At 60.7% G+C, this 51,399-nt stretch carries 49 protein-coding genes and 1 tRNA gene; 41 read left to right on the top strand and 9 right to left on the bottom strand.

Annotated elements, in window-relative coordinates; translation table 11 throughout:
- Positions 1 to 107: 107 nt before the first annotated feature.
- Entirely contained in the window at positions 108 to 749 is a 642-nt protein-coding gene (locus DWZ15_RS07730) for a GNAT family N-acetyltransferase (RefSeq protein ID WP_117635615.1), read from the bottom strand.
- 276 nt (positions 750 to 1,025) lie between these two features.
- Between DWZ15_RS07730 and purH the strand changes: the two genes are divergently transcribed.
- From purH to DWZ15_RS07710, 4 genes are all read left to right on the top strand, one after another.
- The gene (purH, locus tag DWZ15_RS07725; protein WP_117736055.1) at positions 1,026 to 2,633 is read left to right on the top strand and encodes a bifunctional phosphoribosylaminoimidazolecarboxamide formyltransferase/IMP cyclohydrolase; all 1,608 of its coding nucleotides are present in this window, start codon (positions 1,026 to 1,028) and stop codon (positions 2,631 to 2,633) included.
- Positions 2,634 to 2,883: 250 nt separating this feature from the next.
- The gene (locus DWZ15_RS07720; protein ID WP_117759752.1) at positions 2,884 to 3,615 is read left to right on the top strand and encodes a hypothetical protein; all 732 of its coding nucleotides are present in this window, start codon (positions 2,884 to 2,886) and stop codon (positions 3,613 to 3,615) included.
- A gap of 179 nt (positions 3,616 to 3,794) precedes the next feature.
- On the top strand, positions 3,795 to 4,466 hold the full coding sequence (locus tag DWZ15_RS07715) for a response regulator transcription factor (RefSeq protein WP_118450306.1): 672 nt from the start codon (positions 3,795 to 3,797) through the stop codon (positions 4,464 to 4,466).
- Positions 4,467 to 4,475: 9 nt separating this feature from the next.
- Positions 4,476 to 5,519, top strand: coding sequence for a sensor histidine kinase (locus tag DWZ15_RS07710; protein ID WP_118450304.1), 1,044 nt, complete (start codon positions 4,476 to 4,478; stop codon positions 5,517 to 5,519).
- A 222-nt stretch (positions 5,520 to 5,741) separates the two neighbouring features.
- On the opposite strand, the gene DWZ15_RS07705 is transcribed toward DWZ15_RS07710, so the two are convergent.
- On the bottom strand, positions 5,742 to 6,179 hold the full coding sequence (locus tag DWZ15_RS07705; protein WP_006235921.1) for a universal stress protein: 438 nt from the start codon (positions 6,177 to 6,179) through the stop codon (positions 5,742 to 5,744).
- A gap of 249 nt (positions 6,180 to 6,428) precedes the next feature.
- Between DWZ15_RS07705 and DWZ15_RS07700 the strand changes: the two genes are divergently transcribed.
- Both DWZ15_RS07700 and DWZ15_RS07695 read left to right on the top strand, forming a co-directional pair.
- Positions 6,429 to 7,409 (top strand): undecaprenyl-diphosphate phosphatase, encoded by a 981-nt coding sequence (locus DWZ15_RS07700; RefSeq protein WP_118450302.1) that lies wholly within the window; start codon positions 6,429 to 6,431, stop codon positions 7,407 to 7,409.
- Positions 7,410 to 7,636: 227 nt separating this feature from the next.
- Positions 7,637 to 10,537, top strand: coding sequence for an ATP-dependent helicase (locus DWZ15_RS07695; RefSeq protein WP_118450300.1), 2,901 nt, complete (start codon positions 7,637 to 7,639; stop codon positions 10,535 to 10,537).
- A gap of 282 nt (positions 10,538 to 10,819) precedes the next feature.
- Here the strand turns inward: DWZ15_RS07695 and DWZ15_RS07690 are convergent, their stop codons facing one another.
- Both DWZ15_RS07690 and DWZ15_RS07685 read right to left on the bottom strand, forming a co-directional pair.
- On the bottom strand, positions 10,820 to 11,752 hold the full coding sequence (locus tag DWZ15_RS07690; RefSeq protein ID WP_369833260.1) for a type I phosphomannose isomerase catalytic subunit: 933 nt from the start codon (positions 11,750 to 11,752) through the stop codon (positions 10,820 to 10,822).
- Positions 11,753 to 11,827: 75 nt separating this feature from the next.
- Positions 11,828 to 12,547 carry a GntR family transcriptional regulator gene (locus DWZ15_RS07685; RefSeq protein ID WP_118450296.1) on the bottom strand — a complete coding sequence of 240 codons (720 nt, stop codon included), beginning with the start codon at positions 12,545 to 12,547 and terminating at the stop codon, positions 11,828 to 11,830.
- A 340-nt stretch (positions 12,548 to 12,887) separates the two neighbouring features.
- On the opposite strand from DWZ15_RS07685, the gene DWZ15_RS07680 reads away from it, so the two are divergent.
- The 3 genes from DWZ15_RS07680 (at position 12,888) to nhaA (ending at position 16,558) form a co-directional block, all read left to right on the top strand.
- On the top strand, positions 12,888 to 13,841 hold the full coding sequence (locus DWZ15_RS07680) for an ROK family protein (RefSeq protein ID WP_229057836.1): 954 nt from the start codon (positions 12,888 to 12,890) through the stop codon (positions 13,839 to 13,841).
- A 166-nt stretch (positions 13,842 to 14,007) separates the two neighbouring features.
- The gene (locus DWZ15_RS07675) at positions 14,008 to 14,931 is read left to right on the top strand and encodes a manganese-dependent inorganic pyrophosphatase (RefSeq protein WP_118450292.1); all 924 of its coding nucleotides are present in this window, start codon (positions 14,008 to 14,010) and stop codon (positions 14,929 to 14,931) included.
- A 268-nt stretch (positions 14,932 to 15,199) separates the two neighbouring features.
- Positions 15,200 to 16,558 (top strand): Na+/H+ antiporter NhaA, encoded by a 1,359-nt coding sequence (nhaA, locus tag DWZ15_RS07670; protein ID WP_118450290.1) that lies wholly within the window; start codon positions 15,200 to 15,202, stop codon positions 16,556 to 16,558.
- Positions 16,559 to 16,644: 86 nt separating this feature from the next.
- Here nhaA and DWZ15_RS07665 read toward each other — a convergent pair whose 3' ends face one another.
- Positions 16,645 to 16,899, bottom strand: a complete 255-nt coding sequence (locus DWZ15_RS07665; RefSeq protein ID WP_022093864.1) for a hypothetical protein — start codon at positions 16,897 to 16,899, stop codon at positions 16,645 to 16,647.
- Positions 16,900 to 17,049: 150 nt separating this feature from the next.
- Between DWZ15_RS07665 and DWZ15_RS07660 the strand changes: the two genes are divergently transcribed.
- The 7 genes from DWZ15_RS07660 (at position 17,050) to DWZ15_RS07630 (ending at position 23,982) form a co-directional block, all read left to right on the top strand.
- On the top strand, positions 17,050 to 18,354 hold the full coding sequence (locus DWZ15_RS07660; protein WP_118450288.1) for an aminotransferase class I/II-fold pyridoxal phosphate-dependent enzyme: 1,305 nt from the start codon (positions 17,050 to 17,052) through the stop codon (positions 18,352 to 18,354).
- A gap of 66 nt (positions 18,355 to 18,420) precedes the next feature.
- On the top strand, positions 18,421 to 18,735 hold the full coding sequence (locus DWZ15_RS07655) for an STAS domain-containing protein (protein WP_089572422.1): 315 nt from the start codon (positions 18,421 to 18,423) through the stop codon (positions 18,733 to 18,735).
- A 153-nt stretch (positions 18,736 to 18,888) separates the two neighbouring features.
- Positions 18,889 to 19,461 (top strand): twin-arginine translocase TatA/TatE family subunit, encoded by a 573-nt coding sequence (locus DWZ15_RS07650; RefSeq protein ID WP_158566546.1) that lies wholly within the window; start codon positions 18,889 to 18,891, stop codon positions 19,459 to 19,461.
- Complete coding sequence (gene tatC / locus DWZ15_RS07645) at positions 19,461 to 20,252, top strand: twin-arginine translocase subunit TatC (RefSeq protein ID WP_055285525.1); 792 nt, start codon at positions 19,461 to 19,463, stop codon at positions 20,250 to 20,252. Before DWZ15_RS07650 ends, tatC begins: the two co-directional genes overlap by 1 nt.
- 6 nt (positions 20,253 to 20,258) lie before the next feature.
- Complete coding sequence (hypA, locus tag DWZ15_RS07640; RefSeq protein ID WP_118256865.1) at positions 20,259 to 20,615, top strand: hydrogenase maturation nickel metallochaperone HypA; 357 nt, start codon at positions 20,259 to 20,261, stop codon at positions 20,613 to 20,615.
- Positions 20,616 to 20,670: 55 nt separating this feature from the next.
- Positions 20,671 to 21,354, top strand: coding sequence for a hydrogenase nickel incorporation protein HypB (gene hypB, locus DWZ15_RS07635; protein WP_118450286.1), 684 nt, complete (start codon positions 20,671 to 20,673; stop codon positions 21,352 to 21,354).
- Between the two features lie 54 nt (positions 21,355 to 21,408).
- Complete coding sequence (locus tag DWZ15_RS07630; RefSeq protein ID WP_118450284.1) at positions 21,409 to 23,982, top strand: DNA topoisomerase I; 2,574 nt, start codon at positions 21,409 to 21,411, stop codon at positions 23,980 to 23,982.
- 142 nt (positions 23,983 to 24,124) lie between these two features.
- Here the strand turns inward: DWZ15_RS07630 and DWZ15_RS07625 are convergent, their stop codons facing one another.
- Positions 24,125 to 25,108: a zinc-ribbon domain-containing protein gene (locus DWZ15_RS07625; protein ID WP_118450282.1), complete on the bottom strand. Its 984-nt coding sequence runs from the start codon at positions 25,106 to 25,108 to the stop codon at positions 24,125 to 24,127.
- A gap of 240 nt (positions 25,109 to 25,348) precedes the next feature.
- Between DWZ15_RS07625 and tmk the strand changes: the two genes are divergently transcribed.
- The 21 genes from tmk to nagA all read left to right on the top strand — a co-directional run bounded on the left by tmk (position 25,349) and on the right by nagA (position 46,510).
- Positions 25,349 to 26,032 carry a dTMP kinase gene (tmk, locus tag DWZ15_RS07620; RefSeq protein ID WP_118450280.1) on the top strand — a complete coding sequence of 228 codons (684 nt, stop codon included), beginning with the start codon at positions 25,349 to 25,351 and terminating at the stop codon, positions 26,030 to 26,032.
- 1 nt (position 26,033) lies between these two features.
- Positions 26,034 to 27,161, top strand: a complete 1,128-nt coding sequence (locus tag DWZ15_RS07615; RefSeq protein WP_118450278.1) for an ATP-binding protein — start codon at positions 26,034 to 26,036, stop codon at positions 27,159 to 27,161.
- The gene (locus tag DWZ15_RS07610) at positions 27,152 to 28,852 is read left to right on the top strand and encodes a regulatory iron-sulfur-containing complex subunit RicT (protein WP_118450276.1); all 1,701 of its coding nucleotides are present in this window, start codon (positions 27,152 to 27,154) and stop codon (positions 28,850 to 28,852) included. The genes DWZ15_RS07615 and DWZ15_RS07610 overlap by 10 nt, the downstream gene beginning before the upstream one ends.
- Positions 28,853 to 28,954: 102 nt before the next feature.
- Complete coding sequence (locus DWZ15_RS07605; protein ID WP_233544674.1) at positions 28,955 to 29,761, top strand: double zinc ribbon domain-containing protein; 807 nt, start codon at positions 28,955 to 28,957, stop codon at positions 29,759 to 29,761.
- 10 nt (positions 29,762 to 29,771) lie between these two features.
- Positions 29,772 to 30,881 (top strand): hypothetical protein, encoded by a 1,110-nt coding sequence (locus DWZ15_RS07600; RefSeq protein WP_117629900.1) that lies wholly within the window; start codon positions 29,772 to 29,774, stop codon positions 30,879 to 30,881.
- Between the two features lie 732 nt (positions 30,882 to 31,613).
- Positions 31,614 to 32,624, top strand: coding sequence for an ABC transporter substrate-binding protein (locus tag DWZ15_RS07595; RefSeq protein WP_233544680.1), 1,011 nt, complete (start codon positions 31,614 to 31,616; stop codon positions 32,622 to 32,624).
- Positions 32,625 to 32,941: 317 nt separating this feature from the next.
- On the top strand, positions 32,942 to 33,526 hold the full coding sequence (gene hpf / locus DWZ15_RS07590) for a ribosome hibernation-promoting factor, HPF/YfiA family (protein ID WP_035137685.1): 585 nt from the start codon (positions 32,942 to 32,944) through the stop codon (positions 33,524 to 33,526).
- A gap of 79 nt (positions 33,527 to 33,605) precedes the next feature.
- Positions 33,606 to 34,559 (top strand): DegV family protein, encoded by a 954-nt coding sequence (locus tag DWZ15_RS07585; protein WP_117637062.1) that lies wholly within the window; start codon positions 33,606 to 33,608, stop codon positions 34,557 to 34,559.
- Between the two features lie 98 nt (positions 34,560 to 34,657).
- Positions 34,658 to 35,737 carry an NAD(P)-dependent oxidoreductase gene (locus tag DWZ15_RS07580; RefSeq protein WP_117583571.1) on the top strand — a complete coding sequence of 360 codons (1,080 nt, stop codon included), beginning with the start codon at positions 34,658 to 34,660 and terminating at the stop codon, positions 35,735 to 35,737.
- A 5-nt stretch (positions 35,738 to 35,742) separates the two neighbouring features.
- A complete protein-coding gene (locus DWZ15_RS07575; protein ID WP_118450272.1) occupies positions 35,743 to 36,171 on the top strand; it encodes a hypothetical protein in 429 nt (142 codons plus the stop codon).
- 15 nt (positions 36,172 to 36,186) lie between these two features.
- A complete protein-coding gene (locus DWZ15_RS07570; protein WP_117772900.1) occupies positions 36,187 to 36,885 on the top strand; it encodes a HEAT repeat domain-containing protein in 699 nt (232 codons plus the stop codon).
- 6 nt (positions 36,886 to 36,891) lie between these two features.
- The gene (locus DWZ15_RS07565; RefSeq protein WP_118328261.1) at positions 36,892 to 37,977 is read left to right on the top strand and encodes an isocitrate/isopropylmalate dehydrogenase family protein; all 1,086 of its coding nucleotides are present in this window, start codon (positions 36,892 to 36,894) and stop codon (positions 37,975 to 37,977) included.
- A 126-nt stretch (positions 37,978 to 38,103) separates the two neighbouring features.
- Positions 38,104 to 39,189, top strand: coding sequence for a hypothetical protein (locus DWZ15_RS07560; protein WP_118450270.1), 1,086 nt, complete (start codon positions 38,104 to 38,106; stop codon positions 39,187 to 39,189).
- 629 nt (positions 39,190 to 39,818) lie between these two features.
- On the top strand, positions 39,819 to 40,262 hold the full coding sequence (locus tag DWZ15_RS07555) for a PTS fructose transporter subunit IIA (RefSeq protein WP_117564748.1): 444 nt from the start codon (positions 39,819 to 39,821) through the stop codon (positions 40,260 to 40,262).
- Positions 40,262 to 40,543, top strand: coding sequence for a preprotein translocase subunit YajC (gene yajC / locus DWZ15_RS07550; RefSeq protein WP_117564749.1), 282 nt, complete (start codon positions 40,262 to 40,264; stop codon positions 40,541 to 40,543). The genes DWZ15_RS07555 and yajC overlap by 1 nt, the downstream gene beginning before the upstream one ends.
- Positions 40,544 to 40,579: 36 nt before the next feature.
- Positions 40,580 to 41,062: a PTS N-acetylgalactosamine transporter subunit IIB gene (gene agaV / locus DWZ15_RS07545; RefSeq protein ID WP_089572404.1), complete on the top strand. Its 483-nt coding sequence runs from the start codon at positions 40,580 to 40,582 to the stop codon at positions 41,060 to 41,062.
- 90 nt (positions 41,063 to 41,152) lie between these two features.
- Positions 41,153 to 41,953: a PTS sugar transporter subunit IIC gene (locus DWZ15_RS07540; protein ID WP_089572403.1), complete on the top strand. Its 801-nt coding sequence runs from the start codon at positions 41,153 to 41,155 to the stop codon at positions 41,951 to 41,953.
- Positions 41,943 to 43,025 carry a PTS system mannose/fructose/sorbose family transporter subunit IID gene (locus DWZ15_RS07535; RefSeq protein ID WP_055251210.1) on the top strand — a complete coding sequence of 361 codons (1,083 nt, stop codon included), beginning with the start codon at positions 41,943 to 41,945 and terminating at the stop codon, positions 43,023 to 43,025. The genes DWZ15_RS07540 and DWZ15_RS07535 overlap by 11 nt, the downstream gene beginning before the upstream one ends.
- Before the next feature lie 185 nt (positions 43,026 to 43,210).
- The gene (locus tag DWZ15_RS07530; protein ID WP_117564750.1) at positions 43,211 to 43,942 is read left to right on the top strand and encodes a GntR family transcriptional regulator; all 732 of its coding nucleotides are present in this window, start codon (positions 43,211 to 43,213) and stop codon (positions 43,940 to 43,942) included.
- Positions 43,943 to 44,056: 114 nt separating this feature from the next.
- The gene (locus DWZ15_RS07525; protein ID WP_117840116.1) at positions 44,057 to 45,223 is read left to right on the top strand and encodes an SIS domain-containing protein; all 1,167 of its coding nucleotides are present in this window, start codon (positions 44,057 to 44,059) and stop codon (positions 45,221 to 45,223) included.
- A gap of 117 nt (positions 45,224 to 45,340) precedes the next feature.
- On the top strand, positions 45,341 to 46,510 hold the full coding sequence (gene nagA / locus DWZ15_RS07520) for an N-acetylglucosamine-6-phosphate deacetylase (RefSeq protein WP_118450268.1): 1,170 nt from the start codon (positions 45,341 to 45,343) through the stop codon (positions 46,508 to 46,510).
- 75 nt (positions 46,511 to 46,585) lie between these two features.
- Here nagA and DWZ15_RS07515 read toward each other — a convergent pair whose 3' ends face one another.
- Positions 46,586 to 47,170, bottom strand: coding sequence for a hypothetical protein (locus tag DWZ15_RS07515; protein WP_117648434.1), 585 nt, complete (start codon positions 47,168 to 47,170; stop codon positions 46,586 to 46,588).
- Positions 47,171 to 47,327: 157 nt separating this feature from the next.
- Between DWZ15_RS07515 and DWZ15_RS07510 the strand changes: the two genes are divergently transcribed.
- From DWZ15_RS07510 to DWZ15_RS07495, 4 genes are read left to right on the top strand one after another with little or no spacing between them, the layout of a single operon-like run.
- Positions 47,328 to 48,209, top strand: coding sequence for an aldose 1-epimerase family protein (locus tag DWZ15_RS07510; protein ID WP_118450266.1), 882 nt, complete (start codon positions 47,328 to 47,330; stop codon positions 48,207 to 48,209).
- A 59-nt stretch (positions 48,210 to 48,268) separates the two neighbouring features.
- The gene (locus DWZ15_RS07505) at positions 48,269 to 49,204 is read left to right on the top strand and encodes a hexose kinase (RefSeq protein WP_117778979.1); all 936 of its coding nucleotides are present in this window, start codon (positions 48,269 to 48,271) and stop codon (positions 49,202 to 49,204) included.
- Positions 49,205 to 49,241: 37 nt separating this feature from the next.
- Positions 49,242 to 49,376 carry a hypothetical protein gene (locus DWZ15_RS10815; protein WP_255413121.1) on the top strand — a complete coding sequence of 45 codons (135 nt, stop codon included), beginning with the start codon at positions 49,242 to 49,244 and terminating at the stop codon, positions 49,374 to 49,376.
- 32 nt (positions 49,377 to 49,408) lie between these two features.
- A complete protein-coding gene (locus DWZ15_RS07495; RefSeq protein WP_117778978.1) occupies positions 49,409 to 49,882 on the top strand; it encodes a YhcH/YjgK/YiaL family protein in 474 nt (157 codons plus the stop codon).
- A 135-nt stretch (positions 49,883 to 50,017) separates the two neighbouring features.
- Here the strand turns inward: DWZ15_RS07495 and DWZ15_RS07490 are convergent, their stop codons facing one another.
- Positions 50,018 to 50,383 (bottom strand): hypothetical protein, encoded by a 366-nt coding sequence (locus tag DWZ15_RS07490; RefSeq protein ID WP_117736085.1) that lies wholly within the window; start codon positions 50,381 to 50,383, stop codon positions 50,018 to 50,020.
- 781 nt (positions 50,384 to 51,164) lie between these two features.
- Positions 51,165 to 51,240, bottom strand: a tRNA-Thr gene (locus DWZ15_RS07485).
- Between the last annotated feature and the right edge of the window lie 159 nt (positions 51,241 to 51,399).

Here is a 51,399-nt window from a genome sequence, read left to right as displayed (position 1 = left end):
TTCGCTTCTAATAAAGAAGGCCAAGATTCGGGACGCAGTTCAAATGACTAGTTGTTGGGGATCAGTCATTGGGGACGTTCTTAAATGACTAGGTGTGGCTGCTTGGGCTAGGCTGTTAGGTCGAGTTCGTAGAGAAAGCTTTCACGCGGCATGGCGTGGCGGCGCTCTTCGCGGTTGGCGCGGTGCGTGGCCGTGCGCTTAAAGCCGTGCAGCTCGTAGAACTTCCACGAGCAGTTGGAGTCGGTGTACAGGTGCGCCCTCGTCGCTCCAAGCGAGGACAGGTGCGAGACTGCGGCATCGAGCAGAACCGTGCCAACGCCCAGGCCATGGACATCGCGATCCACGGCAAGCAGCGTGACCTCGTTGTCGTGCGGCAACGGGCTGCTCTCGAGCAGACGGTTGTTGGTTCGGATGGTTGCGCGTACAAACGAGAGATACTCGGCGCAGGCATCGGGCTCCAGCTCACGCATCTGCGATAGCAGCGCGCGTTCGGTATCCATCCAGTGTTCCTTAACGGTGGCGCCGGAGCTCTGTCCCGCACGCGCGAGCGAAATGCCACGCGCCTGACCGTCAATCACCGCAACCTGCGAAAACGTCGACGACGAAAGGCAGTAGGCAAGGTCGCACGCGGCCTCGAGGCGGTTGTACTCATCGTTATCCGAATTGTTATGCCAAAGCTGCTGTAGAATCAGTGCGATGGCGTCGAAGTCTTCGGTATCAAACGGTCGGTAGAGAACCCGCGAGACCATGGTGCCTCTTTCTTTTGCGGATGCATATCGAGCACAGTTCTACCACGCCATTGGCATCTAATTATGGTGCCCCTGTGTTCCATGAACTCACCGTGCCCGGTGCCGTGCCCATCCCCCCGCTCGTAAACTTTTTCTGCACAGCCGTGCGTTGCGGGATGCAACGTCGCGCTCGATGCGCTACATTGAATCAGTATTTTCAATGCCGCTGCGCGAGCGCTGCAGATCGACGTATCACCGACTCACAGAGCACGGCGGCGTACCAGACAGGAGGACTGCATGGGATCTGATGTGAAGATCGCACGCGCGTTGATCTCGGTTACCGATAAGACGGGTGTCGTCGATTTCGCACGGACGCTGGTCGATGACTTTGGCGTCGAGATCATCTCTACGGGCGGCACGGCTCGTGCCATCGAGGACGCGGGCGTTCCCGTAACCCCCATCGAGGAGTTCACGGGCTATCCCGAGATGATGGACGGCCGCGTTAAGACCCTGCACCCCAAGGTTCACGGCGCGCTGCTGGCCCGCCGCGATTCCGAGCAGCACATGCAGGAGGCCGCCCAGCACGGCATTAAGCTGATCGACCTGGTCGTCGTCAACCTGTACGAGTTCGAGAAGACCGTCGCCAACCCCGAGGTCACCTTTGCGGATGCCATCGAGCACATCGACATCGGTGGCCCCTCCATGTTGCGCTCTGCCGCCAAGAACGCCGCGAGCGTTACCGTCATCTCCGACCCGGCCGACTATGATGCCGTCCTGGCCGAGATGCGCGAGACCGGTGGCTGCACCACGCTTTCCACCCGTCGTCGCCTGCAGGTGAAGGTCTACCAGACTACCGCCGCCTACGACACGGCTATCTCCCGTTGGCTTGCCGCTCAGGCAAGCGACGTGGCGGACACCTCTGCCAAGCTCGAGATCTCGCTGGAGAAGGTCGACGACCTGCGCTATGGTGAGAATCCTCAGCAAAAGGCTACGGTCTACCGCTTTGCCGAGGGCTGCGAGAACACCGCGAGCTCTCAGTTCCCGCTTGTGGGCTCCGAGCAGATCCAGGGCAAGCCGCTCAGCTACAACAACTATCTGGACGCCGATGCCGCCTGGAACCTGGTCCGCGAGTTCGACGAGCCGGCCTGCGTGATCCTCAAGCATCAGAACCCCTGCGGTTCCGCCGTTGCCGAGGACATCACGGCCGCCTACGACCGCGCTTTCGCCTGCGATCCCAAGAGCGCCTTCGGCGGCATCATCGCCTGCAACCGCGAGGTTCCCTTTGAGCTGGTTGAGCACTTCGCCGACCAGAACAAGCAGTTCGTCGAGGTCATCATCGCCCCGAGCTACACCGATGAGGCGCTCGAGCGCATGGTCAAGCGCCCCAACCTGCGCGTGCTGGCTACCGGCGGCGTGGACCACGGTGCCCAGGTGGAGCTGCGCTCCATCGACGGCGGCATGCTGGTGCAGGAGGTCGACCACGTGACCGAGGATCCCGCGACCTTTACGTTCCCCACCGATCGCAAGCCCACCGACGCTGAGATGGCCGAGCTCGAGTTTGCCTGGAAGGTCTGCAAGGGCGTCAAGTCCAACGCCATCCTGGTCTCCAAGGGCAAGGCCGGCATTGGCATGGGCCCCGGTCAGCCCAACCGCGTTGACTCTGCGCTGCTTGCCTGCGAGCGCGCCGAGGACTTCTGCGAGCGCGAGGGCGTGGAGAAGGGCGGCTTTGCCTGCGCAAGCGACGCGTTCTTCCCGTTCCGCGACAACGTCGACGTGCTTGCCGCACACGGCGTGACCTGCATCATCCAGCCCGGCGGCTCCAAGCGCGATGACGAGAGCATCCAGGCCTGCAACGAGCACAATATTGCGATGGTTTTCACGGGTGCGCGCCACTTCCGCCATTAAGTAGGGAGGTGGCGCTGCGGCTTGCCCAACCACCGCACCTTGCCGCTCATTCGTCGCCCGCGTACCCAAGTACGCGTCGCTCCTCTTTCACGGCAATCTGCGGCACCTGGGCAACCCTCGCCGACCTGTTAGGTTGACTGGGGAGGATGGGATGTTATCTCGTCCCTTGGACCGCCTCGCTTCTAAAATTATCTCTGCAAAAGACGGCCGCTCCGTTTGGAGGGCCGTCTTTTTGGTATAAGAGGACGGAATGACTAACACGAAAGGTATGACCATGCCCCAGATTGATGATGCAGAGCTGTTTGGCAATGCCGAGGACCAGCGTGCGTACGAGGACTTTTGCGCCAATCAGGAGGCGGTCGAGAAGTTTACGCTCGACAAGCCCGCGCTTATCTGCCGTTGGCGCATGTCCAACAAAAAGGTGCCCATGCTCAACCGTCACATTCGCGCGCTGTCCGAGCGCTTGGTGCAGGGCGAGCCGCTTACCCATAACATGCTCAGCTGGGCCAAGCAGCACGTTGAGTGGTCGCTTGCCGAGGGCGATTACACCGCGCACGACGGCGTGCTCATGCTGGTGATCGACGTTAACGGCAATGCCGCCATGACGGTGGGTGAGTACGAGCCGCTGGCCGATACTTCGGCCAAGGCGCTGCGTGCCCGCTCCGCCGAGGCCCGCTCCGAGGCCGACGAAACCGGCGTGGCGCCCGAGCTGCTCGCTGCCGTCAACAACGGCGAGCTGGCCTTTGTGGCGCCGGCGGACGAGTGCCTGTGTGGCACGGCGACGCTCATAGAGCAGCTGGCCCAGACCAAGGGCATCCCGGTCACGCGCGTGGACATTCCCGCACAGCTCAAGGGCGCCTTGTTCCTGGTAAGCGACGAGCACGGCGTGGTGCCTGCCACCGACGCCGACGCCGCCGAGTCTGATGCCGCGACGGTCGCCTTCTTTGCCGACGGCTACGAAAAGCTTCGCGCCCGCCGCTAAATGATTATTCTGGGACGGGGATTAAAGAATCATTTTGGTTCCCGCCACCGCTGCGAGTGCGAGGCGGACAAAACGCCCCCGCTCGCGAACAGTTCTGTCACCTTGGCGACGTGCGTGGCGCGCACCTGCAGTTTCGCAGCCATAATGGTGGCAAGACAATCAAGAGGGGAGCGGAATCCATGGCGCTAATCTATATCGTTGAGGACGACGAGCCCATTCGTCGTGAGCTTGTCGACATCCTTGCCCGCGCCGGGTTTGAAATCGAGGCCTGCGAATCGTTCGAGCATGTCTCGCGCGATATTCTCGCCGCCGCGCCCGACCTGGTGCTGCTCGACCTCACGCTTCCCGTCAAGGACGGCCAGCATATCTGCCACGAGGTTCGCCGCGAATCCGAGGTCCCCATCATCGTCCTCACCTCGCGCACGACCGAGATCGACGAGGTCATGGCCATGACGCTCGGCGCGGACGACTTTGTTCCCAAGCCCTATAGCACGCGCGTGCTCGTGGCGCGCATCAACGCACTGCTGCGTCGCACCGCGGCGTCAGGCGAGCGCAGCACGCTCGTCCACAAGGGGCTGGAGCTCGACCTCGCCCGCTCTATGGTCACCAACACGGCGACCGGCGACAGCACCGAGCTCACCAAAAATGAGCTGCGCATTCTCTCGCTGCTCCTGAGCCGCGCGGGCAAGATCGTCTCGCGCTCGGCCATCATGCAGGACCTGTGGGACTCCGACGCCTTCGTGGACGACAATACGCTCACCGTCAACATCAACCGCCTGCGCACCACGCTCGAAAAAATCGGCATCAAGGGGTATTTGACGACGCATCGCGGCCAAGGCTATTCGGTCTAGGGGCCGGCTATGTCGTTTGGCAAGTTCTTTAAAGATGCACTGCTTCCCGTCGCCGTGTGGACGTGCGGCGTGCTGCTGAGCTGCTTTGTGCTGACGGTCGCCGGCGCACCCGTTTCTATCGTGGTCGTGGCGGTTGGCGTGTCCTTTATCTTCGGTATGCTCGGCATCGTGATCGAGTACGCTCGCCGTCGCCGTTTTCTGCGTCAGTTGGAGCGCGCGGCAGAGGAGCTCGAGAGTCCCGCATGGGTGCAGGAGATGGTGCAATGCCCAACCTATGCCGAGGGCGAGCTCGAGTACGAGGTCCTGTGCCGGGTGGGCAAAGCCGCCTGCGACGAGGTTGCCGAGGGCCGGCGTCAGACCGAAGACTATCGCGACTATATCGAGAGCTGGGTCCACGAGGCCAAGCTGCCCCTGGCGGCGGCTCACATGATTCTGGAAAACCTCGACGGCGGCGCAGATGACCCAACACGTGTCGATGACCTGGGTCGCGAGTTGGCTCGCGTGGAACGCTATATCGACCAGGCGCTGTACTACGCGCGCTCGGAAGTCGTGGAGCGCGACTACCTGATTCGCCGCTGGGACCTTAAGACCTTGGTGACGGGTGCGATTAAGGCCAACGCGCGCGAGCTCATTGCGGCGCACGTGGCTCCGGTGTGCGAGAACCTCGACTTCGAGGTCTTTACCGACGAAAAATGGCTCGAGTTTATCCTGGGCCAGCTCATTCAGAACAGCATTAAATATGCGCGCGAGGACGGCGCGAAGATCGTGTTTTCGGGCGCGTTACTGGACGAGGGCCTGGCGAGCGAGCGCATCGAGCTCACCGTTGCGGACAACGGCTGCGGCGTGTGTGCGGCAGACCTGCCACGCGTGTTCGAGAAGGGCTTTACCGGCGACAACGGCCGCACCACCAAGCGCGCAACGGGCATCGGCCTCTACCTGGTGGCGCGCCTATGCTCCAAGATGGGCATCGACGTCACGGCGGCATCCGACTCCGGCGAAGGCTTTGTCGTAACGTTCGCGTTTTCAACGAATAAGTTTCAATATTTCGAGTAACGCACGCGGCAGACGCCCACCCAAACAAAAACGTGCCGCCTCAAACAAAACGTGCCGCCCCAAACGGGGCGGCACGCCATCTTTTATCAGCCAACTCGCTGAAGTAAGGCTGCGAAGGCCGCGGGGCCGGGAGGGGTTTCCTAAGGGCACATCCCGCAGCCGCAACGCGGCGAGGACGTGCCCGTGGAAACCCCGCAGGCCCCGCGGCCGGTGGGAGCAACGCTACTTCACGACCAAAATGTCGCAGTCGGTGTTGCGCAGCAGGAACGTCGAAATCGAACCCAGAAGCGCATACTTGATCGAGGACAGGCCGCGAGCGCCGCAGAGCACCAGGTCGGGCTTGACCACGTCGAGCATCTCGTCTTTGAGCGTCTCGCGAATACGACCGGCGCGTATCATGACCTCGACCTCGGGAATATCGGGATTGGCCTTGGCCTCTTCGAGCTGCTTGGCGATGGAGTTCTTAAATGCCTCCTCTAGGCCGTTGACCAGGTCGACCGGATAGGAGCCGGCGCTCTCGAGTGCCGTGGAATCGATAACGTGGCCGATAATCAGCTTGGCGCCGTTGTTCGCGGCGACCTTGATGGCGCGTGCGAGCACAAAATCCTGCTGCTCAGTACCGTCGAGTGAAACAAATACCTTGGTGTAGCCCTCGTTCATGGTTTCCTCCTTGGTCTATCGCACGGGCGCGGGGCTCGTGCGTCGGGCGGGCGCGGGTGCGTTGACCGCCGGACACTTTATCTTGTTGCAGTTATACCCAAGGATTTCGGTTTAACTGCTCGCAATTCTGTGAACGGGCGAGTTTTTTGGTAAGGGTAGGCGCGGTCGCACCGCCAACGGTTGATAATGGGACATCGCCCGCATCGTCCGCAGAACATCTACCGGCGGGTGTCTAACGAGGGGGTCCCTTTGGATATTATCGAGCTTCTAAAATCTGCCTTCATGGGCCTGGTCGAGGGCATCACCGAATGGCTGCCCGTTTCGTCGACGGGTCACATGATCTTGGTGGACGAGTTCGTCAAGATGAACGTGAGCGAGACGTTCTGGAATATGTTCCTGGTCGTGATTCAGCTCGGCGCCATTCTGGCCGTCTGCGTGCTGTTTTTCCACGAGCTCAACCCGTTCTCGCCCAGCAAGGGCAAGGAGGGCCGTCGCGACACCTGGGTGCTGTGGGGCAAGATTGTGCTCGGTTGCATTCCTGCGGCGGCGATCGGCCTGCCGCTCAACGACTGGATGGAGGAGCATTTCTACAACGCTCCCGTCGTGGCGCTGGCGCTCATTGTGTACGGCGTGCTGTTTATCGTGATAGAGAACTGGCGCGCGAGCAAGCGCGAGGAAATGGCCGTTGCCGGTTCGTTTGGTTCGCGTGCTGTGGTGTCGGGTGGACGTCCCGCCGGTGCGCACTTTGCGGCGTCCGCCACGGCTACCGCTGAGGATGAGGACGATGACGAGAATCTGGACTTTGGTTCCATCGCCACGCTCGAGGACCTCAGCTGGAAGACTGCGCTGGGTATCGGCTGCTTCCAGGTGCTTTCGCTGGTGCCTGGTACGTCTCGCTCCGGTTCTACCATCATCGGCGGCCTGCTTTTGGGCTGCACGCGCTCGGTGGCGTCTAAGTTCACGTTCTTCCTGGCCATCCCTGTCATGTTTGGCGCGAGTGCGCTCAAGCTGGTCAAGTACTTCATCAAGGGCGGCACGTTCGGCACCAACGAGATCGCCATCTTGGGCGTGGGCTGCGTTGTTGCCTTTGTGGTTTCGCTCATCGCCATCAAGTGGCTCATGGGCTTCGTCCGCCGTCACGACTTTAAGTGCTTCGGTGTTTACCGCATCATCCTGGGCATCGTAGTGCTCGTATACTTCTTCGTTCTGGAGCCCATGCTCGGCCTCTAACTTAGTCGACGCTGCGCGGCGGCCAGAGCGACAGCTTGTCATTCAAAGAGGGTGGCATGACCAAAAGGTCTATGCTGCCCTCTTTTTTGGGCGATGGGGTGGGTCCGATGGTGGCGCACGGAGTCGTGGTGTGATTTGCGTCGGTGTCCGCGCGGCTCGGTATACTGGTACGGCTCAAACTATGGCGCTGCCCGCAGGCGCGCCGTCCGTCAGATGAGGAGTCGCCCATGACCCAGCCCCTGCCCTGGGAAAAGAACACTGCCGCGCCCGTGCCGCCCGCGCCGGAACCCGTGCCGCTCGATGCATACACCGCCCCCGCTGCGCCGGAGCCCGAGCTCGTTCCGCTCGACATCTACGACGCTCCCGCGCCGGCGCCCAAGCCCGCCAAGCCGCTCGTCGACATCGACAGCCTTAATCCCGCCCAGCGCGAGGCGGTCCTGTCCACCGAGGGCCCGTTGCTGGTGCTCGCCGGCGCCGGCTCGGGCAAGACCCGCGTCTTGACCTTCCGCATCGCACATATGCTCGGCGACCTGGGTGTTAAGCCTTGGCAGGTTCTTGCCATCACGTTTACCAACAAGGCTGCGGCCGAGATGCGCGAGCGTCTGGCGGTACTCATCCCAAGCGGCACCCGTGGCATGTGGGTGTGCACCTTCCATGCCATGTGCGTGCGCATGCTGCGCGAGGACGCCGACCTGCTGGGCTATACCGGTCAATTCACCATCTACGATGACGACGACTCAAAGCGCATGGTGCGCGACATTATGCAGGCGCTCGGCATCGAGCAAAAGCAGTTCCCCATCAACATGATCCGCAGCAAGATCAGCTCTGCTAAAAACGCCATGATCGGGCCCGAGGACATGCTCAAGAGCGCCGATAGCCCCAACGACAAAAAGGCCGCGCAAGTCTACCTGGAGCTGGAGCGCCGCCTGCGCGCCGCCAACGCGATGGACTTCGACGACCTGCTCGTGCGCACGCTCGAGCTACTGCGCACCCGCCCCGAGGTGCTCGACAAGTACCAAGAGCGCTTCCGCTACATTAGCGTCGACGAATATCAGGACACCAACCACGTCCAGTACGAAATCGCCAACCTGCTGGCCGCCAAGTACCAAAACCTCATGGTCGTGGGCGACGACGACCAGTCCATTTATAGCTGGCGTGGCGCCGACATCACCAACATCCTGGACTTTGAGCAGGACTTTAAAAACTGCAAGACCGTCAAGTTGGAGCAGAACTATCGCTCCACGGGTCACATCCTGAGCGCCGCCAATGCCGTTGTTCGCCACAACTCGCAGCGCAAGGACAAGCGCCTGTTTACGGCCGAGGGCGATGGCGAGAAGATTCAGGCTTTCCAGGCAAGCGACGAGCGCGACGAAGGTCGCTGGATTGCCGGCGAGATCGAAAAGCTGCATGCCAAGGGTACGAGCTACGACGATATCGCCGTGTTCTACCGCACCAACGCCCAGTCGCGTATCCTCGAAGATATGTTCCTGCGCGCGGGCGTGCCCTACAAGATCGTCGGCGGCACGCGATTCTTCGACCGCGCCGAGATTCGCGACGTCATGGCCTACCTCAAGATGATCGTGAACCCGGCCGACGAGATGAGCGTCAAGCGCGTCATCAACACGCCGCGCCGCGGCATCGGCTCCACCTCGATCCAAAAGATCGAGCAGCTGGCGCGCGACAACCGCTGCTCGTTCTTCCAGGCCTGCGAGATCGCAACAGCCGAGACGGGCATGTTTAGTGCCAAGGTGCGCAACGGCCTGTCGAGTTTTGTGGCGCTGGTGCGCGAGGGCCGCCGCATGGACGGCGAGCTCAAGGACGTCGTCGAGATGATTGTCGATAAGACGGGCCTGCTGCAGGCGTTTCGCGCCGAGGGCACCATGGAGTCCGAGAGTCGCGCCGAGAACATCCAGGAATTCCTGGGCGTCGCCGCCGAATTTGAGGAGACGCACGAGGATATCGAGGGTACGCTCGAGAGTCTAGAAGAGCTGCGCGCGGCCGGTGTTGCCGACGTGCCGTCCGTCGCCGAGTCCGAGTCCGTCGTGGTGAGTGCGCCCGCGTCCGAGCCGGGGCCGTCCGCTCCGGCATCCTCGTTTGAGGCACTTGTCGGCGCTCGTGACGCCGCGGGCTCCAATCCGCTCGATAGCCTAGCCGCCCCGGCGCTCTCGCCGCAGGATGCCCTGGCCGCCGCCATCGCGGGCAACGCGTATGCCGTGCCAACAGAGCTACCGGCGGGCGCCGTGCATGCCGACGAGGTCGAGCGCACCTACGGTCCGCTCACCTGTAAGGCACTGCCGGCACTCATGGAGTGGCTGGCCCTGCGCTCCGACCTGGATTCCCTGGCCGGCGAGACGCATGCCATTACCATGATGACCATCCACTCCGCCAAGGGCCTGGAGTTCCCGGCGGTGTTCGTGGCCGGCATGGAGGAGGGTATCTTCCCGCACGTGCACGACTTTGGCGGCAGCGATGACCCGGGCAAGCTCGAGGAGGAGCGTCGCCTGGCCTACGTTGCCATCACGCGTGCCCGTAAGCGCCTGTTCCTGACCTATGCGGCCACGCGTCGCACCTACGGCTCGACCTCTGCCAACCCGCGCTCTCGCTTCCTCAACGAGATTCCGTTTGAGGATATCGAGTTTAGCGGTATCGGTTCTGCCGGTTTTGAGGGCACGGGCTGGGAGAAGCGCGGCGACCGTCACGGCACCTTTGGCTCGGGCATGGGCTCGGATATGTATGGCGGCAAGGTGTTCGGTTCGCATACGCGCTCGACCGGCGGTTCCGGTTCGCGCGGCGGATCGAGCTTCGACGATTTCTTTGGTGGCAGCACCTATGGCACCGAGCGCCATCGCGGGGTTTCGCCCGACGCCGGCCGTGTTGCCTCGACCTTTGGTTCGGGCGCGCCGCGAGCTAAAAAGCCGTCGTCCAAGGTGTCGCCGACGGTGGAGCGCAAGGTCGATCGCGCCAGCGCGTCGCAGGACTTTGCCGCGGGCGATACCGTGAGCCACAAGACCTTTGGCACCGGTACCGTGATCTCGGTCGCCGGAGACATGATCGAGGTTCAATTCGAAAAAACCGGCCAGACTAAAAAGCTCATGAAAGGTTTTGCACCGATCGTCAAGCTGTCGTAATCCCGGCGGACCTGGGTGGGCGTATAGGGCAACATCGCCTGCTCGGGCAGTCCTGCGCAAGACGGAGAGCACATTAAGTGCTCTCCTTTGCGTGCGGAACTCGCGATCGATGTTGCCCCATACGCCCTCCCAGGTCCTTTGATAAGGCTGCTTGCGAACGTCGCTTTGCTCGTTCGTTTTTTGGTCTGGAGAGCCGGGTGGGCTGATAAATAGATGTGAGTAGGGGCTCTCCCGTTTGATGAGCGGGGGAGCCCCTTGTTGCGTTTTGGTTGTTGGTGCGACCTAGAGGTGGCTGATGATCAATTCCATTTTGCCTTCGAGGTCGATGGAGCTGACGGTGCTCGGAGCTAGCAGGTGGCTTCCCTTGTGGACGGGGTCGCCGCAGACGGTGCCTTCGCCGTCGATGACCGACAGGCACATGAAAGGCCAGCGCTGGTCGAGGGTCTTGCTGCCGTCGACACGCACGCGATCGACGGTGTAGCAGGGGTTGGACTCGAGCTCGGTTACGCCATCGACCTCGCGCGCGGTTACGGTACCGTCGGTCGGTGCCTGCGCGTTAAAGTTGATGCAATCTAGGCTCTGCTCAATGTGAAGTGGGCGCAGCTTTCCGTCGGTGCCGGGACGATCGTAGTCGTATAGGCGATACGTCACGTCGCTCGACTGCTGCGTCTCTAAAATGAGCGTGCCGGTCTTGATGGCGTGCACGGTACCGGAATCAATCTGGAAAAAGTCGCCCTTGTGAATCGGCAGTACGTTGAGCATGTCGTCCCAACGGCCTTCCTCGATCATCTGTGCGGCCTCGGCGCGGTCCTTGGCACGCTGGCCGACGATGATCGTGGAGCCGGGCTCGCAGTCCAGCACATACCAGCACTCGGTTTTGCCCAAGCTACCGTTCTCGTGCTCGGCGGCGTACTCGTCGTTGGGATGGATCTGGATCGAAAGGTCGTCCTTGGCGTCCAGAATCTTAATGAGCAGCGGGAACTCCTTGCCCTCGCAGTTGCCAAAGAGCTCGCGGTGCTCGGCCCACAGCCATGACAGCGTGTGACCGGCGTACGGGCCCTCAGCGATCTGGCAGTCGCCGTTGGGGTGTGCCGAGATGGCCCAGCACTCACCGATGGGACCCTCGGGAATGTCATAACCAAATACGGTTTCGAGCTGGCGGCCGCCCCAGATCTTCTCGTGAAAGATCGGCGTCAGTTTAATCAAATCGGACATGTTCATACCCCCATGGTGTTGCGCGGCCGCCCACTCTAAACGAGCCGTAACGAGCGCCCGCATGACTACAAAAACCTATGCCAACGTTACGTTGTGCAGCTCAAAGCGGTCACCAACGTTGCGCGAGATCGAATGCTCAAAGGCGGTGCCGCTATCCAAAAAGCCAATCTGGTTGAGCTCGAGCAGGGGAGAGCCGGGTTTGGTGTCCAGGCGCTCAGCCTCTTCCTCGGTTGCCGCTACGGCGCGAATGGTGCGGTGGAAGCTCGAAATCTTCAGCCCGCATTGCTTGCGGATGAAGCTGTAGACCGATCCATACAGGTCTTTCTTTTTAAGGCCCGGAATCAGCTCGAGGGGCATGTAGGTGTACTCGATAACGATGGGCTTCTCGTCGACCTGGCGCACGCGCACGATGTGATAGGCAAAGTCGTCCTCGGCAATTCCCAGCTGGGCAGCGACGTCTGCTGGCGGATTGACAATCGAGAAATCGTAGACCACCGAGGTCACCTTCTCCCCGCGGTGCTCATACGAAAAGCCCTGGGAGCGATCGTTCTTGCCCTGGAAAAACGCCTGGCCGGGAAGCCCCGCCGTGTCCTTAACGTAGGTGCCCGATCCGCGCCGGCTGGTAACAAGACCTTCATCGGTAATCTGCTCAACAGCTCGTTTGACGGTGATTTTGGAAACGCTATAGAGCTCGCAGAACTCAACGACGGTGGGCAGCTTGTCGCCCGGCTTTAGAGCGCCGTCCTCGATGCTTCGACGGATATCTGCAGCTATTGCCTCGTATTTGGGAATCATGGAACCTCCTTTCCGGCTTGATTGAGTACAAACGAAAGTATAGTCTACGCCTAAGCATCCCTATTGCGTTTTTGAAAAGTTCGAGAAAGATATAATCAAAAAACGCTTTTCTATATCAACTAGAGCGCTCTAAATGAATATGCATTCGAATAATGTGGTATTGAGCAAATTGATCGGCTCGAAGATGGGGTTGGGCCGTTTTGCCGCCCAGCGAACCGAATCTCATGCCTTGCGTTTTCCCAGATAAAACCTGCCAAAACAAACCTGTCCCTTTTTGACAGGTTTTTGCCTGGGGAGCGGTACCATACAGGCAATGTTTAAACGAGAAAGGTGGGCTCCCATGGAACCTAAGCAGTACTACATCGGCATCGACGTCGGCGGCACTTCGGTTAAGGAGGGCCTGTTCGACGAGGACGGCAACCTGCTTGCCAAGGCCAGTGTTCCCACGCCTCCCATCGTTGACGCTGCGGGCTTTGCCGCGGTGACCGAGGCTATCGACCAGGTGGTCGCCAAGGCGCAGATCCCGCGCGCCTTTGTGGCGGGCATTGGCCTGGCCGTTCCGTGCCCCATCCCGGCGTCGGGCGATGCCAAGGTCAAGGCCAACATTGCCATCAACCTGCCCGAGCTTAGGATCGCCATCCAGGAGCACTGCCCCGACGCGGTCGTTAAGTACGAGAACGATGCCAACGCCGCTGCCATGGGCGAGGCCTGGCTCGGTTCTGCCAAGGGCGTGCAGAACGTGGTGATGGTCACCATCGGTACCGGCGTGGGCGGCGGCGTTATCGTCAACGGCGACGTGGTATCGGGCGTTGTGGGCGCGGGCGGCGAGATTGGCCACATGTGCCTGAATCCCGACGAGGAGCGCACCTGCGGCTGTGGCGGCCATGGCCACCTGGAGCAGTATTCCAGCGCCACCGGCGTGGTGAGCAACTACCTTGCCGAGTGCAAGAAGGCGGGCGTCGAGCCCATCGAGCTCACCGGCCCCTCCGATTCCAAGGACGTGTTCCAGGCCTGCCGCGAGGGTGACAAGCTCGCGCTGGCCGCGGCCGATACCATGGCCGATTATCTCGGCCGCGCTCTGGCGCTTATCGCCAACGTGGTCGACCCCGAGATGTTCCTGATCGGCGGCGGCGCCTCCGCCTCGGCCGACGTCTACCTCGACAAGGTCCGCGAGCACTTTAAGCAGTACGCGCTTTCTGCCTCGCGCGAGACGCCCATTAAGGTCGCCTCGCTCGGAAACGACGCCGGCATTATCGGTGCCGCCTACGTAGCCCTGCGCGCCGCCGGTAAATAGCTGGTGCAAGGGGGTCAGGTTACTTTGCACCAACATGGTGCAAAAGGGACAGCCTTGGCCCCCATGCCTGCCCCAAAATATGCCGTGGCCCTTCCGTCTGCGAAGGCTCGGCATCGGCGTGCTACCATAGCTACGTCCAAGTACACATATCAAGTGGAGGATATCCATGGCAAACGTTCTTGTCTTTGGTCACCAGAACCCCGATAACGACGCCATCATGAGCGCCGTCGTCCTGTCCCAGCTGCTCAACCAGGTTGAGTATGCCGGCAACACCTACGAGGCTTGCGCCCTTGGTCAGCTTCCGGCAGAGTCTGCCAAGCTGCTCGCCGACGCCGGCATCGCCGAGCCCCGCGTGATTGATTCCGTCGAGGCCGGTCAGCTCGTCGTCCTCACCGACCACAACGAGTCTGCCCAGTCTGTCGCCGGCCTTAAGGACGCCACGGTCTTTGGCGTTGTCGATCATCACCGCATCGGCGACTTCGAGACCGCCGGCCCGCTGCACTACATCTGCCTGCCCTGGGGCTCCAGCTGCACCATCGTCACCAAGCTCGCCGGCGTGCTCGGCGTTGAGCTCTCCGATGTACAGGCCAAGCTGCTGCTCTCGGCCATGATGACCGACACGCTCATGCTCAAGAGCCCCACCACCACCGATGTCGACCGCGCCGTCGCTGCTAAGCTCGGCGAGCAGGTGGGCGTCGACCCGGTCAAGTTTGGCATGGAGGTCTTCCTCACCCGTCCGTCCGGCTCCTTCACCGCAGCCGAGATGGTCGGCAATGACATCAAGATGTTCGAGCCCGCTGGCAAGAAGCTGCTCATCGGCCAGTACGAGACCGTCGACAAGACCCGCGCACTCGGTATGATCGACGAGATCCGTGAGGCAATGCGCGCCTACGCCGCCGAGAAGGGTGCTGACGGCATTGTCCTGTGCATCACCGACATCATGGAAGAGGGCTCGCAGGTCCTGCTCGAGGGCGAGACCGAGGCTGCTCAGAAGGGCTTGGGCATTGCCGACGAGCACGACGGCGTCTGGATGCCGGGCGTCCTCTCCCGTAAGAAGCAGGTCGCTGCCCCCATCATGGCCGCCTGCTAGGTTCTTTTGACCTAACACCGACGACCGGATCGCGGACGCCCCGCGCTCCGGTCGTTTTTTGTGCACGGCGCCGCGTCGTCTCTTGGACAGGCGTGCCCGCGCCGTTGAGCAAATAATGTTCAACCTGTGGTTCCGCTTTTCGGCCACGCCTGCGTGCTTGTCGTGCAGGGTAGGCTAGATGCAAGCGTAATACGTTAGAGCGCGGCGCCGCCACTTGGGCGGGCCGTGCTTTTTTAAGACGGGAGCCATCCCGTGAAAGGAGCCGCCCATGGCAGCACCCGAGCAGCTGTTCAACGTTCGTGAGCGCAAGCGCTTTGAACGTCACGACATTTGGGAGCGCATCGCCGAGAACGGCACGATTTCCGCCGCCGTCATGGTCATCGCCGCCATCGCCGCCGTCATCTGCGCCAATACCGATGCCTACGAGGCCATCCATCACTTTTTGGAGACCCCGCTGTATGTGGGTCTGGGGCATTTGACGGCTGGCCTCACCGTTGAGCTTTTCGTCAACGACTTCCTCATGGCGATTTTCTTTTTGTTGGTGGGCATTGAGCTTAAGTACGAGATGACGGTCGGCGAGCTCAAGAATCCGCGTCAGGCCATGCTTCCCATGCTGGCGGCCGTGGGCGGCGTCGTCGTTCCCGCCTGCATCTACCTGATTTTTAACCATGCCGGCGCCCGCAACGGTTGGGCCATCCCCATGGCAACCGATATTGCCTTTGCGCTGGGCGTGCTGTCGCTTTTGGGCAATCGCGTGCCCAACGGCGTGCGCGTGTTCTTCTCGACGCTCGCCATCGCCGACGACCTCATCTCCATCGCCGCTATCGCCATCTTCTACGGTCAGAGCCCCAATCCGTTTTGGTTGGGCGCCGCCGCGCTTGTGACCTGCGCGCTTGTGTGGCTCAACAAGACGCAGCATTACCGCCTTGCCCCGTATTCGGTACTGGGTCTGCTGTTGTGGTTCTGCATGTTCAAGAGCGGCGTGCACGCTACGCTTGCCGGCGTCATCCTGGCCTTCACCATTCCGGCCAAGTGCGGCGTCAAGCTCGATAGTCTCACCGATTGGCTGGGCGAGTGCCTGCCGCTGCTCGATGACCGCTACGACGACGAGGCGCACATCCTGGGCCAGCATGACTTTACCGTCTCGACCACCAAGGTCGAGCGCGTCATGCACCGCGTGACCCCGCCGCTCATCCGCATGGAGCGTCTGATCTCCACGCCGGTCAACTTTGTGATCCTGCCGATCTTTGCGTTCGTGAACGCACAGGTTCGCCTAGTGGGCGTGGACATGAGCACGCTGCTCACCGACCCGGTGACGCTCGGCGTGTACTTTGGCATGCTGCTGGGCAAGCCGATCGGTATCTTTGGCATGACGTTTGCCCTGGTTAAGCTTAGGGCCTGCGAGCTGCCGCGCAATGTCAACTGGCACATGATTGCCGGTGTGGGCATTCTGGGCGGTATCGGCTTTACCATGTCGATTCTCATCAGCGGCCTTGCCTTCCCGACGGCCCAGTTTGAGGTTCTGGCTGCCAAGGCCGCCATTCTTGCCGGTTCGGTCACCGCTGCCGTGCTCGGCATGATTTACATGAGCGTGGTCTGCAAGCATCCCGCGTCCAAGGACGAGTAAGGGCACATACAAGTTTGAAAACGCCGCCTGTGAACACCATCACAGGCGGCGTTTTAGTCATTGGGGACGTTCTTAAATGACTAGGCTTATTCCACCGTTCCGTAGACGGCGCCCCAGCCGTGGGCGGCCAAGGCGGAGTTGAGCTGGTCGCAAAGTGACTGGCGGTCGTAGTAGCCGGGCGGCAAAAGATTCACGATCTCCATGAGGTCGGGCGCCAGGTCCAAGATTTCGGCCTGTACGATCAGATCCAGGCGGTCGATGGCGTGGCGGTCGTAAAACAGTCCGTCGACCAGGCGCTGCAAGTCGCCGAATTCCTCGGCCTGAAACGATCCGTACTCCATAGTGCCTCCTTGGGCGCCCCACGCCGGCATGCGCGGCGATTCGTAATTGATTGCGATGAACTTAATCTATCACGGCTTCATAACGTTGCGACGATGGCGGTCTATACTTAGACGAACTGCAACGTACCGCTTCGCGAAAGGTCGCACCCCATGCAGACGATCTACCAGAAGATGGAAACCACCGAACTCGATGCCGCCATCGAGGCGCTTAAAGCCGAGGTTGCCGAGGTCAAGGCCAAGGGCCTGGCGCTCGACATGGCGCGCGGCAAGCCGTCGCCCTCCCAGGTGAACATTTCTCGCCCCATGCTCGATATCCTCAATGCCGATGCCGATCTGCACGACGGCAATGTCGACTGCTCCAACTACGGTTGCTTCGAGGGCATTCCCTCGGCACGCAAGCTGGCGGGGGAGTTCCTGGGTTGCCCTGCCGAGCAGACGCTCGTACTGGGCTCGTCGAGCCTGCTGATTGAGCATGACATCGCCGGCATGTTCTGGCGCTGTGGCTCGTGCGGCAGCGAGCCCTGGGACGCCTACGAGGCCGCGCACGACGGCAAGAAGGTCAAGTTCCTGTGCCCCGTTCCCGGCTACGATCGCCACTTTGGCATCACCGCCGACTTGGGCATCGAGAACGTCCCCGTCGCGATGACCGACAACGGCCCCGACATGGACGAGGTTGAGCGCCTGGTTGCCGCCGACGATTCCATCAAGGGCATCTGGTGCGTGCCCAAGTATTCCAACCCCACGGGCATCACCTTTAGCGAGGACACTGTGCGCCGCCTGGTCGAGATGCCCACGGCCGCGCCCGATTTCCGCATCTTTTGGGACAACGCTTACTGCGTGCACGACCTGTACGACGAGACCGACGAGCTCGCAAATATCTTTGACCTCGCTCGCGCGGCGGGCACCGAGGATCGCGTGGTGGCCTTTGCCTCGACGTCCAAGATCACCTTCCCGGGCGCCGGCATCGGCTTTATTGGTGCGAGCCCCGCGGTTATCGCCGAGTTCTCCAAGCGCCTGAAGGCCGGCCTCATCAGCGCCGACAAGCTCAACCAGCTGCGTCACGTGCGTTTCCTTCCCACCATCGAGGCGGTCAAGGAGCACATGAAAAAGCATGCCGAGTTCCTGCGCCCGCGCTTTGAGGCCGTTGAGCGTAAACTCACCGAGGGCTTGGGCAACACGGGTTGCGCCACTTGGACTCATCCCCATGGCGGCTACTTTGTGAGTTTCGATGGCCCCGAGGGCTCGGCCCAGAAGGTCGCCGCGCTTTGTGCCGACCTGGGCGTCAAGCTCACGCCGGCTGGTGCCACCTGGCCTTATGGCAAGGATCCGCGCGACACCAACATCCGCATCGCGCCGAGCTATCCCACGGTCGAGGACCTGGAGGCTGCGCTCGATGTGCTGGTGCTGGCTGTCAAGCTCGTCGCTGCCGAGCTTGCGCGTGCCGAGCGCGCCTAACGCGTAGGGCCCCGCAAGTCCGCGCCTAGTACTATCCGCACTTTCGATACGTAAAGGAGCGTATACATGGATTTGGGTATTTCCACCAACCCCACGCCAGAGCTCTACACCATTAAGGTGACCGGTGAGATCGATATCTCTAACGCCGATAGCCTGCGCAATGCCATCGACCTGGCGCTCGAGCAGCCCACTGAGGCCGTTGAGCTCGATTTTGCCCAGGTGAGCTACATCGATTCGACGGGCATTGGCGTGCTTGTGGGTGCCGCACACCACGCAGCTGATCATGGTAAGCGTTTTAGCTGCGTCAACGTGCAGCCCCCGGTGATGCGCGTGGTTCAGCTGTTGGGCGTCGACCAGGAGATTTCGATCACCGCTGCATAATCTTTGCCCCCAAAAGGGCGTGCCGTTTGGCATATGTTTGTGATGCGCTCGGACGTTTTGGCGTCCGGGCGCTATACTTGACCGAATGAATAGACGAGTTCCGGCCGAATGGCGCGGTGCGGGCTCGACTCACATCGAGCCTTGGAGGTATGTGTGTTTGGTATTGGAGAGGGTGAGCTCGCGATCATCGTGGTCTTCGGCTTTTTGCTGTTTGGCCCGGATAAGCTCCCGCAGATGGGCCGCACGATCGGCCGTGCCATCCGTCAGTTCCGCGAGACGCAGGAAAAGATGACGGCCGTTGTTCAGTCCGAGATTATCGATCCGGTGAGCGAGGCCGCGTCGGCCCCGGTCAAGCCCAAGAAGACTGCTGCGACCGACGACGATTCCGATGTGGACGAGGATGCCGCCGAGACGGCAGCGCCCGCCAAGAAGGAGACCTTTGCCGAGCGTCGCGCCCGTCTTGCTGCCGAGAAGGCCGCAAGCGAGGGTGCTGCTGAGGGCGAAGGCGCTGTTGATGAGGCCGAGGGTACAGAGCCTGCTGCTGCCGTCGAGCCCGAGCCTGCTGCAGAGCCCGAGCCCGAGCCGGCAGAGCCCACGACGGCTGACCTCTACGCCCGTCGTCCCCGCAAGCGCAAGGCCGTCGTCGACCAGCTCGCTCGCGAGCTCGAGGTCGAGGACGATGCCGAGGCTGCTGCCGCCGACGCCCCGAAGGGAGGCGATGAGTAATGCCGATCGGACCTGCGCGCATGCCGCTCTTCGATCACCTGGGAGAGCTCCGTCGCCGCCTGACCATCGTGGTCGTTTCGGTGTTTGCCGCCGCCATCGTGCTGTACTTTGCCACGCCCGTGGTGCTCGATATTCTTGAGGACCCCATCCGCTCCTTTGTGCCGGACGGTAAGTTTTACATCACCACCACGCTCGGCGGCTTTGGCCTGCGCTTCTCGCTTGCCATCAAGATGGCCGTGGTCATGTGCACGCCCATGATCATCTGGCAGATTCTGGCATTTTTCCTGCCGGCACTGCGCCCCAACGAGCGCAAGTGGGTTGTGCCCACGGTGCTCGCCTCGACGGTGCTGTTCTTCCTGGGTGCCATCTTCTGCTACTTCATCATCATCCCGGCGGGCTTTGAGTGGCTCATCGGCGAGACCTCGGCTGTCGCTACGGCGTTGCCCGATCTGGAGAACTACGTCAACATGGAGCTGCTCTTTATGATCGGCTTTGGTGTGGCGTTTGAGCTGCCGCTCATCATCTTCTACCTGTCCGTTTTCCACATCGTGTCCTATGCGGCCTTCCGCAGCGCCTGGCGCTACGTGTACGTAGGCCTGCTCGTGGGTTCGGCTGTGATTACGCCCGACGGCTCGCCCGTTACGCTGGGTCTCATGTATGGCGCCCTGCTCTCGCTCTACGAGATTTCGCTCGCCATCGCTCGCGTGGTCATTACCGCGCGCGAGGGCAAGGAGGGCCTGTTCGTGAGCCGTCTGGACCTGTTCTCGGACGACGAGGACGACGAGGAGTAAATCGGTATGCACGAGGTTGGCATTGTCAACGGCATGCTCGATACAGTGATTCGCGCGGCGCGTGGGGCGGGGGCCTCGCGCGCCGTTTTGGTAACGCTGCGTATCGGGGATATGACCGAAGTTGTGCGCGAGGCGCTCGACTTTGCGTGGGAGACGTTTCGCGACGAGGACCCGCTCACGCGCGGCTGCGAGCTTGCCGTGGAGGAGGTCCATCCACAAAGCGAGTGTCTAGACTGCGGCGAGGTTTTCGACCACGATCGCTTCCACTGTCGCTGTCCTCAGTGTGGTGGTGCCAACGTGCGCCTACTGCACGGCCGCGAGCTCGATATCGCAAGTATCGAAATCGAAACCCCCGACGATTAGCCCGCTAGCCATCTGGTGATGGGGTATAAAGGGGCCAAAGTAAGGAGCGCTAAGTATGGGCGAGAAAACGATTGATATTGCATCGCCGATTCTGTCGCGCAACGAGCGCCTGGCAGATCAGCTGCGTCAGCGATTTAATGAGACAAACACCTACGTGATCAATGTGCTGTCGAGCCCCGGCTCGGGCAAGACCACCACGATTCTGGGCACCAACGAGCGCCTGCGTGACAAAGCCGGCCTACGCTGTGCCGTCATCGAGGGCGATATCGCCTCGGACGTCGACGCCATCACCATGAAGGAAGCCGGCATGCCCGCCATTCAGATCAACACGGGCGGCCTGTGCCACCTCGAGGGCAACATGATCATGGAGGCCGTCGATGCCTTCGACCAGGCCGTCGGTCTGGAGAACATCGACGTCATCTTTATCGAAAACGTGGGCAACCTGGTCTGCCCGGTCGACTTTGACCTGGGCGAGAACCTGTCCATCATGATTCTCTCGGTGCCCGAGGGCGACGACAAGCCCATCAAGTACCCGGGCATCTTCCAACACGCCGGCGCGCAGCTGCTCAACAAGGTCGACGTGGCTCCGGCTTTCGATTTTGACATGGATAGGTATACTAAGACACTCGATGACCTCAATCCGCAGGCGCCGCGGTTTGCCGTGAGCGCGCGCAAGGGCGAGGGCATGGATGCCTGGTGCGATTGGCTCATCGGGCAGATTGAGCAAGCAAGGGCGTAAGTCGGCCGCCATACGGGCGGGCGTAGCCGCAGAGACACGAGATAGGAGCCTCTTTTGAAGCTCATCATCGCAGAGAAAAACGACGCCGCGCGTCAGATTGCCGAGCGTCTGTCCACGGGCAAACCCAAAAAGGACAAGGTGTACAACACCGCCATCTACCGTTTTGAGTGGAAGGGCGAGGAGTGCGTGACCATCGGCCTTGCCGGTCACATCCTTGCGCCCGATTTTTGCGACAGCGTGCTGTTCGATAAAAAGCTGGGCTGGTATTCGGTCACCGAGGACGGCGAGATGCTGCCGGCCGATATGCCCGATGGCCTGGCACGTCCGCCCTACGACACCAAGCGCAAGCCGTTTCTTGCCGATGGTATCTCCATCAAGGGCTGGAAGCTCGAGAGCCTGCCTTACCTCACCTGGGCGCCCGTCATTAAGCTGCCGGCCGAGAAGGAGCTCATCCGCTCGCTCAAGAACCTTGCCAAGAAGTCCGACAGCGTCATTATCGCCACGGACTTCGACCGCGAGGGCGAACTGATCGGTTCGGACGCCCTCAACAAAGTGCGCGAGGTTGCGCCTGACTTGCCGGTCGCCCGCGCCCAGTATTCTTCGTTTACCAAGGCCGAGATTACGCAGGCCTTCGATAATCTTGTCTCGCTCGACCAGAATCTGGCCGACGCCGGCGAGAGCCGCCAGCACATCGATCTCATTTGGGGCGCGGTGCTCACGCGCTACCTGACGCTCGCCAAGTTTGGCGGCTTTGGCAACGTGCGCTCCGCCGGCCGCGTGCAGACGCCGACGCTCGCTCTGGTGGTCGAGCGCGAACGCGAACGCATGGCGTTTGTGCCCGAGGACTATTGGCAGATTCGCGGCATGGGTGCCGCTCAGGGTGCTGCCGAGGATGACCGCTTTAAGATTGCGCACAAGACGGCGCGCTTTACCGACAAGGATGCTGCTGAGACGGCGTACGGTCACGTTGACGGCGCTACGACGGCAACCGTCGCCGCGGTGACCAAGCGCTCGCGTAAGCAGCAGCCGCCCACGCCGTTTGCGACGACCTCGCTGCAGGCTGCCGCCGCGGCCGAGGGCATCTCACCTGCGCGTACCATGCGCATCGCCGAGTCCCTCTACATGGCCGGTCTCATCAGCTACCCGCGTGTCGACAACACCGTGTATCCCGCGACGCTCGATCTGGGCGCCGTGGTGAGCGACCTGGCAAAGATCAACCCGGCGCTGGCGCCCGTGTGCAAAAAGGTGCTCGCCGGCCCCATGAAGCCCACGCGCGGCAAGGTCGAGACCACCGACCACCCGCCTATCTACCCCACGGGCGAGGGCGATCCGTCCACGCTCGATGGCGGCCAGCGCAAGCTCTACGACCTCATCGCCCGTCGCTTCCTGGCAACGCTCATGGGTCCCGCGACTATCGAGAACACCAAGCTCGAGCTCGATGTGAACGGTGAGCCGTTCGTGGCCTCGGGCGACGTGCTCGTGACCCCGGGTTTCCGCGAGGCGTACCCGTACGGTCTTAAGCGCGATGAGCAGATGCCGCCGCTTGAGCAGGGCGACACGGTCGACGTGTTCGACATTAAGCTTGAGGCCAAGCAGACCGAGCCGCCCGCGCGCTACAGCCAGGGCAAGCTCGTGCAGGAGATGGAAAAGCGCGGCCTGGGCACCAAGTCCACGCGCGCGAGCATCATCGAGCGCCTGTATGCCGTGCGCTACCTCAAAAACGATCCCGTTGAGCCGAGCCAGCTGGGCATCGCCATCATCGACGCGCTGTCGCAGTTTGCTCCGCGCATCACGAGCCCCGATATGACCAGCGAGCTCGACGGCGACATGACCCGCGTGGAGCGCGGCGAGGACACCGAAGAGCATGTCGTGACGCACTCGCGCGCGCTGCTGGCCGGCGTGCTCGACGAGCTGCTCAAGCATACGCAGGAGCTGGGCGACGCCATCAGCGACGCCGTCACGGCCGATGCGCGCGTGGGCGCCTGCCCCAAGTGCGGCAAGGACCTGGTTATGAAGACGAGCGCCAAGACCCGCGGCAGCTTTATCGGCTGCATGGGTTGGCCCGACTGCGACGTGACCTATCCGGTGCCGAGTGGCGTCAAGGTGAGCCCGCTCGAGGGCGAGGCCGCCGTGTGCCCCGAGTGCGGCGCGCCGCGCATCAAGTGCCAGCCATTCCGCCAGAAGGCCTTCGAGATCTGCGTGAACCCCACGTGCCCCACCAACTACGAGCCCGATCTTAAGGTGGGCGAGTGCAAGGTGTGTGCCGAGGCCGGACGTCACGGCGACCTGATCGCGCACAAGAGCGAGAAGAGCGGCAAGCGCTTTATCCGCTGCACCAACTACGATGACTGCGGTGTGAGCTATCCGCTGCCGGCGCGCGGCAAGCTCGAGGCGACGGGCGAGACCTGCCCCGAGTGCGGCGCCCCCATCGTGGTGGTCAACACGGCGCGCGGTCCGTGGCGTATCTGCGTCAACATGGACTGCCCGACCAAGGAGAAGAAGCCCGCCCGCGGTCGCAAGACCACAACCAAGGCGAGCACGGCAAAGAAGACGACGGCTAAGAAAGCCACTGCCGCCAAGAAGTCGACCACCAAGAAGACGACGGCCAAGAAGGCCGCCGACAAGTAACGGCGCAGTCGAAACATTGCCCAAAAAAACGAGCGAGGACCCCGCGATCCTCGCTCGTTTTTTTGACCGGCAGTTAGGGACGTTCTTTTTCTGCCGGCAGTTTAGGAACGTCCCTAACTGCCGGCTCGGGAACGACAAAGCGCTAGTTCACCTCGACAGGCTTGGCGCCGGGATAACGCTCCTCAAAGTCTAGGCGGTACTTATTGTCATTGGTGCCCGCCGCGTTGTCGCGCGACAGCGGCGCCACGATCTCATTCTTGTGGTCCGCAGGCTTGGCGTATTTCAGACTGATCTCCCAGGCATCACAGATTGCGTCAATGCGGTGATCCAGGTCGTCGTACAGGGCGATGATGTCCTTCCAGGAGCTGTAGTTTTTGGAGCTCGTCGGGACGTCCAGGTCCTCGACGATGTCGTAATACTGCTCGATGGTGTCCTCCGTGCGCTCGGCGACGTCGGCGAGATTTTGACGGGTGGTTCGATCCTCTTCCAGATAGTTGCCGTTGAAGTTCTGCGCGCAGCCACGGACCTGGCTGTCGAGATCTTCGAGCAGGTCGTAGTATTCGCTCAGGCGACGGTAGAGGTTCTGCTCAGAGAGCGTTGCTTCGCCGCCATCCTCGTCGTCATCGTCATCATCGTCGTACAGGCTGTTGGGATCGCCGAGAGGCTTTAGGTCATCGTCGTCGACGTCATGGTGCAGCTTAGCTACCTCGGCAGTCGTCTGCGTGGCGGCGTTGTCGAACGGTCTGATCGCAAAGAAGATGACCAGGGCGATGATGATCGCCACCAGCACAACGATAACGGCGATAAGCGGCCCGGTGCCGCTCTTTTTGGGAGCGGGGGTCTGTGGCGAAGCGGGCGCGTATGCGGGAGCCGGCTGCTGTTGGGGCGAGCCGCTCGCGACGGGTATGCGCTGCGTGGTCTCGACGGCCTCGGTCCTTGCGGCGGGGTCGGGGCTATAGGCGAGGGGGTCGTCCGCCTTGGCTTGCGGCGTATCAAGGGAGCCGGTCTGCTCAAAAGCGGGCTGGCTATCGCTCGCGGCTGTTTGCTCAACGGGTGCACCGCACGAGGTGCAGAACTTGGCATTATCTTCAAGAAGCTTGCCGCACGAGGCGCAATACCGAGACATTGCCACTCCTTTCGCCACATTTCAATGCAATACGACGATTATACCCAGCATCCAAAATTCCCCATCATACGTTGCGGTGAAATAGGGACTGTTTGGCGGTCTCAGAGCTTCAATCAGTCCCTATTTCACCGCAACTTTGGAAAGGCACCTTTAGCCATTGGGGACGCGCCGAGCACTGGGGTATCATGGCTTGGTTGCTGTAACTCGCATTTACGCGCCTTGTAGGAAGGGGCTGCGCCCATGGCTTTTGAGCCTGCTCAACATAGCTTTATCACGCTCGAGGGCGTCGACGGTGCCGGCAAGTCCACGCAGGCGCGCCTGCTTGCCCGCGCGCTCGAGCTCGCTGGCCACCAGGTTGTGAGCCTGCGCGAACCGGGCGGCACCGCCATCAGCGAAAAGATCCGCGCCCTGCTGCTCGACCCCGCCAATATGGCGATGGGCGACACCTGCGAGTTGCTGCTCTACGAGGCTGCGCGTGCCCAGCTGGTGCACGAGGTCATAGCCCCCGCCCTTGCGGCCGGCAAGGTGGTCCTGTGCGATCGCTTCTACGATTCCACGACCTGCTACCAGGCGTTTGCCGATGGCCTCGACCGCCAGATGGTGCGCGACGCCAACAACCTGGCCGTCGCGGGAACGCACCCGGCGCTCACACTCGTCTACCACATCACGCCCGAGCAGGCGGCGCTACGCATGGCAGCCCGTGGCGCGGCAGATCGCATGGAGGCTAAGGGCATAGCATTCCAGGAGCGTGTGTACCAGGGATTTTGTGCCATTGCTGCCGAGGAGCCAAACCGCGTAAAGCTCATCGACGCCACTACGACCGTCGAGGAAGTTTTCGAGAAGACGGTCGAGCAGGTTCGCGCGTACGGTCTCGATATCCCCCAGGATGCTGTCGCCGCCGCGCTTGCCAAGGAGGCCGAGTAACATGGCCCCCGCTCAGGCAAGCCTGCTGGCCAAGCTCGACACCCAAGAGCGCGTGCGCGACTTTTTGACCAATGCCGTCGCCAGCGGCCGTGCATCGCACGCCTACCTGTTTTTGGGCGCCCCCGGCGCGGGCAAGCTCGATGCCGCGTGGGCGCTCGCCCAAGCCTTCCTGTGCGAGCAGGACGGCTGCGGCGCATGCGACAGTTGCGTGCGCGTCTCTCGGCATACGCATCCCGACGTGCACTATTACACGCCCGAGAGCGCCACGGGCTACCTTATTGCCCAGACCCGCGAGCTGCTCGATGACGTGCCGCTGGCACCCATTCGCGCCAAGGCCAAGGTCTACATCATCGACCGTGCCGAGCAACTGCGCGCCAACACCGCCAACGCACTGCTCAAAACACTCGAGGAGCCGCCCGAGGGCGTTATGTTTATCTTGCTGGGCACCTCGGCAGACGTGATGTTGCCCACCATCGTGAGCCGCTGCCAGTGCGTGCCGTTTCGGCTGGTGTCGCCCGCCGTCGCCGCGCAGGCCGTGAGCCGCGCCACCGGTCAGGATATCGCGCGTTGTCGCATGGCCGTCGCCGTGGCGGGAAGCCCCACGCGTGGCATCGAGTTCCTCAAGAGCGCCGAGCGTCAGGATGCTCGCCGCCAGATGGTTCGCGCCATCGATTCGCTCATCGCCGCCGACGAGGCCGACGTGCTCAGCCGCGCCAAGTCACTCATCGTCGCCGTTAAGGCGCCGCTCGCCGAGGTCAAGTCCACGCAGGAAAAGGTGCTCGAGCAAAATGCCGACTACCTGTCGCGTGGAGCATTGAAGCAGCTTGAGGACCGCAACAAGCGCGAACTCAACGCGCGCGAGCGTTCGGGTATCATGGAAGCGCTGGCGAGCGCGCGGACGCTCATGCGCGACGTGCTGCTGACACTTCAGGACGAGGCAACCGACGTGGTGAACGAGGACGTGCGCGACGCGATCGGTCGGCTTGCCGCCGCGACCAATGTTGCGGGTGCCACCCAGGCGCTCGAGGCGGTTGCGACCGCCGAGCGCAACATCGCCAGAAACGTTACTCCCCAGTTGGCCATCGAGGTCATGCTGTTCGATATCAGGAAGGCACTGAAATGCCGTTAGTCGTACCCGTTAAGTTTACCTACGCCTCGCGCGACCTGTGGTTCGACCCGCAGGATTTGGATATCCTCGAGGCCGATTATGCCATCTGCTCCACCGAGCGCGGAACCGAGATCGGCCTGGTCACGGCCGATCCCTTCGAGGTACCGCAGGACGAGATCGGCCAGCCGCTCAAGCCCGTGCTGCGCGTGGCGAGCGACATCGACCTGCAGCTTGCCGATGATCTGGCCATCCAGGGCGACGAGGCCATGGTCGATTTCCGTCGCCTGGTCAAGGAGCTCGACCTCGAGATGAAGCCGGTCGGCGTGGAGTACCTGTTTGGCGGCGAGAAGGCCGTGTTCTATTTTGCGGCCGAGGAGCGCGTCGATTTTCGTCAGCTCGTCAAGGACCTTTCCTCGACGCTGCACATTCGCGTCGACATGCGCCAGATCGGCGTGCGCGACGAGACCCGCCTGGTGGGCGGCTATGCCCAGTGCGGACAGGAGCTCTGTTGCACGCGCTTTGGCGGACAGTTTGAGCCCGTCTCGATCCGCATGGCAAAAGAGCAGGACCTGCCGCTCAACTCGTCCAAGATCAGCGGCGTGTGCGGCCGCCTGATGTGCTGCCTGCGCTACGAGTTCGAGGCCTACAAGGACTTTAAGAGCCGTGCGCCCAAAAAGAAGACGCTCATCGATACGCCGCTCGGCAAGGCGCGTATTCAGGAATATGACACGCCGCGTGAGCAGCTGGTGCTGCGCCTGGAGAACGGCAAAGTCTTTAAGGTCAACCTGGCCGATATGACCTGCTCGGAGGGCTGCAAGAAGAAGGCTGCCGAGCAGGGCTGCAATTGCCGCCCCGACTGCGTGACGCGCGATGTGCTCGAGCGCATCGAGTCGCCCGAGATGCGCCTGGCGCTCATGGAGCTCGACCGCGAGAACGGCGTCGACGTGGGCGATGGCCTGTCGAACGCTGATCGCCTGGCGGGCATATCGATGCCCAAGCGCCGTCGCCGTGATGCTGATTCCGATGCTCGCGCCGGTCAGAGCCAGGGCGAGGGTCGTGGCCGCGGAAAGGGCCGTGGCAATGCCGCAACGCCTGAGGCCGAGGAGGCCGCCGGTGGCCGTCGTCGTCGCAAGCGCGCAGGCTCGGGCGATGCTGCCGAGGCTGCAGCCGCGGGCAAGAACGCCTCTCGCGAGCGCGAGGCTCAGCAGCCCCAGCAGCAAAACCGCGGCGGTGGCATGAACCCCACGCGCCGTCGCCGTCGTCATCTGTCGAGCGAGGAGCGCGAGGACGCCTTCCGCGCCGCAGCTGCTCGCGAGGCTGGTGCCGCTTCCAAGGGTCCCTCGGCCTCCGATGCGCCTGTCGACAAGGGCGGCAAGTCACGTGGCGAGGAGGAGCGCGCGCCGCGTCCGCGCCGTCGCCATTCCTCGGGCGCGCAACAGAAGCCCTCAGTGCCCTCCGTTGCCGATCAGGTCTCGGATGGCGAGGTCAAGGTCACGCGCCGTCGTCCCGGAGATGGCGGGGGAGCGGCTGCCAAGGCTTCGCGTGGTGCCGCTCGCGACGAGTGCGAGCCGCGCGAAGATCGTGGTGGCGAGGGCTCGGCCGACCAGGGTCAAAAGCGCCGTCGTCGTCGCCGTTCCCGCAAGCCGCGCCAGGATGGTGGCGAGGGCTCGACCCCGTCTTCGTCCGCACCACAACCGCCCGCCGGCGAATAACGCCCGCGAGCGGATTTAGCCCGCCTTGCCCCGAGGGCATCGGGGTATCATAGCGCTGAATCAACAACCCTCCCTGCGACCGAACGTAGGGAGGGTTGTGTCTTGAAGAGCCATCTGAACAAATTGAGCCGTCTGCAGGGTGCCGGCGCCCTACCGTTTGCGGACGAATTGCTGCCGTTTGCCGAGCGGGCGGCACGCGAGGCACTCGAGGCATTGTCGCCAACACGATGTGCCGGCTGCGAGCGCGCCGGTGCGCTTATTTGCCAAGACTGCCTGGCCGCGCTCACGCTCATCGACCCACGTCATAGCTGTACCCGATGCGGCGCCCCGTTTGGGGATTTGCTGTGCACTGAGTGTTCGGTCGAGGGCACGTCCTCGGCAATGGCGGAGACGCTCGACCGCTGCCTGGCGTGCTCCGTCTATGCGCATCCGCTGCCGCGCATCATTAAAGCGTACAAGGACGCGGGCGAGCGACGCCTGGCGCCGTATCTGGCGGAGCTGCTCTACGACACCGCCCTGCATGCCCAGGTCGTAGCGCCCGAACGCTTAGGAGGTGTGCTGTCCGGTGCGGATGCGGTGGTGTTTGTGCCTGCGACGGCGGCAGCGTTTCGGCGGCGTGGTTTTGATCATATGGAGGCTATTGCGCGCCCATTTTGCGAGCTGTCGGGTGTTCCCCTGCTCGATGCTCTCGTCAAGTACGGGCATGGCGACCAGCGCGAACTCGGTCGTGAGGAGCGCCGCGAGCGTGCCCAAGGCATGTACGAGACGGTTGAGGACGTGCACGGCCGCCGCCTGCTGCTGATCGATGACGTTATCACCACGGGTGCGACGATGTCCGCGGCTTCGGCGGAACTCAAGCGCGCCGGCGCTGCGGCAGTCGATGGCATTGCTATCGCACGTGTTTGGTAGGGGTGGTTTTGTGGCAGTGAAGATTGAGCGGCGCAACGAGCCGACAGGCGAACAGCTAGCGGCTTCCGTAATCCTAACAGGTGCCTCGGCGCTTCGCATGATGCGCGCCGAGCGCCGGCAGATGGGCTATATCAGCTGGAAGGACCTTAATCCCGATGAAGAGCGCCGTGTGCTGCGCACGTCGTCGCCCTCGACCGAGGATATCTATCTTCCTGACTTGGTGCGAATTGGAGCCAAAAGTGGCGAGGTGCAGGAAGATCTGTGCTTGTTGGTGGGATCTGCGGCGCAGCGCCGCCGCATGCCTGGCGTAGGCTGGTCCGTGTGTTCCGGGTTGCCCGCCGGCTCGATTCTAGAGGTGGAACCGGGGGTGTACAGCCTATCTCCCGAGGCCCTTTGTGTTGCCGTTGCGCGTGAGGTCGGCTGCATCCAGGCGTTTGCCCTGGCCCAGGAGCTGTGCTCTAAGATTTCACTGAGCGACCGCGGGAAGTATCTGCCTCCCTACACCTCGCCTGTTACGAATAAACTTGCAAAGGACAAGGACCAGCCAGCAGACGTGGGCTACTTTGAAGTCGAGCCGGTGCTGATGCCCGATCGTCTGGCAGATTACCTTGCGGCATGCAAGGGGAATGTGGCCAAACAGCTGCTGCGTCTGTGTCCCTATCTTTCGGAAAACCTGCTCTCGCCCATGGAGTGCATCATGCTCGCCCTGTTTTCGCTTCCGTTTTCCTATGGCGGGTTTGCCTGCGGACCTTTTAAGACCGACTACAAGATCGAGTTCGATGACCGTGCGCAGGCAATCTCGGGGATGCCCCATGCAGTTTGCGATGCATATCAGGAGGCAGCCCGGTTTGACCTGGAATACAACGGTGAGCTGGGCCATTCCTCTCGGAGGGGACGTATCCATGATGAAAAGCGCAACACGGGCTTGATTACTATGGGAATCGAGGTCGCGACGGTCAACAACGAAATGCTCTGTGACATGGAAGCGATGGAAGCGCTCGCATGGCGCATGCACCAGCGTATGCGAAAGCGGTACCGGAATCGTGTCGATGCCCGCAGGAAGAAGCAAGAGGCGTTGCTTAACACGCTGCGGGCGTGTTTTGGGCTTAAGCCGGTCTAATTCACGTCGAAAATAGGGGGTTAATCATATGCCCTGGCCAAAATATGGCAAATATGAGTACTGTCACTAAATCAGTAACAGCAAAATCAAGGAATTTAGGACTCGGAGGCGTCATAAAGTAAGAAGATAATAAACAAATGTAGAATAACTAAGCATCAGGTTGGCGACACTGAGCGCAAAATCTGTCCGAGAGGCTAAAACTGCCTGTTACTAAATTGGTGACAGTACTCATATTTGCCATTTTTTGGCCACAGCACCCTAGGAAGGGTGCCCCGGAGCTCCCCATAGGGGAGCTCCGGGCTTCACAGGGGCACGAATAGCCCACTCCGACCTGCGAAATCTGTACTCGCGATGCGAATGACGCCCCTAACCTTAAACTTTAGCTTGAACTTAGCTATAATGCGCTACGTTCCTACCAGGCTGTGGTTGCGGACGGACGAAATGCCCGTCCTAGTCCAAGACAGACGCGGTCAAAGGGATCCACGTAAGCGACCGCGTGCGCGCGGCGCGATCATGGCGCGTCCTAGATGTAAGCCGCACCGTCCGTTCTACTTTCTTTGGGGCAATACCGCCTCGCGGGCGAGCGGGCCAGTCGTGAAGGTGGCTGCGGCCTCCCGAGCAAACACCCCGGTGCGCAAGTGTGGGGTCAAATACCAGGTCAGCTGGTGGGAACAACCTGATATTCCGCGCAACGCACGGATCGTATACGACACAGAAGGCAGGGTAGTGGACATGGTGAGGGGCAGCTTGATGCACGCGGCTCGGTTAGGTGCTGGGACCGCAGCGGTCATTGCCGTTTTGGGCCTGAGCGGATGCGCGTTCAACCCGCTGTCTACGTTCACGACTCCCACGATCGACCAGATCGAGTACGAGACCGTCACGCCCACGGTGTCGGACGATGCCCTGGTCACTCCCGGAACCCTGACGGTCGCCCTCGATACCTCCGATGCGCCGCAGGCCATGCAGGGCGCTGACGGCGAGCTCACGGGGTATGCAGTCGACGCTGCCCGCGCCCTCGCAAGCCGCATGGGCCTTAAGGTCGCCTTTGTCGATGCGTCCTCGGCAGGTTCCGCGCTCGGCGACAAAAAGGCTGATATCTTTATCGGCGAGATTAACTCCACGGACGGGGACGTTAGCTCGCTCGGCACCTGCCTGTACGATGCCGCTTCCGTGTTCGGTAAAACCAGCGATGGTGGGTCGCTAAGCGTTTCCACCGATACCCTTAACACGTCTACTCTGGGTGTCCAGATGTCCTCGGCCTCGCAGGAGGCGCTTGCTAAGCAGAGCATCACCGCCAACCAAAAGACCTACTCCAACATCAACGAGTGCTTTGAGGCGCTCGAGTCCGGCGAAGTCGACTATGTGATCTGCGACTCCACGGCCGGCGGCTACCTTGCACGCCTGATGAGCGAGATCTCCTATGTCGGTGCGCTCGAGGCGCCCTCGACGCTTGGTGTTGCGGGCCTCTCGTCCAATGACGAACTGTGTCGTGCCGTGAGCGATGCCCTCGACGGCATCACGGTCGACGGTACGCTCGAGGCGGTCCACTGCGTCTGGTATGGCACGATGCCCTACGACCTCACCACTAAGACAGTATCTGGTGTCAACCTTCAGTCGTCTGGCTCCGCATCCTCCGGCAGCGAGTCCTCCGATTCCAACAGTGAGACCGCATCCTCCGAGGACAAATCGTCCAGCCAGGAAGGCACCATCACCGACGACGACATTAACAAACTTAATAGCTAGTTATTGCTAGGGGTGGTGTCTCCTATACGTTGGAAAGGACGCCTTTTCACGGTTTCAACACGCACTGGCGGGCTTCCCCAATAGGGGAGCCCGGCTTTTTCATCCCTATAAAACCAGCAGGTCAAAGCCAATTTTCGGGGCCAAATACAAAGCCGTCGGCTCCCTTCTATAGCGCACTTTGCCACAGAAAAGTGCGAGACTTCGGTATGCGGTATCAAGCAATCGTTATTCGGGTCTTTAGGAATCCGCGTGATTAAATGCACGGCAATGGGTACATAGCCAGTACAGTAAGTCCCCGAGGCAGATTGGAGCCACGTATGGATATCAAGGTTTCTGGACGCAAGACGACGGTAACCGATGCTCTGCGTGCGCATGTGGATGAGAAGATCGGCGAGGCGCTCAAGGTTTTCGATATCGAGCCCATGACGGTCGACGTTGTACTTCGCTATGAGAAGAACCCCTCGAACCCCAACCCGGCAATCGTCGAGGTTACGGTTCGTGCCCGCGGTTCGGTGATTCGCGTTGCTGAGCACGGTGCAGATATGTACGCCGCCATCGACCTCTCCGCCGATAAGGTCACCCGCCAGCTGCGCAAGTTCAAGACCAAGGTCGTGGACAACCGCCAGGGCGGTGCCAGCGCCGCGGATGTCGCGCCGGTCGAGCGCGTCGAGGATCTGGCCGACCTGCTGCTGCCCGAGGAAGAGGACGACCTGCTCGTCCGCGAGAAGGTTATCGACGTCACCCCGATGACTGAGGAGCAGGCGCTGGTGCAGACCGATCTGCTGGGCCACGACTTCTACGTGTTCGAGAACGCGACGACCGGCCTCATCAATGTGGTGTATCACCGTAAGAATGGTGGATATGGCATCATCAAGCCCCGCATCGAAACACTTGACGAGTAAAATACGTTAACTTGCATGAGTTAACGGTTGGCGGCCATCCCATGCGGGTGGCCGCCTTTTTACGTAAGGAGTCGCTTTGATGGACAAGGCCGCATCCGCCGGTCATTCGGACCGTTGCCGCATCGTCGTCGATACCTGCTGCGACTTTAGCCCCGAGGTCGCCGCGAACCTCGATGTCGATATCCTGGGTTTCCCCTTCATTATCGATGGCGAGGAGCGTACGGACGACATCTGGTCGAGCATGAGCCCTAAGGAGTTCTACGACCGCATGCGCGCCGGTGCCCGCGTGTCCACCTCGGCTGTGTCGCTCGGTCGCTATATCGAGTTCTTTACCGAGTGCGCCAAAGAGGGCACGCCCACGGTCTACCTGTGCTTTACCTCGGCGCTGTCGTCGAGCTACAACTCCGCGTGCCAGGCGGCAGATGCCGTGCGCGCCGAGTATCCCAACTTTGAGCTCTACGTGGTCGACAACGCTCTGCCCTGCGCGACCGGCGCGCTCTTGGCGCTCGAGGCCGTGCGCCAGCGTTCGGCGGGACTGACCGCCAAGCAGCTGGTCGACTGGGCAAACGAGGCTAAGACCTATGTCCACGGTTACTTTACGCTCGAGAGCTTTGACGCGCTGGCTGCCGGCGGCCGCATTCCGCCCGCGGCGGCACAGCTCACGGCAAAGCTCGACGTCAAACCCGAGCTGTCCTACGACCTGGCCGGCTCGCTGTCGCTGATCGGCGTCAACCGCGGCCGCAAGAAGGCGCTCAAGTCCATCCTCAAGTCGTTCCGCGAGAACTATGTGCCCGATCGCACCATGCCCATCGCCATTATGACGGCCGACGCCGAAAAGGACGGCGACTGGCTCGAAGCCGCCATCCGCAAGGAGGAGGGTTGCGCCGACGTCACGATCATTCGCAGCTCCGTGGGTCCCACCATTGGCTCGCACGTGGGCCCCGGCATGGTGGCCTGCGCGTTTTGGGGTAAGAACCGCGCCGACAAGGCGTCGCTTTCCGACCGCATCGCCCGCCGCGTGCGCGGTCAGTAGGCAAGTAACGCGGCCGTAATCGATCCCAACTCACAGCCCAAACGCTGGCACCGAGTATTCAACCTGGTAATAACACCCAACCCAAAAGGAAAGGTTTCATGGCAAACAAGCTCTCTGTCGCATTCATCGGCACCGGAATCATGGGTGCCCCCATCGCCGGCCACATCCTGGATGCCGGCTATCCCGTCACGGTCAACAACCGTACCAAGTCCAAGGCCGTCGCGCTTATCGAGCGCGGTGCCGTTTGGGCCGATACGCCGGCAGATGCCGTGGCGAACGCCGACGTCGTCTTTACCATGGTGGGTTATCCCTCCGAGGTCGAGGAGCTCTACCTGGCGGGCGACGGCCTGCTCGCGTGCACTAAGCCCGGCGCGGTCCTGATCGACCTCACCACAAGCTCGCCCGAGCTGGCGCGCGACATTGCCGAGGCCGCCCAGGTTTCCGGCCGCATGGCGTTTGACTGCCCCGTCACCGGCGGCGAGTCGGGCGCTATCGCCGGTACGCTCACGGCTATCGTGGGCGCTACCGAGAACGACATCGCGCCGGTCCGCGACATCCTTGCCACCTTTGCGGCCAACATCTGCTGCTTCGACGGCGCCGGCAAGGGCCAGGCTGCCAAGCTCGCCAACCAGGTGTCGCTGGGCGCCTGCATGGTCGGCATGGCAGACGCCATGGCATTTGCCGAGCTGAGCGGCCTTGACCTGGAGAAGACCCGCCAGATGATTCTGGGCGGCACCGGCAAGTCCGGCGCCATGGAGAGCCTGGCCCCCAAGGCGCTCGACGGCGACTACAAGCCCGGCTTTATGGTCGAGCACTTCATTAAGGACCTGCGTCTGGCGCTCGCCTACGCTGATGACCGCGAGCTCGCGCTGCCCGGCGCCGACGTGGCCTTTACGCTCTACGACATGCTCGACGCCATCGGTGGTGCCAAGCTGGGCACTCAGGCCATCACGGTCCTCTATAAGGAGGAGGCCGATGCCATCGCCGCCGGTCTGGACTGGTCGCAGTATCGTCCCGAGGAGCATGGCGCTCACGAGGAAGGTTGCGGTTGCGGCGAGCACGGCGAGGACCATGAGTGCGGTTGTGGCCATCACCACGGCGAGGACCACGAGTGCTGCGGCGGCCACGGCCATGACGACGGCCACGAGTGCTGCTGTGGCCACCATCACGGGGAGTAGCGCCCATGAGCTGGACGTTCGTGGTGCTTGCGCTGGTGCTCTTTCTCTTTGCGATCTACATCGGCTTTCTGTGCGGCCAGTGGGCGTGCGAAAAGCGTGTCATCACCAAGCGCGACTACTGGATTGCCAACTTTGCAGGAGCGGCGGCAGTCGTCCTGCTGACCTGGGTGTTCTCGCTGTTCCCGCTGGTGCAGTTTGCGCCGATCGGCTGGCTCGGTGGCTTTATCGCCGGCCTTAAGATGAGCTTTGGCGAGTCCGTCGGTCCGTGGCGCAAGCACGACGAGGTCTTTAACGTCAACAAGGCTCATCGAGCCGCCGCCGACGCGGGCGATGGCGAGGAACGCCGCCGTGCACGTCGCAATGGCGCGGCCGACCGACAGCTCATCTCGGTCACCGATGACAGCAAGGGTGCTGGCAAGCACGCCAAGAAATAAAAAGAAGAGGTAACTATGGCAGAAAACAAAGACGAACAGCTCACCGACGAGGAGCTGGCACAGCTCCAGCTGGCAGAGGAGAACGAGAACGCCGTCGATCGACTGGTCCAGGAGCTCGGCTGCCCCACGCGCCGCATCCGCCAGTTTGCCGCCCGCGTGCTGCACCTGCTTGCCGAGCGCGATCCGCAGCGCGTCGAGCCCTGCGTACCCGCGCTGATCGAGGCGCTCGACCGCCCCGAGGCGCAGACCCGCTGGGAGGCCCTCGATGCCCTGACGGCGCTCGCCACCACCTGCCCCGAGCAGCTGGGCGATGCCTTTGAGGGCGCCGAGACCGCACTGTTCGACGAGATCTCCTCCACGCTGCGCTATGCCGCCTTCCGCCTGCTGTGCGTGTGGGGCGCCACGAGTGTCGAGCGTTCGCGCGAGGCTTGGCCCATCCTGGACGAGGCCATCCAGTGCTACCACGGCGACCTTGAGTATCGCGATATGCTCGGTTGCCTGTACGAGTTTTGCCAGGGCGAGATCGACGCCGAGGTTGCCGAGAAGCTTGCGCTGCGCCTTAAGTTCGATGCCGAGAACGGCAAGGGCAGCTATCTCAAGGCGCGTTCGAGCGAGATTTGCGAAATGCTTGTTAAACGTTTTGGCCTGGATCTCTCCAAAAAGAAGAAGCGTGCTAGCGTTAAAAAATCTGACGACGCCGAAGACGAGGAGTAACAGATTATGGCGCACGATGTAGTCCTGATTCCCGGTGACGGCATCGGTCCCGAGATTACGCAGGCCATGCGCCGCGTGGTCGAGGCCACCGGTGTCCAGATCAACTGGAACGTCCAGGAGGCCGGTGCCGGCGTCATGGACGAGTTTGGCACGCCGCTGCCCCAACATGTGCTCGATGCGGTCGCCGAGACCAAGGTTGCCATCAAGGGCCCCATCACCACGCCGGTCGGCACGGGCTTCCGTAGCGTTAACGTCGCCCTGCGCAAGCACTTCGACCTGTACGCCTGCGTGCGCCCCTGCCTGTCGCAGCCGGGCGACGGCTCGCGCTTCCGCGACGTCGACCTGGTCATCGTGCGCGAGAACACCGAGGACCTCTACGCCGGCATCGAGTTCGATGAGGGCGCTGCCGAGGTCGAGGAGCTCTCGCAGCTTGTCGAGCGTTCGGGCCAAAAGACCTTCGCCGCCGATTCCGCGATCTCGATCAAGCCGATCTCCATCGCCAAGAGCCGCCGCATTGTGGAGTATGCCTTTGAGTATGCCCGCCGCTGCGGCCGCAAAAAGGTGACGGCCGTGCATAAGGCCAACATCATGAAGGCGACCGACGGCTTGTTCCTGCGCGTAGCGCGCGAGGTGGCCTCCAACTATCCCGATATCGAGTTCAACGACAAGATCGTCGACGCCACCTGCATGGGCCTGGTCCAGAACCCCAACGACTTCGATGTCTTGGTGCTGCCCAACCTGTACGGCGACATCGTGAGCGACCTGTGCGCCGGCCTGGTTGGTGGCCTGGGTATGGCTCCGGGTTCCAACATCGGTGCCGATTGCGCCATCTTTGAGGCAACGCACGGCTCCGCGCCCGATATCGCCGGTCAGGATATCGCCAACCCCACGGCCGAGATCCTCTCTGCTGCGATGATGCTCGATCACCTGGGCGAGAACGATGCTGCCAATCGCATTCGTGCCGCCGTCTCCGCCACGCTCGACGAGGGCGAGCAGGTTACCGGTGACGTGCGTCGTGCCCAGACCGGCTCCGTTGAGGGCGCTGTGGGCACGCAGGCCTTTGCCGATGCCGTTATCGCGCACCTGGCCTAAGGTATGAACGCTGCAAACGCCTAAATAGTACTTAAGTGTTTGCGTATAACCTAAGAATCAATACGCCCGGCGCCTCGTCGGGCGTATTCTATTGGGGACTATGTTTCCTAACAAGGAGTAATTGATATGGGTCTGATTCAAAAGAAGGACGAGAAGGACGAGATCGACGGCATCCAGATCATCGAGCGCGGCGAAGGCCCCGACGGTGACGAGGACGAGAAGATCGATCTGGTCGCCGGTACGTCTGCCGAGCACATTGCCGCCGGCACGACGGCCGAGGAGGAGGACGCCCGACTGGAGGCTCAGATTGCCGCGGATGCCGCTGACGAGAACCTCATGCCCGAGGAGCAGGACGAGGACGACGACTCCGACGTGGACGACCACGCTTGCAAGCACAAGAAGACGATGATTGCCATCTTTGTGGTCGCCGTCGTGATCGCTGCCGTGGTCGGCTTCTTTATCGGCAACGGTGGTTTTGGCGGCAAGGGCGTCGGCTCGGCGACCCTGACCGAGGACCAGCTCGATTCGACCGTGGCAAGCTATAGCTACAACGGCAAGAAGAGCGACATCACCGCGCGTGAGGCCATCGAGAGCCAGTACAGCCTCGACACCGTCAAGGATAGCGATGGCAACTACACCGCTCCTTCTGCTGACGTCATCCTGTCCTACGTGCGCAACCAGATTCTGCTGGACGCTGCCGAGGACGAGGGCGTTACCGTTTCTTCCAAGGAAATGAAGCAGTACGCCGAGGATTCCATCGGCACCTCCGACTACAAGACCATGGCCACGCAGTACGGCGTGTCCAAGGACCAGGCCAAGCAGATCGTCCGTCAGTCCGCGACGCTACAGAAGCTCTATAAGAAGAAGGTCGGCGACAGCTCCGCAAGCATGCCAACCGCCCCGACCGAGCCTGCTGACGGCAACGAGGAGACCGCGAGCAAGGACTACGCCGACTACATCATCAACCTTGCCGGCGACGAGTGGGATAGCGAGAAGGGCACTTGGAAGGACGCCGACAGCACCTACGCTAAGGCGTTCGCCGACGATGCCTTTACTGCCGATAGCGCAACCTATAAGCAGGCCATGACCGCCTATTACACCGCCTACCAGCAGTACTCTTCGCAGGCCTCGAGCGCCAGCTCCAAGTGGACCGAGTATGCTAACGGCCTCTACGCCAAGGCCAACATCAGCATCTACGGCCTGTTTGCGTAAGTTCTGTCTGCACTACTGCGCGCTAACCGATCTACCTGATTAAGCCCGCTAGAACGACAACGTTCTAGCGGGCATTTTGTTACCGAAACCACTAGGATAGGACTTGCGCCCGTGCAAGTGCTTCATCGGGTATCCTCAATTCATCCGGGAAAACGGCCGTAAACGATTGCAAATAACCGGTGAACGGTCGAAAACTACCGTTCACCGATAATATCGAAACTGGTTCTAACTGGTATTAAGTCAAAAAGACCAATTCACAAATCTTCACAATGACCTGCATTTTATCTACACGCCATTTTTAGCCACCCTGCGTTGTTTAGACACGAAAAAAGTTCCGATCTTTCGTCAAATCATTTCGAAACGGTTTCAAAACCGCAGGTAGAAGTGTTAATGAGCGGTAAACGGTCGATTTTTCGCCGTGAACGGTGCAAAAACGTTTTACTGTATGAATCAACGAAAGCAACCTCTTCTGTGGTGATATAGTGACAACAACACGTCACGTGGTTACTACCAGTTGAGAGACCACTGGTTCTCAAAGAACGCTTTCCAAGAAGCTTTAAGGGCGTCCGCCCGCTGGCTTCCGAAAACATCGGACTCAGATCGTACACACCTTCGGAAGGGAAATTTGAATGGTTGGCTTTATTCTTACCGGTCATGGACAGTTCGCACCCGGCCTCGCAAGCGCTATCGCTATGGTCGCCGGTGATCAGCCCGCTTTTACCGTCGTTCCTTTCGAGGGCGACCAGGCTGCTTCCTACGGTGAGGATCTCCGCGCCGCTATCACCGCCATGCGCGAGGAGTGCGATGGCGTGCTCGTCTTTACCGACCTGCTTGGTGGTACCCCGTTCAACCAGGCAATGATGATTGCCCAGGATGTCGACAACGTCGAGATTCTGACTGGCACGAACCTTCCCATGGTTATTGAGCTTCTGTTCCTCCGCGGCAACGCTACGCTCGCCGAGCTTGGCGAGCAGGCCGTGACCGTTGGCCAGACGGGCATCACCGCCCAGACGGTTGCCTCCGTCGCTGGTGCCGAGGAAGAGGATATCTTCGGTGACGAGGACGGCATCTAATGGCCGATTTCGGAGCCAGCGTCCTGAGCTCCTCGGTCGCTCTTTTAGGCCTGCTTGTCGTCATGGGCTTGATTTACACCATCTGGTCGCAAATCAACATGAAGAAGAAGCAGAAGTACTTCAAGGAGCTACACACCGAGCTCAAGCCGGGTCAGGAGGTTCTTTTCGCCGGCGGTATCTACGGAACCGTCAAAGGCATCGAAGGCGAGAAGGTCCAGATCAAAGTCCGATCCGGCGCCGTTGTAGATGTTTCGCGTTACGCGATTCAGGAGATCAAGTAACTGTCGTCAGCAAATAACGAAAGGAAGCTGATCAACATGGCAGAACCCAACATTCTTCTTACCCGCATCGATAACCGACTGGTCCATGGTCAGGTCGCTACCCAGTGGAACTCCACCTTGGGCTCCAACCTCATTCTCGTCGCCAACGACGATGTGTCGACTAACACCATGCGCCAGAACCTCATGAAGATGGCCGCTCCCGCCGGCGTCGCTACTCGTTTCTTCTCTCTGCAGAAGACCATCGACGTCATTGGCAAGGCGAGCCCGCGCCAGAAGATCTTCATCGTGGCCGAAACACCGGAAGACGTGCTTACGCTCGTCAAGGGCGGTGTGCCTATAAAGAAGGTAAACATCGGCAACATGCACATGTCGGAAGGAAAGCGCCAAGTCGCCACCTCCGTCGCAGTTAACGACGAGGATGTCGCTGCGTTTAAAGAGCTGCAGGAATTGGGGGTGGAGTTGGAGATCAGGCGCGTTCCGAGCACGCCTGTTGAGGACACGAGCAAGCTCTTCTCGTAATCCTCATGATCCACGTTGTCAGGAATGAAACCCTGACATTCTGTACGTGAAATCCAAAGTGCGTACATACATTTTGAAAGGAGGAGCAAGATGGAATACTCGATCATCCAGGTCGCTCTGGTCTTCATCGTCACGTTCGTCGCGGCAATCGACCAGTTCAACTTCCTCGAGTCTCTCTATCAGCCCATCGTCACCGGCGCCGTCATCGGTCTTATCCTTGGCGACCTCAACACCGGTCTTCTCGTGGGTGGTACCTATCAGCTCATGACGATCGGCAACATGCCGATCGGAGGCGCTCAGCCGCCTAACGCCGTCATCGGCGGCATCATGGCAGCCATTCTCGCTATCGCTACGGGCCTCGAGCCCAACGCGGCAGTCGGCCTTGCCATTCCGTTCGCTCTGCTTGGTCAGCTCGGCGTTACCCTGGTCTTCACGCTTATGTCGCCGCTCATGTCCTCTGCGGACAACATGGCTCACAACGCTGACACCAAGGGTATCGAGCGTCTGAACTACTTCGCCATGGCTCTGCTCGGCCTGATCTTCGCCGTCGTCGTCACCCTGTTCTTCATCGCTGGCGCCACCATCGGTCAGACCATCGCTTCCGCCATCCCGACTTGGCTGCAGACCGGTCTCTCCGCTGCAGGCGGCATGATGCGCTTCGTCGGCTTCGCCGTCCTGCTCAAGGTTATGATGAACCGCGATATGTGGGGCTTCTTCCTCATGGGCTTTGGCCTCGCGCTCATCACCGTTGCCAACGATTCTCTGGCAACCCCTGCTCTGCTCATCCTCGCTCTCATCGGCTTCGGCATCGCTTTCTGGGACTTCCAGCAGCAGACCGAGCTGAAGGGTGCAGCTGTTTCTGACGGAGGTGACTTCGAAGATGGCATCTAATGAGTATGTGATCCCGGAGCACTACGAGGATCTCACTCCTGCTCCGCAGCTCGACCAGAAGACCCTCAACAAGATGGCCTGGCGCTCCTGCTTCCTGCAGGCCTCGTTCAACTACGAGCGTATGCAGGCCGCCGGTTGGCTCTACTCCATCATCCCCGGTCTGGAGAAGATCCACACCAACAAGAACGACCTCGCGGCTTCCATGAGCCACAACCTGGAGTTCTTCAACACCCATCCGTTCCTTGTCACCTTTGTTATGGGCATCGTGCTTTCGCTCGAGCAGAACAAGGTTGACATCCCCACGATCCGCGCCGTCCGCGTCGCCGCAATGGGCCCGCTCGGTGGTATCGGTGACGCCCTGTTCTGGCTGACGCTTGTGCCTATCACGGCCGGCATCACCTCCAACATGGCCATCAACGGCAATGCCGCTGCGCCGATCATCTTCCTGGTGATCTTCAACGTCGTCCAGTTCGCTCTGCGCTTCTGGCTCATGAACTGGTCCTACAAGCTTGGCACCAGCGCTATTGACGCTCTGACCGCCAACATGCAGGCCTTCACGCGTGCCGCTTCCATCATGGGCGTCTTCGTCGTCGGTTGCCTGGTCGTCACCATGGGTGGCACCCAGATCAACCTCCAGATCCCCAATGGCACCACCCGTGGCCTCTCCGCTACTACCGTGATCGTCTCCGAGAAGGAGGCCGAGAACTTCACCGGTATGGAGGGCATCGATACCGAGACCGCTGAGGCCGGTACCATCGCCATGACCGATAAGGACGGCAACGCCCTTACCGCTTCCGATGCCGACGGCAACGCTGTCGAGTGCGGCGTCACCGATCTGGGCAACGGCATGGAGTCCGTTACCTACGGTACCGTCACCGAGGATCCGGTCAACTTCTCTGTTGCCGACACCCTCAACACCATCGTCCCCAAGCTCGTCCCGCTTATGCTTACGCTGCTGCTTTACTACATGTTCGCTAAGCACAGCTGGACCCCGACCAAGGGCATTCTCCTGCTCTTCGTCCTTGGCATCCTGGGCGCTGGCCCGCTTGGTCTCTGGCCGAGCATCTGGTAAGGCTCTAGCTTGAGGGGTGTGTCCCTACGCGGCTCACACCCCGACCCCTTAAGCCATGTGTATGTTAAAAGCCGCGTGCTCGAAAGAGCGCGCGGCTTTTGTTTTCTTGATGATTCGGGTGTGGCAGACAGATAATGCTTAACACCCTAGGTAGTTAGCCGAATTCGAGCAAAAGGGAGGATAGGATGGCGATCGGAGCGCGTAAGCAACCGCTGTACGATCAGCTGGTCGATATTCTGACCGAAAAGATTGACCATGAATATCGCGCCGGTGACATGATTCCTTCCGAGCGCGAACTTTCGGAGCGCTATGGTCTCTCGCGCACTACGGTACGCCTGGCTCTGCAGGAACTGGAGCGTTTAGGACTGGTGGTTCGGCAGCACGGTCGCGGTACCTTTGTGACCGACCGTTCGGCAAAGGCAACCAATCTTATGCAGTCCTACAGCTTTACCGAGCAGATGCGCGCGATGGGTCGTGACCCCGAGACCACGATTCTCGAGTTTTGCGAGATGGAGGCCGATAAGAATCTGGCCGAGCATATGGGATTGCGTATCGGTGATCGCATTTTTAAGCTCAAGCGCCTTCGTTCTGCCGACAACATGCCCATGATGGTCGAACGCAGCTATCTACCGGTTCGTCAATTTCTGTCCCTAAAGCGACCGCTGCTGGAGCGTAAGCCGCTTTACGATGTGATTGAGCAAGACTTTCAGCAAAAAATACGTGTGGCCGAAGAGGAGTTCTATGCGAGCATAGCCCGTCCCACCGATGCCCACCTTTTGGAAATTGTCGAGGGCTCGCCTGTGCTCGATTTGGTTAGGACTACGTATAACGAGTCAAACGAGGTTGTGGAGTATACGCTCTCGGTTGCTCGTGCCGATCAGTTTAAATACAAGGTTTACCACCAGCGTAGCGACTAGTGTTGGCATCGTTTCCATATGATGATTCTTTGTATTTAACTGGTTACTACCAGATAACCAACCGAAGTTTATAATTGCACGTCAGAGGATTACTTCTAGAGAGAGGTATTAGAAATGTTCGAGAAGAGTGTCGAGGAGCTCACCGAGCTCGGCGCCCAGATCACCACGGCCGAGATTGCTCAGCAGCCCGAGCTTTGGCGTGATACGCTCAACATCTATCGCGAGAACAAGGAGGCCATCGAGGCCTTTCTGGCCGAGGCTCGCGCTATGGGCGAGGGCCGTCTGTCCGTTGTCTTCACCGGTGCCGGTACGTCCGACTATGTTGGCGATACCTGCGCCCCGTATCTGCGTCACGCCGGCAACACTGATCTCTACGACTTTAAGCCCATCGCCACGACCGACATCGTGAGCGCCCCGCGCGACTTCCTGCGCGCTGAGGATCCCACGCTCGTGGTTTCCTTTGCCCGCTCTGGCAACAGCCCCGAGAGCCTTGCCGCCGTTGCCGTTGCCAAGGAGCTCGTCCACAACGTCAAGTTCCTCAACATCACCTGCGCGCCCGAGGGCAAGCTCGCCGTCGAGTCCGCCGATGATCCCAATGCGCTGACGCTGCTCATCCCGCGTGCCAACGACAAGGGCTTCGCCATGACCGGCTCCTACACCTGCATGACCCTGCTCTCTACTCTCATCTTTGACGAGGCTTCCGACGAGCAGAAGGCCGAGTGGGTCGAGACCATCGCCAAGATGGGCGAGGAGGTCATCGCTCGCGAGTCTGAGGTTGCCGACTACCTCGCTGGCGACTTCAACCGCGTGACCTACCTTGGCTCCGGCTCCTTTGGCGGCCTTGCTCAGGAGAGCCAGCTCAAGATCCTCGAGCTTGCTCATGGCCTGGTGGCCACTTCCTACGACACCTCCATGGGCTATCGTCACGGACCTAAGTCCTTCGTCGACGATAAGACGCTCGTCTTCGTATTCGTCAACAACGACGCCTACACCCGTCAGTACGACATCGACATCCTCAACGAGATCGGTGGCGACGATATTGCTCAGCGCACCGTTGCCGTTCAGCAGGATGGCGCTACTGTCTACGAGGGTGAGTCCTTCACCTTTAAGGGCTATGAGGCACTCCCCGAGGGTTACCTTGCTCTGCCGTTCGTGATGTTTGCCCAGGCAATCAGCCTGCTCAACTCCGTGCGCGTGGGCAACACGCCCGATACGCCGAGCCCCACCGGCACGGTCAACCGCGTGGTCAAGGGCGTGACGATTCACCCCTTCACCGCTTAATCGCGTCCCCCTGTAAGGGCGCCCGTCCGCTCATAACGGCGGGCGGGCGCTTTTTGTTTTACGTGAGCTGGGTATAAGCATCACCACAGTCAACTGCTTTAGAAGCAAGGAGTGCATATGAGCACGTACGCAATTAAGGCTGACAAGTTCTTCTTGCCGGCAGGCCCGCAACTGGGCGGCTATCTTATGGTCGAGGATGGCGTCTTTGGCGCCTGGCAGGCCGACGAGCCCTCTTGCGAGATTAAGGATTACACGGGATCGTGGATCGCACCGGGTATGGTCGACACCCACATCCATGGCTTCTATAACCACTCGACTACCGATAACGATCCCGAGGGCATCGATATCAGCTCGACCGAGCTCGCCCGTCGCGGCACCACCAGCTGGCTGCCCACGACGTTCACCGATGGCGTCGAGCAGATTAAGGACGCCTGCGCCGCCATCGCCCAGGCGGACGAGGGTCGCGGCCCCGACTTCTGCGGTGCTCGCATTCAGGGCATCTACCTGGAAGGCCCTTTCTTTACCATGAAGCATGTGGGCGCACAGAACCCCGCTTACCTGATTGACCCCTCCGAGGAGGTCTTTGACGAGTGGCAGGAGGCTGCCGGCGGACGTATCGTTAAGAGCGCCATGGCTGCCGAGCGCGATGGCGCCGCTGCTTATGCTGCTGCCCTCAATGCGAAGGGTGTCGTGACCAGCATCGGTCACTCTGATGCCACGTATGACGAGTGCATCGCCGCCATCAACGCCGGTGCCAGCTGCTTTACGCATACCTATAACGGCCAGCGCGGGCTGCATCACCGTGAGCCCGGTGTCGTGGGCGCTGCTATGTCCACGTCCGAGACCTACGCTGAGATCATCTGTGACGGCAAGCACGTAAACCCTGCCGCCATCAAGGCGCTGCTGCAGGCAAAGGGCTGGCAGCACACGGTGCTCATCACCGACTGCCTGGGTTGCGGCGGCATGCCCGAGGGCAGCTACACCAGTGGTGGCATGGACGTCATCATGAAGGACAACCTGTGCTGGCTCGCCGATGGCAAGAGTATTGCCGGTTCGGTGCTCACGCTTGCCCAGGGCGTCAAGAACATCGTCGACTGGGGCATCGCCAGCGCCGATATCGCCATTCGCATGGCAACCGAGGTGCCGGCACGCTCCGCGCACATCGAGGATAAGTGCGGCAGCATCATGCCGGGTCGCGACGCCGACTTTGTCGTGTTCGACCATGAGCTCACCCTCGTCGAGACGTATGCTGGCGGCCAGAGCGTCGGCAACGCCTTTACCGAGTAACGAAAGAAAAAGACGGCGGGCCCGAATCTGCTCGGACCCGCCGTATGGGTTAAACGCTCAAAAGCACCTTTACAGTTACAGCTTGTTAGCAATCTTCTTTGCCGTACGCTTAACGCCGGCCACCAGGCCTCCTGCAGGATGCTCCTTCTCGTATGCTAGACGCTTCTCGCGCTTGGCGTACTCTTCGACGATGATGTCTCCATACTCGTCTTCGATCTTGTCGAAGAAGTCGACGGCACCCTTAATTTCCTCAGCGGTCGGGTGCCCCTTTTGGACCCCGCCGGTGAGTTTGAACGGCCCCCACGTATCAAAGCCGGGGCAGCCGTAGACACCCATAAAGATGGCCTGCCTCATGCGGCAGATGCCATCGATATCCTTGCCGTACCACTTGTTTTTGCCACCGTAGGTCATAAGGCCAAACACCTTGTCCTGCGGCTGCAGCACGTTAGTGAGCACGCGTGCCATGTCCTTGTCGATCTCGGAGTAATAGATGCCCGTGGCGACACCAATCAGATGGTATTCGTGCAGGTTGGGATACTCGTTTTTGCCGAGCGTTTTCACGTCGAGGGTATCGATTTCGGGGTGTGCCTCGACGATAGCGTCCACGAGCTTTTTCGTATTGCCGTGGTGGCGTGAGGCATAAAGAATGATGGTTCGCATAAGAAGGCCTTTCAGCTGTAATTGCATCAATGTCTGTATGGTACCCCGTTACATGGCCGGGATACCGGACGCATCGATGAGCGTGCGGGTTTGTTCTATGGTTAGGATTGAAACGGGCGCTTGCGTGAAATAAAGCAGTTGTTCGAAAGGATGGGTAATGGAATACGCTCTTTCCAACGATTCGATTTCTATTAAGGTTTCCACTGCCGGCGGCTCGTTTACCTCGATTGAGGCCGACGGTCGCGAGTATTTGTGGCAGGGCGACCCCGCAGTATGGTCCGGTCAGGCGCCGGTCTGCTTCCCGATTTGCGGAGGTCTGCGCGACGGCAGCGCCATGACGTTTGCCGGGCATCATGTAAAGCTCGCTCGCCACGGCTTTGCGCGCAAGCAGGAGTGGAAGCTGCTGAGCCAAGGCGAGAACGAGTTGGCTATGTGCCTGGCTTCGGAGGATAACGCCGCGCTGCTGAGCGATTATCCGTATCCGTTTAGGCTCGTCGCCCGTTATACGCTCGAGGACAGCGCCGTGCGAGTCTCCTATGAGGTGACCAACGAGGGAACCGAGGACATGCCGTTCTTTATCGGTGGGCATCCCGGCTTTAGGTGCCCGCTCGATGAGGGCGAGGCCTATACGGACTACGAGTTGCGCTTTGAGAAGGATGAGGCTGCGGAGCTCTGCACCGCCGTTCCTTCGACTGGCTTGATTGATGTGGACAGGCGCTCCAAGAACCCCATGGTGGGAAAGACGCTGCCCCTGTCGCACGAGCTCTTCGATTTTGCGGAGACCATCTTTGACGTACTCGAGAGTCGTCAGGTCACGCTTTCCAAGAAGGGGGAGGACAAGGGCGTCCGCCTGAGCTTTGAGGGCTTTCCGTACCTCATTGTGTGGAGTAAGCCCGAGGGCGATTTTGTGGCAGTTGAACCCTGGGGCGGCCTCTCGACCTGCTCCGATGAGGACGACGTACTTGAGCATAAGCGCGGCTGCCTTGTCGCCAAGCCCAAGGAGACCATCGTTCGCTCGTTCACGATTGAGATTCTGTAATTCCGTTTTGTCGACTCGCATCGCGAGGCACAAGGAGCCTGCGAGATAAGGAGCTAAAAATGATCCTCACCGTTACGATGAACCCGTCTGTCGATACGCGCTATCAGCTCGATGAGCTCATTATCGACGACGTTAACCGTGTGACGCCCGAAAAGACCGCCGGCGGCAAGGGCCTCAACGTGGCCCGTGTGTTGGGCCAGCTGGGCGACGACGTTGTGGCAACCGGTCTGCTCGGCGGCCACATGGGCGCCTACATGGCCGAGCTCATGGACGCCAACGGTATTAACAACGACTTTGTGCCCATCAAGGGCGAGACCCGCATCTGCCTCAATATCCTTCATGCCGGCAACCAGACCGAGCTGCTCGAGAGCGGCCCGACAATTGCCCCCGAGGAGCTCGATGCCTTTACCGCCAAGTTTACCGAGCTTGCGAGCAAGGCCGCTGTCGTTACCATTTCGGGTTCGCTGCCCCGCGGTGTCGAGGCGGACTACTATGCCAAGATCACGGGCATTGCCGAGAACGCCGGCGCCAAGGTGTTGCTCGATACCTCGGGTGCTTCGCTCGAGGCTGCGCTCAAGTCTGAGGTCAAGCCCGAGCTGGTCAAGCCTAACCTGACCGAGATTAACGGCCTTTTGGGCACGAGCTTTACCACCGACGATGTGGACGAGCTCCGCGCCGCGCTCGCCTCGGATGCTCGCTTCTCCGATATTCCCTGGGTCGTCGTATCCATGGGCGCTGCCGGCTCCGTTGGCTTCCATAACGGCCGTGCATTCCGCGCCAAGACCCCCGATATCCCCGCCGTTAACGCTACGGGCTCTGGCGACTCCACTATCGCGGGCTTCGCGCACGCCATCGCAGCCGGCGCGGATGACGAGACGGTGCTGCGTACCGCCAACACCTGCGGCAAGCTCAACGCCATGGATCCCATGACTGGCCACTTGGTTATGGATCGTTGGGACGAGGTCTACAACGGCGTTGTCGTGACCGAGCTGTAAGAGCTTGTGCCGCGGCCCCGGTATCGGTTGCTTGCCTGTGGTTAGAGCCGATGACAAGTGCGGTAGCATTATGCCGGGGCGCGACGCCGACTTTGTCGTGTTCAATCCCGACCTTAGCCTGGTCGAGACGTATGTGGGTGGCAACAGCGTCGGTAACGTGTTTGCCGAGTAGCCGCCAAAGAAACGATCCGAGAGGGGATTTAGATGATTTACGGTGCACTGGGCGATATCGAGGAATACCGCGGAATGCTCAAGGGCCTCGACGTGCTGATTGACTGGCTCGAGGAGAACGACCCGGCGGAGCTCGAGGTCGGCAGCCATCCGATTCTGGGCGACAAGGTCTTTGCGAACGTCATGGCTCCCACGACGCGTCCCGAGGCCGAGGCTCACTACGAGACGCATCAGCGCTATCACGACTTGCAGATTGACGTCGAGGGTCGTGAGGCCTTTAAGGTTGCCACGGGCAGCCTGACGCTGGTCCAGGAGTTTGACGAGAAGGACGACTACGACCTGGTCGATTCCGACGCCTCGATCGCCGGCGATCTTGCCGACGACAAATTCGCGCTGTTCGTTGCCGGCGAGCCCCACATGCCCACGCTCGAGTTCCCGGGAGATGGCGCACAGCCGGTCAAGAAGATCTGCTTTAAGTTGCTTGCCGACGCCTACTGGGAGGAGTAGCGAGCTGCTCGGCTGAGCTGTTCGTCTGATGGCGTGATTCCCCTAGGGAAATCACGCTAGGACCCCGCCAAACGGGTTTTCCCTAGGGAAATCACGTTTGGCGGGGTTTTCTGTTTTTGAATAGGGAAGCCTCATTTATTTGCGAAGAACATCGGCTAGCCGCAGGATTGAAATCATCGACCGATAAGTGAGTTCCACTTTTTCGCCCGCAAGCAGCCGTTTCGAGCCAATCTCATCTAGCCCCACAAGCCGAGAAAACAGCGGGCCGCTCATCGTGCCCTCGTCAATTGATTCCCTTATGGTCTTCAAAACGTCCGTATCATGAAGCGACGCCGAGCTGTAGGGGGCAACACGAGCGGAACTCTCAATTAACGACGAGACAAAAGGATGGAGATGCTTTGGACATAGTCCATCAAACACCACATCCCCATTGTCGTTCGAGCCGACCAGGCGCCAAGTATAATGATCGACCCAGTCATCTCCGTCATATATGGCGTCCATGAGCAACTTCCCGTCTAGAGAGAGAAACCTATTTGGACATCGGGGCGCAAGACCGCAATCCGTATCGGACCTGCAGCAGCTCCAACCCAACGCACCACTTAGGTTCCCTTTCGTACATGTGTATCAATCTGCCCCGAAATGCCGGTGAATGCAATTCCAGACCCGTTTGTCGGATAGCAATCGACGTATTTTTGTTTTCCGCTCACAACCTTGTATAGATAAATCGTTCCAGCAAAAGAGAAGGGATCGTTCGCAATTTTGTCCGGAAGAACTTGCCACCTCAAAATCCCGCTACCAATATGGTCAAGCTTGACCGTTCCGCCGTCCCCCTCAAAAGTGGCAAGGGGATTTACCCCAGACTGAGAGTCGGCATCGCCCTCCTTAGCAGTTATCAGCAGGCTGCCCGTATAAGACTGCTAAGGCTCACCTTCAGGACAGGCAGCCTTGGCCCAAGAAGGGCCACTCAGGCAGAACAGTCCGAGCAGCATCAATACCAGCAAAAGAAAACCCTTAGTTCTTTTCATCTATATCGCCAATATCTCTCGACATTTGTATATTGTGACTATTTTAGATCTATATGGCCAATTTGAGCCCTCACCATGGCAATTGTTGCAGCTGGGTTTCTTTTCATTAAGATTTCACTTTGGTAAATCCCCGCCCCTAAGCATTAAACCCGAAGTCCACCGAGTGGGCCGCCGTTGACGTGGCGATGTTTGGATTGGCGCGCACGCACTCAAAATCGGCAACAAAAAAGCCGCCCGAAGGCGGCTATCTTGTGTAATGGAGCCAGCGACCGGGCTCGAACCGGTGACCCCCGCTTTACGAGAGCGGTGCTCTACCAACTGAGCTACGCTGGCGGCCATATGATGACGCAACTGAGGCATCAACGGGTGTCTATGATACGGGACATCGCACATCCGCGCAAGTGTTCTGACGGCTTTTCTCACTTTAAATGCACTAATATTGGAGACCCTTGATTCTCATTTTCATTGCAACAGCCTCAGGACTCAGCGCAA

The sequence above is a fragment of the Collinsella sp. AF29-7AC genome (genome assembly GCF_003475665.1).
Taxonomy (GTDB): domain Bacteria; phylum Actinomycetota; class Coriobacteriia; order Coriobacteriales; family Coriobacteriaceae; genus Collinsella.
Note: the sequence above shows the minus strand (reverse complement) of the source record. Positions and strands in the feature narration are given on the sequence as shown.

Excerpts from the sequence above, each read along its gene's own strand:
- DWZ15_RS07730 (WP_117635615.1), bottom strand. The coding sequence starts at position 749 with ATGGTCTCGCGGGTTCTCTACCGACCGTTTGATACCGAAGACTTCGAC.
- purH (WP_117736055.1), top strand. The coding sequence starts at position 1,026 with ATGGGATCTGATGTGAAGATCGCACGCGCGTTGATCTCGGTTACCGAT.
- DWZ15_RS07720 (WP_117759752.1), top strand. The coding sequence starts at position 2,884 with ATGACTAACACGAAAGGTATGACCATGCCCCAGATTGATGATGCAGAG.
- DWZ15_RS07715 (WP_118450306.1), top strand. The coding sequence starts at position 3,795 with ATGGCGCTAATCTATATCGTTGAGGACGACGAGCCCATTCGTCGTGAG.
- DWZ15_RS07710 (WP_118450304.1), top strand. The coding sequence starts at position 4,476 with ATGTCGTTTGGCAAGTTCTTTAAAGATGCACTGCTTCCCGTCGCCGTG.
- DWZ15_RS07705 (WP_006235921.1), bottom strand. The coding sequence starts at position 6,179 with ATGAACGAGGGCTACACCAAGGTATTTGTTTCACTCGACGGTACTGAG.
- DWZ15_RS07695 (WP_118450300.1), top strand. The coding sequence starts at position 7,637 with ATGACCCAGCCCCTGCCCTGGGAAAAGAACACTGCCGCGCCCGTGCCG.
- DWZ15_RS07690 (WP_369833260.1), bottom strand. The coding sequence starts at position 11,752 with ATGTCCGATTTGATTAAACTGACGCCGATCTTTCACGAGAAGATCTGG.
- DWZ15_RS07685 (WP_118450296.1), bottom strand. The coding sequence starts at position 12,547 with ATGATTCCCAAATACGAGGCAATAGCTGCAGATATCCGTCGAAGCATC.
- DWZ15_RS07680 (WP_229057836.1), top strand. The coding sequence starts at position 12,888 with ATGGAACCTAAGCAGTACTACATCGGCATCGACGTCGGCGGCACTTCG.
- DWZ15_RS07675 (WP_118450292.1), top strand. The coding sequence starts at position 14,008 with ATGGCAAACGTTCTTGTCTTTGGTCACCAGAACCCCGATAACGACGCC.
- nhaA (WP_118450290.1), top strand. The coding sequence starts at position 15,200 with ATGGCAGCACCCGAGCAGCTGTTCAACGTTCGTGAGCGCAAGCGCTTT.
- DWZ15_RS07665 (WP_022093864.1), bottom strand. The coding sequence starts at position 16,899 with ATGGAGTACGGATCGTTTCAGGCCGAGGAATTCGGCGACTTGCAGCGC.
- DWZ15_RS07660 (WP_118450288.1), top strand. The coding sequence starts at position 17,050 with ATGCAGACGATCTACCAGAAGATGGAAACCACCGAACTCGATGCCGCC.
- DWZ15_RS07655 (WP_089572422.1), top strand. The coding sequence starts at position 18,421 with ATGGATTTGGGTATTTCCACCAACCCCACGCCAGAGCTCTACACCATT.
- tatC (WP_055285525.1), top strand. The coding sequence starts at position 19,461 with ATGCCGATCGGACCTGCGCGCATGCCGCTCTTCGATCACCTGGGAGAG.
- hypA (WP_118256865.1), top strand. The coding sequence starts at position 20,259 with ATGCACGAGGTTGGCATTGTCAACGGCATGCTCGATACAGTGATTCGC.
- hypB (WP_118450286.1), top strand. The coding sequence starts at position 20,671 with ATGGGCGAGAAAACGATTGATATTGCATCGCCGATTCTGTCGCGCAAC.
- DWZ15_RS07625 (WP_118450282.1), bottom strand. The coding sequence starts at position 25,108 with ATGTCTCGGTATTGCGCCTCGTGCGGCAAGCTTCTTGAAGATAATGCC.
- tmk (WP_118450280.1), top strand. The coding sequence starts at position 25,349 with ATGGCTTTTGAGCCTGCTCAACATAGCTTTATCACGCTCGAGGGCGTC.
- DWZ15_RS07615 (WP_118450278.1), top strand. The coding sequence starts at position 26,034 with ATGGCCCCCGCTCAGGCAAGCCTGCTGGCCAAGCTCGACACCCAAGAG.
- DWZ15_RS07610 (WP_118450276.1), top strand. The coding sequence starts at position 27,152 with ATGCCGTTAGTCGTACCCGTTAAGTTTACCTACGCCTCGCGCGACCTG.
- DWZ15_RS07595 (WP_233544680.1), top strand. The coding sequence starts at position 31,614 with ATGGTGAGGGGCAGCTTGATGCACGCGGCTCGGTTAGGTGCTGGGACC.
- hpf (WP_035137685.1), top strand. The coding sequence starts at position 32,942 with ATGGATATCAAGGTTTCTGGACGCAAGACGACGGTAACCGATGCTCTG.
- DWZ15_RS07585 (WP_117637062.1), top strand. The coding sequence starts at position 33,606 with ATGGACAAGGCCGCATCCGCCGGTCATTCGGACCGTTGCCGCATCGTC.
- DWZ15_RS07580 (WP_117583571.1), top strand. The coding sequence starts at position 34,658 with ATGGCAAACAAGCTCTCTGTCGCATTCATCGGCACCGGAATCATGGGT.
- DWZ15_RS07575 (WP_118450272.1), top strand. The coding sequence starts at position 35,743 with ATGAGCTGGACGTTCGTGGTGCTTGCGCTGGTGCTCTTTCTCTTTGCG.
- DWZ15_RS07570 (WP_117772900.1), top strand. The coding sequence starts at position 36,187 with ATGGCAGAAAACAAAGACGAACAGCTCACCGACGAGGAGCTGGCACAG.
- DWZ15_RS07565 (WP_118328261.1), top strand. The coding sequence starts at position 36,892 with ATGGCGCACGATGTAGTCCTGATTCCCGGTGACGGCATCGGTCCCGAG.
- DWZ15_RS07560 (WP_118450270.1), top strand. The coding sequence starts at position 38,104 with ATGGGTCTGATTCAAAAGAAGGACGAGAAGGACGAGATCGACGGCATC.
- DWZ15_RS07555 (WP_117564748.1), top strand. The coding sequence starts at position 39,819 with ATGGTTGGCTTTATTCTTACCGGTCATGGACAGTTCGCACCCGGCCTC.
- yajC (WP_117564749.1), top strand. The coding sequence starts at position 40,262 with ATGGCCGATTTCGGAGCCAGCGTCCTGAGCTCCTCGGTCGCTCTTTTA.
- agaV (WP_089572404.1), top strand. The coding sequence starts at position 40,580 with ATGGCAGAACCCAACATTCTTCTTACCCGCATCGATAACCGACTGGTC.
- DWZ15_RS07540 (WP_089572403.1), top strand. The coding sequence starts at position 41,153 with ATGGAATACTCGATCATCCAGGTCGCTCTGGTCTTCATCGTCACGTTC.
- DWZ15_RS07535 (WP_055251210.1), top strand. The coding sequence starts at position 41,943 with ATGGCATCTAATGAGTATGTGATCCCGGAGCACTACGAGGATCTCACT.
- DWZ15_RS07530 (WP_117564750.1), top strand. The coding sequence starts at position 43,211 with ATGGCGATCGGAGCGCGTAAGCAACCGCTGTACGATCAGCTGGTCGAT.
- DWZ15_RS07525 (WP_117840116.1), top strand. The coding sequence starts at position 44,057 with ATGTTCGAGAAGAGTGTCGAGGAGCTCACCGAGCTCGGCGCCCAGATC.
- nagA (WP_118450268.1), top strand. The coding sequence starts at position 45,341 with ATGAGCACGTACGCAATTAAGGCTGACAAGTTCTTCTTGCCGGCAGGC.
- DWZ15_RS07515 (WP_117648434.1), bottom strand. The coding sequence starts at position 47,170 with ATGCGAACCATCATTCTTTATGCCTCACGCCACCACGGCAATACGAAA.
- DWZ15_RS07510 (WP_118450266.1), top strand. The coding sequence starts at position 47,328 with ATGGAATACGCTCTTTCCAACGATTCGATTTCTATTAAGGTTTCCACT.
- DWZ15_RS07505 (WP_117778979.1), top strand. The coding sequence starts at position 48,269 with ATGATCCTCACCGTTACGATGAACCCGTCTGTCGATACGCGCTATCAG.
- DWZ15_RS07495 (WP_117778978.1), top strand. The coding sequence starts at position 49,409 with ATGATTTACGGTGCACTGGGCGATATCGAGGAATACCGCGGAATGCTC.
- DWZ15_RS07490 (WP_117736085.1), bottom strand. The coding sequence starts at position 50,383 with ATGGACGCCATATATGACGGAGATGACTGGGTCGATCATTATACTTGG.